Here is a 57,671-nt window from a genome sequence, read left to right on the forward strand (position 1 = left end):
ACATCTGTTGGCCCGAGACCCTGCAGCGAAGCGGATGTTTTCTGTGCGAAAGCGTAGTGTTAACGTAGCGGCAGCAAATGTTTTGACTGTGCGAAAGCGTAGCGACAGCAACACCAAAAGTGGCTCATCGGACGCCCTCAGGAAGGCTTTGCTCTGTGCGACAGCTACAAATGTTTTCTGTAGCGAAAGCGAAGCGTCAGCTACAAAGCGCCCAGTCGGAACGGAAATCAACCACTCGTTTTGGTAATGATTCAAAAAAATTATATATTTAATAGAAATTGAATAAAAGAAAAGGTGACCATAATGAAAGAAACACGTGACCCCTCACAAATTCGTGTTGTTGTCGGCATGTCGGGTGGGGTAGATTCTTCGGTTGCTGCATATTTACTGAAACAACAAGGATATGAAGTAATCGGGATATTTATGAAAAACTGGGATGATACAGACGAAAATGGCGTTTGTACAGCTACAGAAGACTATGATGATGTTATTAAAGTATGTAATCAGATCGGGATTCCTTACTATGCAGTAAATTTTGAAAAACAATATTGGGATAAGGTTTTCACATACTTTTTGGAAGAGTATAAAGCAGGACGCACGCCAAATCCTGATGTAATGTGTAATAAGGAAATTAAATTTAAAGCGTTTTTAGAGCATGCGATGAATCTGGGAGCAGATTATTTAGCGACAGGTCACTATGCTCGAGTTGATCGTAGTGGCGAAGGCGAAGTTAAAATGCTTCGAGGCATTGATAATAATAAAGATCAAACGTATTTCTTAAACCAATTATCGCAGGAACAGTTATCGCATGTAATGTTCCCAATTGGACATATTGAGAAAAAAGAAGTCCGTAAAATTGCGGAGGAAGCTGGGTTAGCTACAGCAAAGAAAAAAGATTCAACAGGAATTTGCTTTATTGGAGAGCGTAATTTCAAAGAATTCCTAAGTCAATATTTACCGGCGCAACCTGGTAAGATGGAGACAATGGATGGTGTCGTAATGGGCCAGCATGATGGATTAATGTACTATACGCTTGGTCAACGTCATGGTCTTGGAATTGGTGGCGACGGTGAACCTTGGTTCGTGTTAGGGAAAGATTTGGCGCGCAATGTGTTACTAGTTGGACAAGGCTTCAATAATGATTCGCTATTTTCAACTTCACTGACTGCTGTGAAAATGAGCTATACTTCGACAAAAAAATTGCCCGGGAAATTTTCATGCACAGCAAAATTCCGTTATCGTCAAACAGACACACCAGTAGAAGTGGAAATTTTAGAGGACGGACGTACACATATTACGTTTGCAGAGCCAGTACGAGCGATTACACCTGGACAAGCTGTCGTATTATACGATGGTGAAGAATGTTTAGGTGGCGGTACAATCGACGAAGTATTTAAAAATAATGAAAAACTAACATATGTAGGTTAATTTGCGAAAAGATTGCTCATACTCTTTCCTAAAGCGTATAGAGTTTAGTCAATCTTTCGCTACATAGAGGTGAGGAATAACAATGGATTTTAACGAGCAGGGCATTCAAGCGTTTCAAGAAAAGCGCTATGAGGATGCTGCACAACTTTTTACACAAGCAATTGAAGCAGAGCCTAAAAACCCAATTGGTTATGTGAACTTCGGAAATCTTTTAGCGGTCTTAGAGGATACTGAACGTGCAGAACGTTTTTTTCAAAAAGCAATTACAGTTGATGAAACGGCAGCAACTGCTTATTATGGTTTAGCAAATTTATATTATAATGCGGAACGATATGCGGAAGCAGTAAAGCTTTATGAGCAAGCACTAAAACATAAAATTGAAGGCGCTGATGTGTATTATATGATGGGCAAATGCTTTGAACGAATGGAAAGTCCGAAGCTTGCACTGCCTTATTTACAACGAGCTTCAGAGCTTGCACCAGAAGACACACAAATTCGTCTAGCATATGCCATTGTGCTATGTGCGCTAGAAATGTTCGAAGAAGGTAAAAAGGAATTAGACTATTTGATCGAACAGGATTGGAATAACGCAGATGCACATTATAATTTAGGTGTACTATATGCCGTATCTACTGAGCAAACAGAAGATGCTATGTACCACTTAAAACAAGCCTTTACATTACAGCCAGAATACGACCAAGCACGTTATCTTTATGATATGATTGCACAGCGATTTAACTAATATAATTTAAAAGGATGCCAAAATTACGTTGGCATCCTTTTGTGTTGCTAAACAATTAAATTAATGTGTCAAATTAGAGCTCTTCGGCAAAGCGAGGGGTAGATTTCCGTTCCGGCTAGGCGCTTTGTAGCTGACGCTTCGCTTTCGCTACAGAAAACATTTGTAGCTGACGCTTCGCTTTCGCACAGAGCAAAGCTTCCTGGGGGCGTCCGATTGATGCTTTTAGCCTTCGTTCCTCTATTGCTAATCCCCAAGGAGTCGCCCAGCCTCCACTCCAATCAACCGCTTCACTTAACATGTATCTTCTGGCAGGCAATCCAATTTATAATGATATAGCGAAATAACAGCAAGATGTATTTTCTTTGTTAAGGTGTAGTGCTAACGTAGCAGCTTACCGTTGAGAGAAAGCCTGTAAAGGAAATCACCCTTACTAGCTATGCATACTAATGTCGAGAAGCTGTTGATTTTTCACGGAGAGTGGGACACCTGCTGAAAGCGCCAACTCGGAGTGAAAATCAACCTTTGTTTATTGATATACATTAATATATTGATTTTCATGTAGACAAACTAAAAGGATGCCGAAACTAGTTCAGTATCCTTTTTGATTTTAGTCTTCATCATTCTCAGATGGATAATCAAAGGGTAGTTGATAAATATATTGTGCTAAATGTGCAATTGGGGTAGTTTCTAAAATTGATGATTCTGTTTCGTTCGCTTTTAGAATATTGATTTCTTTATTAAGTCGCTCCATTTTCCGATCCAACTCAGCTACTTGAATAGCAGCCTCCTTCAATTCAAAACGGATATGTTCAGGTACTTCCTTGTTGTATTTATAATAGATTTTATGTTCAAGGCTGGCCCAAAAGTCCATTGCAATTGTACGAATTTGAATTTCGACATAGACCTTTTCCATACGATCGGACATAAAAATAGGGATTTTTATAATAAGATGCAAGCTTTGATAGCCATTTCCCTTTGGATAGGCAATATAATCCTTTACATCCACAACTTCAATATCATTTTGTGCCTGTAGCATTGCACTCACTTTATAGATGTCTTCTACAAAGGAGCAAGTGATTCGAACACCTGCGATATCACGAATATCTTCTCGAATCGCTTCAATAGATGGCTCAAGGTTCTTTTTCTTGACCTTCAATAATATGCTTTTCGGTGATTTTACGCGAGTTGATAAATGCTCTATCGGGTTATATTCATGAATGAGCTTAAACTCTTCTTGTAAAATAGTTATTTTCGTTTCAATTTCCTGCAGGGCAAATTTATAGACTAAAAAGAAGCGTGTTAATTCTGTTTGTAAAGTTTGTAAAGTGGTTGCTTCAAGTTCATTTTTCATACTTCATAAAATCCTTTCTTTTAGTAGTAACTAAATTATTTTATATTCAATATTAGCTTAACAAAAATAGTTACTAAATAGAAATAAGGGCTCCAAATCTATGTATACTATTCTTGAGTCATAAATTTACTTCGTAAAAATAAAAAAAGGGGTGTCTAGTCCCCTTAGTAATTAAACGACAATTTCAGCCTTAAGGCTCTGTTTCTTGATCACATAAGAAGCAGCTTTTTTGAAAACGCAAGTAGCATTTGTTCATCATCTGGTTGTCCATGCAACGAAAGAGAATGATCCGTAGTTACCTTGGAATTTTCCCTCTTTTACAATATTTCACCACATCTGAATAAGGTAAATCTCCACCAAAAATTGAAAGAGCGCTACCGATTGTCACATGAAGTCTACCATTTGCGATATTTTCAAATTTCTTTAAGTCGTCCAAAGAACGAACCCCACCAGCATATGTTGTTGGAATTGTTGTCCAAGTGGCTAAATCATGCACTAAGCTTTCTTGCATACCGCCTTTTTTTCCTTCCACATCAACCGCGTGAATAAGTAGTTCATCACAGAAATTTTCGATAAATGCAATAGACTCAGCATTTACTTCAAAGTCACTAAACTTTGTCCATTTATCAGTAACAACAAACCATTTTCCATCGCGCAGACGGCAGCTTAAATCGATGACAAGATGTTTTTTACCAACAATCTGAACTAATTGCTTTAGTCGATCTAAATGGAGCTTACCATCATAGAAAATAAATGATGTGACAATAACATGGGTAGCTCCCGCATCAATATACTTATTTGCATTTTCCGTGGTGATGCCGCCACCAACCTGCAACCCTTGGGGATATGCTGCTAATGCTGCTAATGCGGCTTCTTCGTTTCCATCACCTAGCATAATAATGTGACCACCTGTTAATTGATCATTAGCAAACATTTTTGCATAATAACTAGAGTCATGATTTGAAATAAAGTTCTCGATAACTTCTTGATCTTTATGACCTAGTGTGCTGCCAACAATTTGTTTTACTTTACCATCGTGTAAATCAATGCAAGGTCTAAATTCCAATAGTTTCACAATCCTTCCGTGCGACAAATTCACCTATATCATAGCATGGAAAAGATGATGAAAACCGTGAAATGTTTTTATCAATAAATTTTAACAAGCAAATGTTTTATGTAGCAACAGCTAAGAGAAGTTTCCCGCCTCTAAAAGTGGTAAAACAAGGGTTTTAAAACATTGCTGAAATAGAGGGACGTAGCTTAGGGTATCACATCCTGTGACATCTTGCCGCTGCGCTTCGCTTTCGCGCAATGGAAGCGAATGTCATGACATTATATATGGGCATAATTGATTGAAATGGATGAATATTGATAGAAATTTATTGAATTCTCTTTTTAAACGATTTTTCACGTTATGGTGTGGTAAAATAATATGGTTGAAATGAACACGAAAGGACGAACCGAGAATGGCAGAGAACCTAGATTTATTTGAATTAAATAAATTTTTTATACTCGGACGCCCAATTGTCTCTATCTTTCATAATGCACAAAATATGTATTCGATAGTTCGTGTGAAAATTCAGGAGACCAACTTACAGTATGAAGATAAGGAAATAATAGTTGTTGGATATTTTCCGCCGTTACAGATGGATGAACAATATCGTTTTACTGGTTTATTGAAACAACATCCAAAATATGGTGTGCAATTTCAAATTGAGACATTTACAAAGGAAGTACCAGCAACAGAGCAGGGCATTATTCATTACTTATCGAGTGATTTGTTTGTTGGAATCGGAAAAAAAACTGCTGAAACAATCGTAGAAAAATTAGGAGCAAATGCGTTACGTCTTATTTTAGAGGACCCAAATGCTCTTGATGCTGTGCCTCGTTTATCTGCTGAAAAAAAAGAGGTTATTCATCGTACCATTGAACAAAATTTAGGTTTAGAACGAGTGATGATCCAACTTAATGAATGGGGTTTCGGACCACAGCTTGGCATGAAAATTTACCAAACATATCGAACAGAGGCCGTTGAATTATTAACTGAAAATCCATATCGCCTGATTGAAGATGTAGAGGGTGTTGGTTTCTTTCGTGCCGACGAGCTAGGTGCAAAATTAGGGATTACTGGCAATCATCCAGACCGTATTAAGGCGGCGATTTTACATACTCTAAATACAGCAGCTTTATCAGATGGGCATGTGTATTTAGATGCAGAAAATGTTTTACCATTAGTAAAAGATATGCTTGAGCAAAGCCAACGAGAGGAAATTCCCTTTGAGATCATTTCTAAAGCTTGTATCGAATTGCGTGAGGAAAGTAAAATTTGTGGAGAAGAAACAAGACTATATTTACCATCCCTATATTTCTCAGAAGTAGGAATTGCATCGAAAATATTAGCTTTAATCGAACGTAACAATAAAGCTGAACATTTTAGTAAGGACGAAATACGTAAAGCAATTGGTGAAACAGAAGAATTTCTTAATGTCACATATGCTGAAACGCAAGCGAATGCGATTGAACAAGCATTAAATTCCGCCGTTATGATTTTAACTGGTGGACCTGGGACAGGTAAAACAACTGTTGTTCGGGGTGTGGTAGAAGTGTATGCAAAGCTACACGGATTATCATTGAACCCGAAGGAATATGCACAAAAAGAAGAACCTTTTCCGATTATTTTATGTGCTCCAACAGGACGTGCGGCCAAGCGTCTATCGGAATCGACAGAACTTCCAGCAATGACAATTCATCGATTATTAGGTTTTACAGGTCAGGAAAAAGAGGAAGAAACTGAGCGTGAGGTAACAGGAAAACTCATTATTGTAGACGAAATGTCGATGGTCGATACTTGGCTCGCGCATCAACTATTAAAATCCTTGCATGAGGATGTACAAGTCGTTTTTGTAGGAGATCAAGATCAGCTTCCACCAGTAGGACCAGGACAGGTGTTAAAGGATTTGTTGGCATCCGGGCAAATACCTACTGTGGAATTGACAGATGTTTATCGACAAGCAGAGGGCTCAACGATTATTGAACTTGCTCATCAAATTAAACGTGGTAATATCACAAATGATCTAACATTAAAAACGTCTGACCGTTCATTTATTAAAGCCTCCTCAGATCAGGTAGCAAGCGTTGTCACTCAGGTTGTGAAAAGTGCGGTTGCGAAAGGTCAAGAAATCCGTAATATCCAAGTGTTAGCACCTATGTACAAAGGTCCAGCAGGAATAGACAATTTAAATAAAATGATTCAAGAACTTATTAATCCAAACGATACTGGTACTAGAAAAGAGCTCGTTTTTGGTGATGTCACATATCGCATAAAGGACAAAGTTTTACAGCTTGTCAATCAACCAGAAAGCAATGTTTTTAATGGCGATATGGGTGAGGTAATTAGTATTATTAAGGCAAAGGAAACGATTGAGAAACAAGATTTGCTTGTTGTGTCATTCGACGGTATTGAAGTAACTTATCAACGAAGTGATCTCAATCAATTGACACTTGCTTACTGTTGTTCTATTCATAAATCTCAAGGCTCAGAGTTCCAAACTGTTATTATGCCGGTTGTACGAGGTTATTCTAAAATGCTGCGTCGTAATTTGTTATATACGGGTATTACGCGTGCTAAAAATTTCTTAATTTTGTGTGGTGAGCCGGATGTGCTAGCAGATGGCTTACAGCGTACGGATGATTTACAGCGTTTTACGTCTCTTCGTGCAAGACTCAATCCAATGGACATTACAGAGGAAATTGTAGAAGTAGAAACGATTCCATTAAACGAAAATTTACAACATGAAAAATCCATTGAGTTCAAACTAACGGTAGAAACAGAACCATATATCCATCCATTGATTGGAATGGAGGGTGTCTCTCCATATGATTATTTAGATAAGTGAGTGAATGCACCAAGAATTCTGAAACAATAAACGGGCACCTCCTCAATAAGCTCTTTGAAATATTTTATGAAATTAATACCAATAACTTTTATAGGTTAGAAAATCGTCTAATGATTGCAGTAAAAGATAATTAAAATTTTTTTGAGGTGAATAAAGTGAAACGCTTATTATTATTGCTTCTATTCATGATGCTATTACCTTTTGCAGAAAAAGCATATGCAAAAAATACTGTCATCCAAATGAATGAAGAAGCAACTGTCTTTGATAATCGTTCAGGCTCACTCGTTCAGGTGGGAACATTATCTGCAGGACAAACTTTTGAAGTAACAAAAGATTATGGAGCTAATTGGTGGCAAATTCGTTGGGGTGGTTATTATGGTTATATTGAAAAACGTTATACAACTGTTGTTCCAGCAACCACTTATAAAAATACAGTCCCAACTGCTGCTAAAATAACGGATTATATTGTTGCAACAAAGGTTGCACCGATTTACGATAATACTGGCAGTAAACTTGTTCAATTTGCTACATTGTCTGAGGGAGTTCGCTTCCCTATATATAGCGGAATGGGCAATTGGTATGGAATTGCTGTGAACGGACGCTTAGGCTTCGTACATAGTAATTTTGTAGTAAAAGAAAATGGTCAAAATTCAACAAATACAGATACAAATACAACAAAGCCTGTTGAAAAACCAACTACAACCCCTCCTAGTAAACAAAATGGCTATATAGAGGCGTTAGAAAATGTCATTCTTTATGATTTCCGCCGTGAAAAAGAGATGGCTATTGCTACGCTAATGAAAGGGCAGCAGCTAGAAGTTGTAGATTCAATGGACCCAATGTATGTTCAAGTTCGTTGGGGGAAATCATATGTTTATGCAGAAAAATCAAAGGTGAAATTTTTAAATACACCTTCATATAAAAATGTTGGTAAGGACAATGCCATGAAAAATGAGTATTTCATCCCTACTTCTGCAAACAGTGAGATTTATGATAATAAAACAAAAGCGATGCAGCCATTTGCTAAACTAGATACAAATCGCCGTTACCCGATATTGCGGAAAGAAGGTGCTTGGTACGTAACAGTACTTGGCGGCCGTGAAGGATATATCCATAGCTCTAAAGTAGCGATTGATCGTGGTGTCCCAGTAATGATGTATCATCATGTATTAAAAGAGCATGAGCTTGGGCGTTTCAAAAATTTAAGTACTACGGTAACAGATGTTCAATTTACAAAAGAAATGCAGTATTTAAAAAGTAAAAACTACGAAACCATTACTGTAGACGAATTATGGCATTTTATGCGCAATGAAATTACATTGCCTGCCTATTCAATTGTTTTGACTTTTGATGATGGTCTATTGTCGACACGTGAATATGCGTATCCTGTACTTAAAAACAATGGCTTTAAAGCTACACAATTTTTAATTACGTCCCGTAATGAAAGTGCGAAAGATGGGCAAATTTTTAATTATAATGATTTACAGCCCCTTTCACGTCAAGATATAACAAATATGCAAGATGTTTTTGCATTTGAATCACACACTTACAATTTACATGTTTTAGAAGGGAATAGAGGCAAAATGCTTCTAACTCCTTATCGTGAGGTTGTTCAGGATTTACAGCGTAGTATAGCAATTATTCCGAGTGCTAAAGCTTTTGCTTATCCGTTTGGGCAATACAATGCGAATATCATTAATGCGGTAAAGGAAGTTGGATTCACAATGGCATTTTCAACGAAGCATGGCTACAACAATCCGTACGATGATGTCTATCAAATTAAACGCTTATCTAGTAATCAACAAACAACAAATGCGCAATTCCAAAAAATGGTTCTTCCATACGCGCAGTAAAATAAAAAACCCGATCAATTCTGAATTGATCGGGTTTTTTTAGGCGATTTTTTAACGGGTGCAAACATCTGCAGCTGCCGCTACGCTTTCGCACAAAAAACATCTGCCGAGGCAATTGATTTAGTGAATGCCAACTAAATGATGTTTAACGACTTCATATGCTTGGCAAACATTTTTAAATTGATCTTTTTCTTTGGCAATCATATCTGAAGCAATAGAAAATAAAAGATTTTCTTCATTATGATCCTCCATTTTATTCATTAAAGCAGCTTCCATTTCCGCCACGTATGAGATGATTTGTTTATTCATATATATTCTCCTTTTATAAAAGATGTTGTTGTTTTGGTTACGAAGCTATCTTACACCTGCCTATACAAAAAATCTAGCGAATCTGTACTAGTTGAAAAGTACTTTTTTGTGAATGTGTCGCAAAATTGAACACGTTAAAAAAGCGCTAATTGAAACCGTTTTTATCTAAAGTAACTGAAAAATCGAGCAATAATTGCAGACTTTTAACTGTGTTTAAAAAGTAATACAGTATAGAAAAACTGAGGGTTTGCTATAATACAGTTGCCGTAATCGGAACCTAATATTAGGAAAATTCATATACTATCAAATATAAAAATATTTGTAACGTTTAGGGGTGACTGCATGCCAGTAATTACAGGAAAACAATATATTGACCGTATTGACGCTTTACAAACTTATATTTCGATTGATGGGAAAGTTGTCACAGGGAAGGTGTCTGAGCATCCAGCATTTATGGGAGTAATGCAGAGTCAGGCAAAGCTTTTTGATTTACAAAATGAAGAGGCATTGCTTGAAAAGATGACATATGTTTCACCAACAAGCAATAAGCGTGTAGGTATGTCTTTCCTTCAAGCGGTCACAGTCGATGATCTCGTGAAAAGACGTAATGCAATACGAGAGTGGGCATTATCCAATAATGGCCTTATGGGGAGAAGCCCAGATTACATGAATACGACATTAATGGCGCTAGCATCAGTGGCAGAATATTTGAAAGATAAGCCAAATTGTTTCCCGCAGCATTTGTTAAAATTTTATGAGTATGCTCGTGAGAACGATTTGACGATGACACATACATTTATCGAGCCACAAGTAAACCGTGAAAAATTTTATTTTGAAGATGAAGATGTAACAATTGCTGCTAAAATTGTAGATAAAACGAGCGAGGGATTAGTAATTAAAGGTGCGAGATTACTAGCGACACAGGGAGGAATTACAGACGAACTCCTTGTTATATCAACAAATGGTTTTGATGAAGGAAAAGGCTTTGCCTTCTCAATCCCAAGTAATACAAAAGGTTTGAAGTTTTTATGTAGGCAATCATTTGTCGGAGGAGAATCGGTTTTTGATTATCCATTAAGTAGTCGTTACGAGGAAATGGATGCAATCGTTGTGTTTGATAATGTTGTAGTGCCGTGGGAACGCGTCTTTTATTATGAGAATGTGGAAGTTGCCAATAGCTTTTTGAACGTAAGTGGTTTTCAAACATATGGTTTACATCAAGTTCTGACACGTCAAATTGCTAAAACAGAATTTGTCTTAGGTGTTGTACAGTCAATTGTAAATACGATAAATATTGGCGGGTATCAACATGTGCAGCAAAAGGTCGTGGATATCATCGTGACATTAGAAACGATGAAGGCCTTACTGATAAAGTCTGAAGTAGAAGCAAAAAGAGACGAATTTGGTTTTATAAGACCTGATCTTCCAACAGTACAAGTAGCTATTCAGTTGTTCCCTAAAGTATATCCGACCTTTACTGAAATTATCCAGTTACTTGGCGCAAGCGGATTAATGTCCATTCCAAGTGAAAAAGCATTTACTGAGGATGACGGCGATCTTGAGCATTATTTACAATCGTTTCAGGATGGTGGAAAGGAGCGCGTCAAAAAATTCCGCCTAGCTTGGGATTTAACGATGAGTAGCTTTGGTACAAGACAAACACTATATGAACGCTTTTTCTTTGGGGACTCAGTTCGTTTAGCCAGCGCACTTTATAATTCTTATAATAGGGAAGAATTCGTTCATCGGGTAGAAAACTTTTTAAAAAATAATCATTAATTTTAGTGGGCAACTGTTTAAAGATTTTTAAAATTCGATGTTCCGTTTGACAGTTGTCACACTATGCATTATGATTTACAGGAACTATAAAAATAACAATCCCTTCGTTAGGTGAGGCTCCTATGCTGGAGATACGCTACTGCCCAAAAATGTCGAGAGACGCCAATGGGTCAACAGAAATCATCGAAATAAGGTGTTTTTTAACGTAGCTGGTGTAATTCCTATGCCGCATAGTGCTAAAACTCAACGTTTGAAGGAAGAAAGCAGAGTAGTTTTTTCACTATGCTGTTCTTTGATACGTGTATTCAACACGCCTTCATTCGTTGGAGGTGTGTTTTTGTTATTTAAGGAAGGTGATGAGAAATGGATAGTAGCCCTGAACCGAATACGAAAATGGTAAGTAGTAGTGAAGAATTAAGGATTGTCGATTTCTTATCGCCAAAAACAAATGGGTATTGATGAGAAACGCTTCTAAAACAAGCTAAATTATAATCAATAACGTCACCTATTTGTTTTCCTTAAATAATAAAACATGAGGTGAAGAACAATGAAAAAAATCCATTATTTTAAAAAAGGTAATAGCGCAGTACAACATAATTTCGAGATTAAAGAATTTAATCATAACCTCCATGCTGAGGATTTGTTATGGGTTGATTTATATGCTTACAATTACAACGACTTAAATGATATAGCTGAAATATTTGGTTTTCATCCATTAGCAGTTGAGGACTGTCTTAATGAAGGCTCACGTCCTAAAATGGATAATTATGGGGAATATAAATTTTTTGTTTTCCATGCACCAATTTATAATGAAAAAAGCAGCAATGAAATAACAACAGTAGAGTTAAACATTTTTATGGGTCCTAACTATGTTGTAACGGTTCATAAACAAAAACTTAAATGGCTAGGGCATATAGAGAATGTGTGTTTAAATAGTACAAAGTATTTAGATAAAGGTACCGATTTTCTATTGCATACTATTATCGATGGCATTACGGATGAATACTTCCCGGTTTTAGAGCGAATTAGAACACGGATTGATGAGCTAGAAGAAGAAATATATGATTATGAACCAAAAGAAGTTACGGAAGAATTCCTTGCACTAAAAAGAACTATTATTTTAATTCGACAAGCTATTATGCCTCAAAAAAGAATTTTTTCAAATAGTAATGGACAGTGGAAATTTGACATTCGTGAGGAAAATATACCATTCTATAAAGATTTAAATGATCATCTAGAACGAATTGTAGAATCAACAGAAACTTATAGAGATTTGGTAAACAGTACTTTGGATACGTATTTTTCTATTATAAGTGGTAAATCAATAGAAAAGCTCAATTTATTAACGGTCATTTCAACTATTATGTTACCTTTATCAGTCATTACAAGCTTTTTCGGAATGAATGTTCCGTTACCATATCAAGATTCTCCAATAGCGACAATCATAATTACAGTTTTTCTAGTTGTTTTTACTTGGGGAATGTGGGCTTATTTTAAAAAAATGATTGCTTAGTTATGATGAGCAATTATTGTGCCAATTGACAGAAGACCATATTTTTTTTATAATTCTCGTTAGAAAATTGTAAAAAACGATGATGGAAAAAGTACGTATTTGTGCGTGTAAAAGAAAGGGATTTCTTGGCTGAAAAAATCCTCACAATAGCAAATACCGAAAGCTACTCCAGAGTGCAGTTAATCCCTGCCGTTCACTTACGTTACAAGTGCTAAAGAGGTAAGTATACTGTTACTTACAACTAGGGTGGTACCGCGAGACAAATCACAAGTCCTCGTCCCTTTTTGGGGATGGGGGCTTTTTTATGTTTATCTGCGTGAAAGCTTACGCCAAGGCAAAATTGATTTGCGGATTCATTTCGTGATTTTACAAAACATATAGGGAGGAACTTTTCAAATGAAAGCAGTAGAAATTCGACGCATGTATTTAGAATTTTTTAAAGAAAAAAGTCATCATCATGAACCATCAGCACCACTTGTGCCAATCAATGACCCATCATTACTGTGGATTAACTCTGGTGTTGCAACACTTAAACCATATTTCGATGGTCGTATCATTCCTGAAAATCCACGTATTACAAATGCACAAAAATCAATTCGTACAAATGATATTGAAAACGTAGGTAAAACAGCTCGACATCATACATTTTTCGAAATGCTAGGTAACTTCTCAATTGGGGATTACTTCAAAAAAGAAGCTATTCATTTCGCTTGGGAATTTTTAACGGATAAAAAATGGATGGGCTTTGATCCAGAGCTTTTATCTATTACGATCCATCCTGAAGATCAAGAGGCGTATGACGTTTGGCATAACGAAATTGGTATTCCTGAAGAGCGTTTAATCCGACTTGAGGGGAACTTCTGGGATATTGGTGAAGGTCCATCTGGTCCTAACTCAGAAATTTTTTATGACCGTGGGGAAGAATACGGTTCAGATGAAAATGATCCAGAAATGTACCCAGGTGGTGAAAATGAACGTTATCTTGAAATTTGGAACTTAGTGTTCTCTCAATTCAACCATAATCCTGATGGTACGTATACACCACTTCCAAAACAAAATATTGATACTGGTATGGGTCTAGAGCGTATCGTATCCGTTGTTCAAAATGTTCCAACGAACTTTGATACTGATTTATTCATGCCGATTATTGAAAAAATTGAGCAGTTAGCGAATCGTAAATACAAACGTCCAGGTGAAGTAGCACTAAGTGAAATCTTCGGTTCAGAAGAAGATATTAATACACCATTTAAAGTTATCGCTGACCATATCCGTACAGTGGCGTTTGCCATTGGTGATGGTGCTCTTCCTTCAAATGAAGGTCGTGGTTATGTATTACGTCGTTTACTACGTCGTGCAGTGCGCTATGCAAAACAAATCGGCATTGAAAAGCCATTTATGTTTGAATTAGTACCTACTGTTGGTGAAATCATGAATGATTTCTACCCAGAAGTAACGGAAAAATGCGAGTTTATCCAACGTGTTATTAAAAATGAAGAAATTCGCTTCCATGAAACATTAGACGGTGGTCTTGCTATCTTTAACGAAGTAGTAGAAGCTCAAAAAGCAGCTGGCCATGACTATATTCCAGGTGCAGATGCATTCCGATTATATGATACTTATGGTTTCCCAATCGAATTAACAGAAGAGTATGCAGAAGAAGTAGACATGAAGGTAGATCATGAAGGCTTTGAAGCAGCAATGGAAGAACAACGTGAACGCGCACGTGCAGCTCGTCAAGATGTGGATTCTATGCAAGTACAAAACGAAGTGTTAGCAAACTTGACGGTTGCGAGTGAATTTGTTGGTTATGATACATTAACGACAAATACAGAAATTGCAGCGATCATTGTCAATGGGCAAGTGTCAAAGGTAGCATCTGAAGGGCAAGAAGCATTAGTTATTTTAGCTAAAACACCATTCTATGCTGAAATGGGTGGTCAAATTGCGGATAGCGGTGTTATTTCTAATGATAGCTTTACTGCTATTGTAAAAGATGTACAAAAAGCTCCAAATGGTCAGCCGCTTCATACTGTACTTGTAGAATCTGGCGAAATGCAAGTTGAAGATGCCGTGACAGCGGTAGTTAGCCGTGAAGAACGTAATTTAATTATTAAAAACCACACAGCAACACATATTATGCAACGTGCGCTAAAAGATGTACTAGGCGACCATGTTAGCCAAGCAGGATCATATGTAGGACCCGATCGCTTACGCTTTGACTTCTCTCACTTCGGACAAGTGACAAAAGAGGAATTACAACAAATTGAACGTATTGTAAATGAAAAAGTGTGGGATGATATAGAGGTCGTTATTGAAGAAAAAGGCATCGATGAAGCGAAAGCTATGGGAGCAATGGCGCTATTCGGTGAGAAATATGGCGATATCGTTCGCGTTGTTTCAATCGGTGACTATTCTATTGAGCTTTGTGGTGGTATTCACGTAAAACGTTCTTCTGAAATTGGTTTCTTCAAAATTGTTTCAGAAGGCGGTATCGGTGCAGGTACACGTCGTATTGAGGCTGTGACAGGTAAAGTTGCTTATGAAGTAGTAAAAGAAGAAGAAGCTCTATTAAACGAGGCTGCAGCATTATTAAAAGCAAATTCAAAAGATATTGTGACAAAAGTACAAGCGTTACAAGCTGACTACAAAGATTTACAACGTGAAAATGAGGCATTATCACAAAAAATCGCGAATGCACAAGCAGGCGCAATTGTGGACGCAGCGCAAACTTTTGGGGATGTAACTGTTTTATCTACTAAAGTTGAGGCGAAGGACAATAATCAACTTCGTCAAATGATGGACGACTTAAAAGCAAAAATGCCTAAAGCTGTTATCGTTCTTGGTGCTGTCGATGGCGAAAAAGTTATGCTATGTGCTGGTGTAACAAAAGATTTAGTTGGTGGTAATTACCACGCAGGAAATATCGTAAAAATGGTAGCTGAAGCATGCGGTGGTAAAGGTGGCGGTCGTCCAGATATGGCGATGGCAGGTGCGAAAGAAGCGTCAAAACTTGATGAAGCATTACTTTCTGTGTATGATTATGTTAAATCCATTTAACTTCTTTCAGCGGATGTCCAAACATCCATTGAAATAGAGGAACTCAGGCTAAGAACTTCACATCCTGTGAAAACGCCTGAGTGACCAGCATCGTGCTGGCCTAAAGCCTCCGGCGGATTTCGCGGAATCGGAAAAGGAGTTTTTAGTGGATGTTAGCCTAAGATCATTGCATCCATGCGATAACGGCTAACTGACCTGCATCGGTAAAAACGCCACGTCCTGTGGCATTACCGAAATGACCGACATCGTGTCGTCCCTCGTGCAGGCCTAAACATAAAGCCGATTCTGGACGCAATTATGCCGAGGCATAATTGATAATACGCCAAAACATGTTATAATAAAGAGAAATTGGAGATGAGCTTTTGCACATCTCCTTATTTCTGAAAGCGAGGTGCTGGTCATGAGTTCATTTGATCAAACTATGAAATTTAATTTTCCAGAAGAATCAATGGAACAGGAAGTCAAGCAGGTAATGTTGAAAGTACATTCTTCATTAGAGGAAAAGGGATATAACCCTATCAATCAGATTGTCGGTTATTTACTTTCTGGTGATCCGGCGTATATTCCTCGCCATCAGGATGCTCGTAATTTAATTCGCAAGCTTGAGCGTGACGAAATTCTAGAAGAGCTTGTTAAGTTTTATATTAAAAAGAACAACGAGGACTAGAAATGAGAATTATGGGATTAGACGTTGGGTCAAAAACCGTTGGCGTTGCTGTTAGTGATGCTTTAGGGTGGACAGCCCAAGGTATTGAAACCGTAAAAATTGATGAAACTAACGGCGAGTTCGGCATTGACCGTATAGCCGAGTTAGTAAAGGAGTATGCTATAACAGAATTTGTAGTAGGATACCCGAAAAACATGAATAATACGGTGGGACCGCGTGGCGAGGCTTCTGAAAATTATAAAAAGCTTTTAGAAGAAACATTTTCACTACCGGTCAAGCTTTGGGATGAACGTTTAACGACGATGGCTGCAGAGCGTATGCTAATCGAAGCAGATGTGAGTCGCAAAAAGCGAAAGCAAGTCATTGATAAAATGGCTGCTGTGATGATTTTACAAGGCTACTTAGATAGTAAAAATTAATTGATGAGGTGACAATTACATGGCACACGAGCATAACCATGAAGAAGAATTACACGTACAACACATTACAGTGATTGACGAGAACGGAAATGAACAGCTTTGTGAAGTAATCCACGTACATGAATCGGCTGAATTTGGCAAATCATACGTATTTTACTCTATGGTAGGCGCAGAAGAAGATGAGGATGGCTCTGTAGAAATCTTCGTATCTTCATTCGTTCCATCTGAAAATGGTGAAGATGGTGAATTAACACCAATCGAAACTGAAGCAGAGTGGGATATGGTAGAAGACGTATTAAACGCTTTAGAGGATGAAGACGAAGAATAATCATCGTTCTTTATAAGTGTGGAACAAGGATGGCACCAAGCACTCCTTGTTCCTTTTTTACTTTAGCAAGAATGAAGCTATAAGGTTGTAAGGTGAAAAATATATCTTTTTAAGGACTAGCTTCAAAAGTTGAACCATAGTTAAAAGGAGGACATTGAATGAACGAGGAAACGCAAGAATTTCTTATAGTAGCGGAAAATGGCAAGGAGCAAAAATGTCGTGTTGTCTTCACCTTCGATGCAGATGAAAAATCATATGTATTGTTTTCGTTAATCGACGACAATGGTAATGACATTCCTGGAGATATTTCTGCAATGACATTTGATTATGATGATAACAATGGAGAAATGACAAATTTACAGCCTGTAGAAACAGATGCAGAATGGGAAATGATTAATGAGGTAGTTCTGACACTTTTAGACGAATTTGAGGAAGAGCCGCAACTATTTACAATAACAGATGAGGATGGGGCAGATCAGGTCTGTGAGGTTATTCATACATTTTCATCTGAAAAATTTGACAAATCCTATGTACTTTATGTTCTGGCAACAGACGAGCCAATAGAGGAAAGAGATATTTTTGCTTCACAATATGTCTCTGGAAATGACGGGACGATTGATGAATTATTACCGATTGAAACAGATGAAGAATGGGCATTTGTTGAAGATGTATTAAATGAATTATAATTAGAACTCCGAGTAGTAAAATGCTACTCGGAGTTTTTTTATGACGTAGCTAAAAACATAAAATGAATTTATGTTTTTCCAAGCTAATTTAGTTATTTTTACAGATGAAATGGATTTTTTTGCTTTTGTATTATCTGCATTTATTGACCAATTACGGGTAAACAGATAAAACTTGTTAAAACAAGTAAGTTAATTTGAAAAGGAGGAAATAGAATGAGGACAAATACAACTGAGTGACTGACATCGTGTCGGCCTAAGTACAAAGCCGATTGCAGACAATATGATGGCGAGGCAAAACTTTGATAGAGTAAGTTTTCCAACCGTTGAGGTGAAGAGAATATTATTGAATCTGCTAATGATATAGTGAGCAGATTTTTGTTTTTCTCCTGGATTTCTGTTCTTTTCTCTAGTAATTTAGTTTGTTGACTGTAAATCAATGTTGATTTATTACATTCTTTTGTCGGAATCTCTTTTTATGTGATCTATTTTTACTGATTTTCTATTTCTGTTTGTCGTGAAAGTTGATTTCTAGTATGATAATGGAGTGATAGGGGGGAAACCCGTGAATAACGGTTCGAAAAAACAAGAAATGCTTGCTAAAATGCAAGAAAGAAAATCCGAGGTAAAAATTGTGAGAAAAATCGTTGCTATTGTAGCAATTGCTTTTGTTTTAATATCTGGGATTGTCGGTTTACTTGGTTATAGTTATGTGAAGAGTGCCCTAAAACCAGTAGATCCAGATGCAACTAAAACAATAGCAGTTGAAGTACCGATAGGCTCAACTTTAAGCTCTATTTCAACTCTATTAGAGGAAAAAGGGGTAATTAAAGATGCTCGTGTTTTTAAATATTATGCTAAATTTAAAAATGAATCCCAGTTCCAAGCAGGAAACTATGATTTAACACAAGCAATGACATTGGATGAGCTAATCGAAAGTTTAAAAACCGGGAAGGTTTATCGTACACCAGTCTTTACAATGACAATTCCTGAAGGTTTAACACTTGAACAAATTGGTAATATAGTGGAAAAGAAAACGCCTTACACTCAAAAAGAATTTATGGATTTAGTAACAAGCGATGCGTTTGTACAACAAATGAAGGCTAAATACCCTGAGCTTGTGACGGATGCGGTTTTAGCTGATAAAATCCGATATGATTTAGAAGGTTATTTATTCCCTGCAACTTATTCTTATTTTGAAGAAAAACCATCATTAGAATCCATTGTAGACGAAATGATAGGAGCAATGGACAAGGTTGTGAAAAATTACAACGATGCTCTAACTGAGAAGAAAATGTCAGTACATCAATTATTAACATTTGCTTCATTATTGGAAAGAGAAGCTACTGCTCAAACAGATCGAGAAACGATTGCGAGCGTATTCTATAACCGTATCGATCAAGGGATGCCATTACAAACAGATCCAACTGTTTTATATGCACTTGGTTCCCATAAAGATCGTGTCCTTTATAAAGATTTAGAAGTAGATAATGCCTATAATACTTACAAAAATAAAGGCTTACCACCAGGTCCGATTGCGGGAGCAGGAAAAACTTCGATTGAAGCAGTGCTTAATCCAAGTAAAACGGACTATCTATACTTCTTAGCGGATAAAAAAGGTGTCAACCACTTCTCGAAAACGTATGATGAACATTTACTGAAGGTAGATAAATATATAAAAAAAGCTGAGTAAGTACTTAAAATAGAAAAAATAAATAGTAATAATGTGGATAGAAGGAAAGAAAAATAGCTTTCCTTCTATTTTCGTGCTATTATAAATTGTGATTTTTAATCAATCCGCATGGAAAAAATTCAATCAGTCCGTTAATGCGGAATAATATACGTGGTGGCAATTGTTTCTGAGCTTATAAAAACAATTGCTCATTTTTGTATGACGAAGTACCAAGACATCACGTTTGGTCTTTTTCTTTTTGTTGCTAAATGATGAAGTACAGACAACGAGTATTGCTCGTTGCGCCTCCGGCGAATGTCACGGAATCGGAGTGGAGTTCTTAAAGGATATTAGCCTAAAATTATCGCATCGATGCGAGAACGGCTAACTGACCTGCATCGGTAAAAATGTCACGTCCTAGGCATTACCGAAATGACCGACATCGTTTCGGCCCTCATGCAGGCCTAAGCACAAAGCTGATTCCGGAAGCATTGTTTATCTGCGCAAAAGCGTAGCGACAGCGGCAATTATGCCGAGGCATAATTGATATGAGGGTGAACTAAAAAATGGAATTATCAGATGCATATATACAATCATTTATTCAACCACGTAATGAATTGCTTTTAGAGATGGAAGCATTTGCGGAGGAGAATCATGTGCCGATTATGCAACTTTCAGGCATTGATGCACTAAATCAATTGCTACGTATTCAAAATCCGTCGAAAATTTTAGAGATTGGTACAGCAATTGGTTATTCTGCAATAAGGATGGCAGAGGCTATACCAAATGTGCAAATCGTTACAATCGAACGTGATGCAGAGCGTGTTGCAAGAGCAAAGGCTTATATTGAACGTTCTACAGTATCAGATCGTATTACAGTCATTGAAGGTGACGCCTTAGAAGTGAATGATGAAGCAATTCAAACGACCTTCGATGCAGTTTTTATCGATGCTGCAAAGGGACAATATCAACGCTTTTTTGAAAAGTATGCACCTCTTGTAAAATCTGGCGGAGTTCTGTATATCGATAATATGTATATGCATGGCCTATCAGATTTGGATTTAAAAGATGTACCGCGTCGTAAGCGTACAATGATTCGCAATTTAAAAAACTTCACCGAATGGATTATGCAGCACCCTGATTATACAAGTGCGTTTTTACCAGTTGGTGATGGTTTATTATTATGTTTGAAGAGGTGACTATTATGAAAAAACCTGAATTGCTTGTTACACCGCAATCGGTGGACCATGTTAAAGCACTTTTACAGGCTGGAGCAGATGCTTTTGTCATTGGTGAACAACAATTTGGTCTGCGCCTAGCAGGAGAGTTTTCTGTGAGTGAAGTGGAAGAAGCTACAAAGCTAATTCATGCCGCGGGTAAAAAGGTTTATGTTGCGGTAAATGCGCTATTCCATAATGAAAAATTGGATGCGCTTGCCGAATATTTAAAAGAAATGCAACGTATTGGTGTTGACCGTTTAATTTATGGTGATCCAGCAGTATTAATCATCCGTCGTGAGCAAGGTGTAACAATACCGCTACACTGGAATCCGGAAACGACTGCAACGAACTGGTTTACTGCAAATTATTGGGGAAAACGCGGAGCAACTCGCGCAGTGCTTTCACGTGAACTTTCTTTAGATGAAGTGCTAGAAATTAAAGAAAATACAGAAGTTGAGATTGAGGTTCAAGTACATGGAATGACATGTATGTTCCAATCAAAACGTCCATTACTAGGCCATTATTTCTTATATCAGGATAAAGTAATGGAAATTGAAAATCGTAAGGAAAATCGCAATATGTTCCTTCATGATGATGAACGAAATAATAAATATCCAATTTATGAAGATGCTAATGGTACGCATATTTTTAGCCCAAACGATATGTGCATTATTGATGAGCTTGGTGAATTATTCGAAGGTAACATTGATGCATTGAAAATTGAGGGTGTTCTTCAAACGCCAGAATATGTGATCACAGTAACAGAAGCTTATCGAAAAGCAATTGACACATATTTTGACGAATCAGCAGATGCGTATGAAGATATTAAAGATGATTTATTAGCTAAAATTGAAGATATTCAGCCTGCCATCAGACCTCTTGATACTGGCTTTATCTTCAAGGAAACAGTTTACTAGGAGGTGGCAAGAACATGGCATTAGCATTAGAACAAAATGACAAAATCCGTGAAATTGTAGACGGTAAACGTGTCATTACAAAAAAACCAGAGCTACTTGCCCCTGCAGGTAGTTTAGAAAAATTAAAAGTAGCAGTTCATTATGGAGCGGATGCTGTATTTATTGGTGGACGAGAGTTCGGTCTCCGTTCAAACGCAGATAACTTCTCAATTGAAGAAATGCGCGAAGGTGTTGAATTCGCCAATAAATATGGTGCCAAAATATATGTTACGACAAATATTTTCGCCCACAATGAAAATATGGACGGTTTAGAGCAATATTTACAAGATATTGAATCTGCGGGTGTTACAGGCATTATTGTAGCGGATCCACTAATCATTGAAACATGCCGTACAGCTGCACCAAAGCTTGAAATTCACCTTTCTACACAGCAATCTTTATCGAACTGGAAGGCAGTGCAGTATTGGAAAGAAGAAGGCTTACATCGTGTAGTATTAGCACGTGAAGTAGGCGGCGAAGAAATGAAGCTGATGAAGGAAAAAGTCGATATTGAAATTGAGGCATTCGTTCATGGAGCCATGTGTATCGCCTATTCTGGTCGCTGTGTACTGTCAAATCACATGACTGCTCGTGACTCTAACCGTGGTGGTTGCTGTCAATCTTGCCGCTGGGACTATGATTTATATGAGCTAGAAGATGGCGAAGAAAAGGCACTTTTCGATGATAATCACGCACCTTTTGCCATGAGTCCGAAAGACTTAAAGCTGATTGAAGCAATTCCACATATGATTGAACTTGGTATTGATTCATTAAAAGTAGAAGGTCGTATGAAATCAATTCACTATGTTGCTACAGTTATTTCAGTGTACCGTAAAGTGATTGACGCTTATTGTGCTGACCCTGAAAACTTTAAAATTAAACGTGAATGGCTAGAAGAACTAGACAAATGTGCTAACCGTGATACCGCTGAAGCATTCTTCCATGATGCTCCTGGGCACGAGGAGCAAATGTTTGGTGTACATGGCCGTAAAACGACTTATGAGTTTGCTGGTTTAATTTTAGAGCATGACCCTGAAACAAAAATTGTGACAATGCAACAACGGAACTATTTTAAACCTGGCGATGAGGTAGAATTCTTTGGACCAGAAATTGATAATTTCCGTTTTACAATGGGGGAAATTTGGGATGAGGATGGCAATAGCTTAGATGCTGCACGGCACCCATTACAAATTGTTAAATTTAAATGCGATACACCATTAAAACCACATAACATGATGCGAAAGGAGAATAATTAATGGTAGCAAAGCGTCCAGTCGTCATCGGAATTGCTGGTGGTTCATGTTCGGGAAAAACGAGTGTGACACGTGCTATTTATGATGTTTTCCGCGATCATTCAGTAGTAGTAATTGAACAAGATTTTTATTATAAAGACCAAAGTCATTTAACGTTTGAGGAGCGTTTAGGTACAAACTATGACCATCCGTTAGCGTTTGATAACGATTTGTTAATTGAACACATAAAAAAATTATTGGTCCGCCAATCAATTGAAAAGCCGGTATATGATTATGTGCAGCATACAAGAGCAAAAGAAGTTATTCATGTAGAGCCTGTAGATGTTATTATACTAGAAGGTATTTTAGTGTTAGAAGATGCAGATTTACGTGATTTAATGGACATTAAATTATTTGTAGATACGGACTCAGATTTACGTATTATTCGTCGTATAATGCGTGATATAAAAGAGCGTGGACGCACTACGGATTCTGTAATCGACCAATATTTATCGGCAGTGCGTCCAATGCATAATCTGTTTATTGAACCGACGAAACGTTATGCCGATATTATTATTCCAGAAGGCGGGGATAATGAGGTTGCGATTGATTTAATGGTAACTAAGATTAAAACTATCCTTGAAACCGACAACGTATTGTAATAAGATAGAGTGGTATTGACAATATTTACATGCATATCTGTACATATTTCAGAAAGGCATGCATACTATTAGGTCAAAGAGTAATTTGAAACCGTTTAAAAATAATAAAATTCGATTAAGTGCATCCACTAAGCCACTTAATCGAGTTTTATGTTTTTATATTGACGAAAACAAGGAGTGAAGAACTTTGGCAAATGAAAAACAGTACCCAATGACAGCTGAAGGTAAAAGAAAATTAGAAGAAGAATTAGTGAAATTAGAAACGGAAACACGTAAGGAAATCGTAGAACGTATTAAAATTGCTCGTGATTTCGGGGATCTTTCTGAAAATGCTGAGTATGATTCTGCAAAAGAAGAACAAGCCTTTTTAGAAGGTCGAATTTCTACATTAAAATCTATGATTCGTAACGCAGTTATTATTTCTGAGGACGAAACAGACAACAGTGTAGTATCACTAGGGAAAACGGTTACATTTGTAGAAGTTATTAATGGGAAACCATCAACAGATGAGGAATCGTATACAATTGTTGGTTCGGCTGAGGCAGATCCAATGGAATTCCGTATTTCAAATGAATCACCAATTGCGAAAGGCTTACTAGGCCGTGCTGAGGGCGAAGAAGTTGTTGTACAAACACCTGGTGGTGAAATGAAAGTTAAAATTATTTCAATAAAATAATTTTGGTACAAGCAGTTAGCTTATCTTTAAGGAGAGCTAGCTGCTTTTATCTTCTGCATTGTCTGTTCGAAAGAGAGAGCAATAACAATAACAACAATATACGCCAAGTGGAAATTAATCTTGATTTAAACATCTATGTAAGTATTTAAATCAAGGGAAAAAACTATGGGGAAATAAGTCAAGATAGTTATATTTTTCTCTCTGAAAAAATATATGAGCACAATTATTTTGCAAGTACTGTTGAACTTGATAGAATATTGGCTAGAGAGGGGGAGACTTCATGAGTGAACGAAAAACTCGAAGCAGTCGTCATTTGCAGCCATCTCGTAATAAAAAGCTAGATAAACTATTGAATGTTTTAATTGGTATTGTCGTGATATTAATTATTATAACAGCAACATTTGTGTTTAAATGGCAGGATGATGCAGGAAAAGCTGAAAAAGACGAGCCAATACAGGAGCAGAAGAACGATAAAAAAGATGTGAAGGAAGAGCCTTCTAAAGAGCAAAAAAATGATGAATCAGTTCAGGAGGAAAAACAAGCAAAGGAAGAGCCAACAGACGAATCTCAACCATCTAAACAGGACTCTACTACAGAAACTACTTCAGACAATCCAATTGTTGACAAGGTCATAACAAATAAAAATTGGGAACCTACACCTACAACACAAACAGGTCAGCATGTGTCTTCTTACGATGAGAAATCTGTAGACTGGGCTGAAAAGGTAGCAACGGTTGCGGCCGTTACAGGCATCGAAAAGGACAATATGATTATTTGGCGTATGGGGAACAATGGTAGCGCTAATTCGGCTATTGCAACAGTTTCAACGAATGATAAGACAAAAATGTATCGTGTTAGCATGGAATGGGTTGACAACGAAGGCTGGACACCAGTAAAACTTGAACAACTAAATACATTAAACGGCGCCTATTGACGAAAATAATTCATTTTATTATTTTTAATAGAGTTGAATATAGAAGGGAAGTAACAAAAGAAATGAAAATTGCAGTAATTGGCGCAATGGAAGAGGAAGTTGAGCTTTTACGAGCATCATTAGAGCAAGCAAAAAGCACAACAATCGCAGGCAGTGAGTATACAACAGGAACTTATAAAGGGAAAGAGGTAGTTTTATTAAAAAGTGGTATTGGTAAAGTGAATGCCGCAATGTCAACTACTATTCTATTACATGAATTTAAGCCTGACGTAGTCATTAATACGGGCTCTGCCGGAGGCTATGATGAAACTCTTGAAGTTGGCGCAGTCGTTATTTCAGATGAAGTTCGTCATCATGATGTAGATGTCACGATTTTCGGTTATGAAATGGGGCAGATGGCTGGTATGCCAGCAGCTTATAAATCGGATGAAAAACTTATGAAAGTTGCTGAAGAGGCTGTAAAAGCTGTTGGAGAGCACCAATATGGTATTGGTTTAATTTGCTCAGGTGATGCCTTTATGAATGATCCTGTTCGTGTAGAAGCTGTCCGTCGTCATTTCCCGCAAATGAAGGCAGTAGAGATGGAAGCAGCGGCAGTTGCACAAGTATGTTATCAATTTGGTACGCCATTTGTTGTTATTCGTGCTTTATCAGATATTGCTGGAAAAGAATCGAATCTTAGCTTCGATGAGTTTTTACCAGTAGCTGCAAAGCATTCAACACAAATCGTACTAAAAGCTATCGAATCATTATAAGTCTAATAATTTAGTGAAATAAACTACACAAAATAGTCAAAATGAGTGGCTTTTAGTGTGAGAAAAATCACAGTTTACACGTTTCACAAATGCTAAACTGTTGTTAATTAAATCTCTTCATTTCTAGATGGGAGGCATTCATAATGCTATTTTTAACAGCAGGTGTAGTTATTATAACAATGTTACTCGGTACACTTATTTCAGTAGAACTATCAGAATCTGCAGAATAAAAAAATCTCTTGCGATTTTAAATCGCAAGAGATTTTTTTTCTTCATTAGTTACGCAAACTTGCTAAGGATTGGGCTTATTACTAAATTTAGGGATGATGTTTAGTAAAAAAACGTATGCTTTGTGTAGAAGTGATTGGGCGACTCTTTAGGGATTAATGTCACAGATAAGACCTTGGATCGCGCAGGTAGGGAACAAAGTCCATCGTGTCTTGTAACAACGCCTCTGTGATTAACCTCCTGTTGTTGTTGCTGCCTCGCTTTCGCACAAAACATCTATTTATCCGAAGTATCTCATCAGACGCCCCTGAGAGTGCATTCAGTTGGAACGGAAATCAACTTTACGTTATGGTGATTTGCCAAAGGGGTACTTTTGTAACAAAAAATACAAGATTAATTGCACAATAAAGTAATGAGGTTGTTGAATTTTTATAAGTATCAATTTACAATATATTACTCAATTATCTTTTGATCTCGTTTATATAATTGATAGAGTTTAATAAGTGCTCGTTTTTCAATGCGAGATACATAACTACGAGAAATATTTAAACGTGCAGCGATTTCTTTTTGCGTAAGTGCATCTTGCTGGTTTAGACCATAGCGGAGTGTAACAATTTCGAGTTCACGTTCGTCAAGCATATGCAAATAATGATATAGTTGTGCAACATGCTCTTTATGTTCAAGTTTTTCTGTTGCACTTTCTTCATCGCATTGTAAAAGATCTCGTATTTGTAGTGCATTACCATCTTTATCTGTACCGATTGGCTCAAATAAGCTAACATCTTTTTGCACTTTTTTCTGTGTACGCAGATGCATTAAAATTTCATTTTCGATACAACGGGCGGCATAAGTGGCAAGACGGGTTTTTTTGTCAGGAGTATAACTTTCAACGGCTTTCATCAGACCAATAGTACCAATGGAAATATAATCATCAAGTTGTTCATGTTTTGGGTGGAATTTTTTCACAACGTGTGCGACGAGTCTCATATTGCGTTCAATTAGATCAAGACGCGCTTGCTCATCACCGCCTAAAAATCGTTCAATACAAGCAGCTTCCTCTTCTTTTGAAAAGGGTTTATGGAATGTTTGCCCCTTTAAATAGCCAAGTAACGCTGGGATCTCAAGCCATAACTGCAACATAGATGTAAAAATTCCGCTCATTGAATGATTTCATCCTTTCCCCATTTTTCGACAGTATATGTTATAAAACTGTGTTAAATGAAAAAAAGTGCAACAGCAAATGCGCTGTTACACTTTTTTTAACGAAATTGTACTAATCATTAGTAATGCTAGTATGGGGAATAGGAAAAGATAAAATGCCGGGTGGAACGTATTAGATGCAAAATACGTTAAAGTTAAGATCGTACCTGCCGCTGTAATTGGTAACCCTGTAAAATAGCCGTTTGCTTCAGTAATATTGAAACGAGCCAATCTCATCGCACCGCAGATGATGTATAGTACTGTCATCGTCATGCCGACGAAACCAAAGTCGACTAAGACAACTTTATACATTAATAATGCAGGCGCTACACCAAATGATATAATATCACTCATAGAATCTAATTGTTTACCTAGATCAGACACTTGTCCGAGTGCTCTAGCTACCTTCCCATCATAACGATCAAGAAGGGCTGCAATAAAGATAAACAAGACACTGAAGCTATAGTATTCGTGTAGTGTAGCCATTATGGCCGCGCCGCCGAAGGACATATTACTGATTGTGATAAAGTTTGCTGCTTGCGATTTCATTTTCTTAACCGTGGTATCCACCAACTTGTGATAAAAAAACAAGGGGGATCACTCCTTTGCACTTAAGATATTGTACCATTATACTTCGAATGCGAAAAAATTGACAGTCTAAATTAATCGATAGGGGTTTTGTTTTATGAAAGAAAAACTATATCAACGCTTGATTGAATTAACAAATGGCAAGCAATCCTCCCATCTTTTGCAATCTATTGCAAAAGCAAAGTGGAGTAAACGAATTATTCCTAGTTACATGAAAGTATACGACATTAATCTTGAAGAGGTTTCAAAACAACAACAACAATTTTCAAGTTTACATGATTTTTTTACAAGAGAGCTTTTAAAAGATGCACGTCCAATTGAACAAAATCCCACTACTTATGTAAGTCCAGTGGATGCCAAAGTGGAATCCTTCGGACGTATCGAATGGGATATGACATTTCATGTAAAGGGTAAGCCTTATGCTTTACATGATTTACTCGGCAATGCAGAACGTGCTTCACAATATGCAGATGGACATTTTATCGTGTTTTACTTGAGTCCTGCAGATTATCACCGTATTCATAGCCCGATTGATGGGGAAGTGCTAAGACAATATACACTTGGCCAAAAATCTTATCCTGTTAACCAGCTCGGTCTTACATACGGTAAAAAACCTATTTCACACAATTATCGTTCAGTAACAGAGCTTAAAGTCGCGAATGATCAGCAAATAGCGTTTATTAAAGTTGGTGCTACCTTTGTAAACTCTATTATGCTCACTAATACAACAACACAGTGGCATAAGGGGGAAGAAGTCGGATATTTTTCATTCGGCTCAACAGTCGTTATGCTGTTTGAAAAGGATGCTATAGAATTTACGGAAAATGTTGTACAAGGAAGCCCAATTCGAATGGGTGAAGCTTTCGCAAATATGCTATAATGGTCGAATAATACGTTTAGATTAGGGGTCGCTATTTTGTATAATTTTTTATTACCAGATGAATTTGTCACGAGTATTTATGAAATTACGCCGGAAAAGCTTCAAGACTTAGGTATTAAAGGGATTATTACGGATTTAGATAATACGCTTGTGGAATGGGACCGTGCAGATGCAACGGAAGAGCTTATTATTTGGCTGCGCATTATGAAAGAATCAGGCATTCGTGTAATAATTGCGTCGAATAACAAAGAGGCGCGTGTTAAACAATTTGCTGAGCCATTAGGTATTCCTTATATTCATAAGGCGAGAAAGCCACTTCGTAATGCCTTTTATAGTGCAATTGTTCAATTGGGGCTACGACCACAGGAGGTAGTAATGGTAGGAGACCAGCTACTAACAGATGTAATGGGCGCAAATCGCTTAGGTTTGCATACGGTACTAGTAAAACCAGTTGCACAATCAGATGGGCTCGTAACAAAATTCAACCGCTTTATTGAGCGTCGTGTGTTCAATAATTTAAAACGAAAAGGAATCACTACTTGGGAGGAAAAAGAATGAACGAAATGCCAAATTGTATTGGCTGTGGTACAACAATTCAAACAGAAGATAAAACAGCAGTTGGGTATGCACCCCCATCATCATTGGAAAAAGACGTGGTCATTTGCCAACGTTGCTTCCGTTTGAAAAATTATAATGAAATTCAACCAGTGTCATTAACAGATGACGACTTTTTACGCATTTTAAACGGTCTTGGAACACAGCAAGGCTTAATCGTAAAAATTGTTGATATATTTGACTTCAATGGGAGCTGGCTACCAGGACTTCACCGCTTCGTAGGTAAAAATCCTGTGTTATTAATCGCGAACAAAGCCGATTTATTACCGAAATCTGTGAAACCGAAAAAAGTGATTAATTGGCTAAAACGTGAAGCAAAGGCTCTCGGTCTACAACCTGTAGATGTACTTCTAGTGAGTGCCCATAAAGGTAAAGGGATGGCCGAAGCAATGGAAGCCATTGATGAGTACCGTAATGGACAAAATGTGTACGTTGTAGGTTGTACAAATGTTGGGAAATCCACGTTCATTAATCGCATTATCAAGCAGGCTACTGGTGAAGGTGAGATTATTACAACTTCTCATTTCCCAGGTACCACTTTAGATATGATTGAAATTCCATTAGATGATGGTAGTGCATTATATGACACACCGGGAATTATTAATCACCATCAGATGGCACACCATATTGATGCAAGCGAATTAAAATATATTATGCCTAAAAAAGAAATAAAGCCAAAAGTGTATCAACAAAATGCTGGACAAACATTATTTATTGGCGCCCTTGCTCGTTTTGACTTTATTCAAGGAGAACGCTCGGCATTTACGGTACACGTGGCAAATGACTTGCCAATACACCGAACAAAGCTTGAGAAGGCAGATACATTGTATGCAGAGCATAAGGGTGAATTGCTAGCACCTCCAACTGCTGAATTTATCGAACAGCTACCGCCATTAGTGCGTCATGAGTTCTCTATTAAAGAAGCGAAAACAGATGTTGTCTTCTCTGGTCTTGGATGGATTACTGTGCAGCATGCCAATGTAGTTGTTGCGGCTTATGCCCCAAAGGGTGTACAAGTTTCAATTCGTCCATCACTAATTTAGGATGTATAAGTAGAGAAGAGGGATTAGGAAATGAAGAAATGGTTTGCAGTTATGGGTGATCCGATTGAGCATTCAAAATCCCCAGCGATGCATAATGCTTGGTTCGGGGAAATGTCGATAGATGCAACGTATATTCCAGTGCATGTGTCTTCTGAAAATTTGGAGTCAGCGGTTGCTGGCCTGAAAGCATTAGGTGCTAGTGGCTGGAATATAACCATCCCACATAAAACAGCGATCATTCCTTATTTAGATGAGCTAGATGAGTTGGCAAAAAAAATGGGAGCTGTCAATACGGTTGTCCGAACAAAAGAAGGAACATTAAAGGGCTATAATACAGACGGTGTTGGTTTTGTACGTTCGCTAGAAGAAGCGGTTGGTAAGTCACATAAAGACAAGCCAGTTCTTCTAATTGGTGCGGGCGGTGCTGCTCGTGGTATTGCTTTTGCCATGCAACAGCAAGGTTATACGAATTTAACCATTGCAAACCGTACAGTGGCAAATGCCCAAGCAATTGTCGATGAAATGGGTGTAGGTCATGCCATTTCTTTAGCGGAGGCTGAGGAATTATTAGCTGATTTCAGCATTTTAGTGCAAATGACATCGGCTGGACTTGCTACGGGTAATTTTTCAATGCCATTTTCCTTAGAACGACTTGCAAAAGGCGCAATTGTGGCCGATATTGTGTATAATCCATTAATGACGCCTTTTTTAAAAGCGGCTGCGGAAAAAGGAGCAACCGTCGTGACGGGTCTTGGAATGTTCGTTCACCAAGGGGCTATTGCTTTTGAGCATTGGCTTGGTGAATACCCAAATACAAATTCAATGATTGCGCAATTAAAGGCGCAATTAGGAGGAAACTAATTTTTATGTTAACAGGTAAACAGAAACGTTTTTTACGTGCAGAAGCACATCATTTAACACCGATTTTCCAAGTAGGAAAAGGCGGCGTTAATGACGAAATGACAAAGCAAATCCGTGAAGCATTAGAAGTACGAGAGTTGATTAAAGTACGTATTTTAGATAACTGTGAAGACGATAAACATGAAGTTGCAGAAGCACTTGCTAAAGGTGCTCATGCAGAGCTTGTGCAATTAATTGGACTAACAGTTGTTTTATATAAAGAGTCACGCAATCATAAAAAGATTGCATTACCAAAAGCAACGAAATAAGGTGAGACGATGAAAAAGGTCGGTTTACTGGGAGGTACATTTAATCCACCACATAATGGACATTTAATGATGGCTAATGAAGTACTGCATGCATTAGAGCTTGATGAAGTTCGCTTTATGCCTAATGCGTTGCCACCACATAAGTTCGCACGTCATGATGCTAGCGATAAGGAACGCCTTGAAATGGTAAAGCGTGCAATAAGTCCATACCCGTATTTTTCTGTCGAGTCGTATGAGGTGGAGAAGGGTGGCGTATCCTATTCATATAAGTCACTTTCTGCAATGTGCATAAGAGAGCCTAATGTGAAGTTTTACTTTATCATTGGAGGCGACATGATTGATTCGCTTCATACATGGTACTGTATTGATGAATTAGTGAAGCTTGTGCAATTTGTAGGAGTAAAGCGTCCAGGAACAGTGGCCACTACAGAGTATCCTATAGTAATGGTGGAAGCTCCCCAAATCGATTTATCGTCCACACTGATTCGTGAACGACTTGCCACTGGAGGAACGGTTACTTTTTTACTGCCTGAAGCGGTAGAGACGTTCATACGAGAGGAAGGTCTATATGGAACGCGAACAGTACTTAGCGGCGATTAAGCCACGCATGCCTGAGAAGCGCTATATTCATACCATTGGTGTAATGGAAACAGCGATCGAGCTAGCAATATTATATGGCGAGGATGAAAAAAAAGCTGAAATAGCTGCCATCCTTCACGATATTGCGAAATATGCAGATATCGAATGGATGGAGAAAATCGTCCGTGATGAAAAATTAGATGCTCGCCTTATTGGCTGGGGTAGTGAATTACTGCATGGTCCAGTAGGTGCATATATTGCAGAAAGCGAATTTGGCATTACGGATGAGGATATGTTAAATGCTATTCGTTTTCATACTACAGGACGCGTAGGCATGAGCCGTCTAGAAAAAATTATTTTTGTTGCAGATATGATAGAACCTAATCGTAAATTTGATGGGGTTGATCGTCTGCGAAAAAAGGCAAAGAAAAATTTGGATAAAGCGATGAGTGCTTGTGTGCGCCATACATTGGCATTTTTAATTGACACAAAGCAACCAATTTATCCATTATCAATAGAATGTTACAACGATATGATGAAAAGAGAGGACAGTGAAGGATGACTTCAACTTTATTACAAGCAGCTTACAAAGCAATTGACGACAAACATGGTGAGGATATTGTCGTTTTAAATATGCAAGGCATTTCACTTTTAGCAGATTATTTTATTATTGCTCATGGTAATTCTGATCGCCAAGTGCAAGCAATCGCACGTGAATTACAAGAGATAGCAGAAAAAGAGGGCTATGAAATTCGCCGTGTAGAAGGCTTTGATGCAGCGCGCTGGGTTCTTGTAGATCTTGGAGATGTAGTAGCGCATGTATTCCATAAAGATGAACGCGCTTATTATAACTTAGAGCGTCTATGGGGCGATGCACCGCAACTAGACATGCCAGAGGCTTAAGTGTGACTAGTTACGAACGATTTGCACACGTGTATGATGAGCTGCAAACCGATATCCCATACAATCTTTATGTGGATTGGGTTTTGCAGCATGCACCGAGCAGTCAATTCCCAAATCTTTTAGATATCGGCTGTGGTACAGGTGTGCTTGGCCTGCTGTTTGCGCAGGCAGGCTACAAGGTGAGTGGAATTGACTTGTCTGAAAATATGCTCTCAATTGCCGCAGAGCGCTTTGCTGATGCAGGATTACATGTTCCTCTCTATTGTCTGTCGATGGATGAATTAGAGGGCTTTGAGGCGCTTGACGTTGTAACGATAGCTATTGATTCGTTGAATTATGTAGTGGAAGAAAAAGCGGTTTATTCAACATTAGAACGTATTTATGGTGCTTTACGAGATGGAGGCCAGCTGTTTTTTGACGTACATTCATTATTTAAAATGAATGATATATTTTTAGACGGACCGTTTACGTATGACGATGGTGATATTAGCTATGTGTGGCATACGGAACCAGGCGATTTCGAACATTCCGTTGTCCACCAAATGACGTTTTATGTGCGTGATGCTGTGAGTGATCTGTATGAACGCTTCGACGAGGAGCATAGCCAACGCACATTCTCAATTGAGCAATATATGGCGTGGCTTCAGGAAATTGGCTTTAACCATGTAGAAGTAACAGCAGATTTTACAGATGAAAGCCCTGAATATGAAAGTGAACGTATTTTTATCCGTGCGGTAAAATAGTAAAACAGCTTGCTGGTACAAACCAGCGAGCTGTTTTTGCTTTTCATTGCCGAAGATCACTTAAATCTTCAATAGGAATTAATTCCACACTTTCGGGCAAATTTAAAAGCTTCTTTTGTTGGATAAAAGCTTTTTCATCTATATAATTGTCATTCCACCAAATATCTGTTATTTTCGGAGGCACATAGTTATAATTATTTACATTACCCTTTACCTCTCCTTGCCCATCTACCAGTTCTTCTCCATATATGCAAATTTGATGTGCAGATAACTGCTAAACCTGCACAACCAACTAATATCAATAGCATAATTGAAATTATGACGAAAAGTATTTTATTATCAAATGAATCCCCTTAACTAAAATCAATGACTATTTTTTTCAAAAAAGTGTCTACCCAATTAAAAGGAGCTGAAATTATGTGGCATTTAACAATGCAAGTTAAAAAAGCATATGAAAATGCGATGAGACTATTTATTTACGAATCAGAGGAGGCGTGGACAGATTACCTTGCCTATGCAAAGGAAAATGATATTGATCCATATAAGGAAAAGAAGCAAGAGTTAGATGTAATACGTGATAGTTTAATGAGCTATTTACCACTGCGATTCCATACATATATTTTAGATAGTACGTTGAATACACCAAATGTTCCTAAACATGTACGTGAAGATTTTTTACGATGGAGAAATGAACAGGAGCAGCTATTTGAAAATATTCTCGATGCGGCATATGAGGAAAAGCAGAAAACGTTAGCTTATATGAAATCAAAGGCAAGAGAGGTCTTTGAGCAAAGTCTTCATGATGCAAAAGTAGTTAGTATTCGCCGTACGGCTACTCAAGTTGTACTAACACTTGATATGGCAGGAGGCTTTACTGCAAAATCAATCATTTATTTAACGTTTAACAATATTAAAAGTGAGTTAGGTCAAGTAGTTCCAAAGCAGTTTTATATTTATGATGAGCTCAGAAAAACAGCTAATGGTTTTGCACTTCGCGTTATTTTGGATTGCCCAGAGGTAGAGTGGACGATTGAAGCAGAGGAGCTAGACGCTGAATTTTATTATCGTCCAAAAACATATAGTGACTTTGCTGAAAGTGGTAATTTTGCTGCATATGTTCAAACATTACAGCTAGAGAACGGCTTAATCTTTATTACGCCGCAATGTAAAAAGCAAGTGGTTGGGCTTCAGCACCATGCACCGTTTTTAATTTTTGAAGATAGTCATTTAAATGAAAATGAACATGGAGTTTTTGTAGATTCAATACGTGTGGCAGACAAGTTAGAAGATTGTATTCATTTTTTACATACAGATACATATGAAGATCCGTATGCCCACTTTAGTGAGCCAATACCAATACAGGACTTGGAAGAAGCGGCTCTTGGTACAGATTTAGAGTTAAAGGTTCGCGCTTGGAATACGATGTACGCCAATCCAGTACAGCTCACGGAGAAGATTAATCAAATATTAATGCAGATGAATCCCGCTCAAGGGGGGGATATGATGCAATATGTATTTATCCGCCATTTTTACAATGAGGGAATTTTAACGGCTGAGCTACAAGCGAAATTTAATGACATCTTAACAGAATAACGCTTGTAGAAAATAATGAAGAAAAGTGCCACACTGTCCAATAGGCAGTGTGGCACTTTTATGACCATAAAAATATTAGTGACGGATAGAACGTCAGAAAAAGAGTTCTTCACCAAAATGTTTCCAGAAAGCAACACATTGTGTTCACCTCCACATTAAGATGAGTGGCAACCTTACTAAAGTCTAGGGTCGACAGGATCACTTTCGAGTGCTAATGTCCCGAGTACACATTCATGAATACGAGCAGTCGATTCCCCTTTAACAAAACGTTCTATTCCTTCTAGTCCGAGCGCGAATTCACGCAATGCATGCTTCATTTTCTTACTTGGATTACGTTCCTTCAGTTTCATTAAATGTGAAGGCTCTAAATAGTCCATACCATAAATAATTCGTAAATACTCACGACCACGTACTTTAATTGCGGGCTGAATGAGCTTACCATTATATTTTGTGACAAATATTTCAGGTTTAATAACAATACCTTCATGACCAGCAGCAGTCATTTCCTCCCACCAAGTAATGATCTCTTGTTCAGAAGCTTCATCCGTAATGACTTTAAACTCTGTTTCAATAAATAATGTTGAATTTTTGGCAAATAGTCGATTCATTTCCATATGCCATATATGCGGTTTATGGAAAAACGTTTCCGAACTATGTGCTAATACATGGAAGGGCGCAATTTGAATAGCTGAAGCATCTTGGACATCCCAGCAATAATTTTGGTAAACAGTTGAAAATCGTTGTGCATTTTCAAGTAACCCTTTATACTCCTGAAGCCATTCTGAAACATCGATTTGTACTGTGTCACGTAGTTTCTCCATAAGCTTTGTGCGGTCCATTAGAGCTTGCTCAGCTACATGTGCATACTGTTGATCGATTAGTTGTTGCGCTTTTAAGTTCCAAGGTAAAATTTCTGCATCGAGTAGTACGAAATTTGTATTAAAATGTTCGAAATAATTTTTCTCTATTAATTCTGTATGAAGTTGTTGCAAAATTTTTTGTTCCGTCTCTTTATCGAAAAACCGTCTTCCTGCTCTAGTTGTAATGATACCAAGTGTTTCTGTATCAACGTATTCCTTTGCAATAAGCGCATCTTTAAACAGTAAAAGAACAGCGCGACTGCCCATATGTTTTTTCTCGACAATCATTGTCTGGACACCGTGCTTTTTATAATAGGCAAATGCCTCAGAAGGGTGTTCCAACGTATCTGCTAACGAAGATGTTTGTGGTGTTGGGCTCATCGTAGGTGGAATATAAACTAGCTGTTCTAACGGCAGTGCATAATGAGAAACACTGTCGATGGCTGCCTTTGCATGAGCACCGCCTATTTGTACATTGTTAAAGTAGGCAGTTTCCACTGTGAATCCTTCTAAAAATGCCCCGATGTTTGGTGGTGCAAAACGTTGCGCTTTTGCCTCAAGTAGAGGATTTCGTTCGATACCGGCATAGTTTTTATACGCCTTCACAAACTCAATTGTCTTTTCAGGGTAGCGAAAAGCAGTTAGCTGACCCCCAAAAACAACACCTTGATCAATATTCAACGTATTATTTTGCTTTAACGGATTAATTTTAGGATCATGCCCCCAAATAATAAGCTGTGATGTTTGATGCTCTATAAACCAATCATTACGAATAGGTTTCCCAGATTTATCTTGCCCCTGAACATCACCGTAACGACAGAAATCAGAAATCCTTGTCGATTGTTTGCCTATATAACGGTCACGGATACCTGCGTGTGTAACAACAGCTGAAGAAATGCCATTATTCACTAGCAAATAGTGAGAGGGAGCAGCAAGTAAACATTTTGCGAGACGAGCTTTTAAGGCATTTGTTTTCTCCGCTCCGTAATCTTCTTCATAAGCATTAAATTCAGCTTCAACTAGTTCATCCCCATGATGTAATGTTACTTTGCGTCCATCTAACCAACGAGCTATTTTCCAGCCATGATTACTGTCAGTCATATAGGCAAGTCCACGCTCTATATGGCGATCAAAGAAGTCCATCGTTGCAATTGATTTTGGTCCTCGGCTCATAATATCTCCAACTGAAACAAAGCGTCGACCTTGTGGATGAATATAGTAACCTTCCTCATTTTCTTCGTAGCCTAGCTTACCAAGTAATTCGATAAATTCATTAAAGCAGGCATGAATATCACCAATAATATCAAGCCCAGCTTCTACATTTAACAGTAGCGGTGACTTTTGTCTTGATAATGTTAGTCCATCTGTGTCTGTCACAATATAGGTTTTTGTAAACGACTCTTTTTTAATAAATCGTTTTTCTGCTTTTAATAAACGTGCCTGCTGTTTAATACGTTTACTACCTCTTGGGTCTTTACGCAAAGTATCTCGATGTAACAATTCATCAAGAGGAATGTCCAATACAATTGCACTAACCGGAACATGTAGTTTTTTTCCAAGTGAAATATATTTTTGACGTTCCTCTGATTGTAAATGTGTAGCATCAACAAAGGTACATTTATTTAATGAGCTTCTAGCCTCTAATACGCGTTCCATAACTGCAAAGGCTTGTGCTGAAATAGCTAAATATTCATCATACAATAAATCCGCTTCTTCCTTCGAATGATGTTGAAAATCGATATAATCTGTATCTGAAACAAGTGTCCGATAAGCATCAGAGCTAATAATTTCAGAAGGAGCAAGCATACCTGTATTAACCCATTGTTGTAAAAGAGTAGATTTTCCACTATTGGATGGACCGATTAGCAGAACAATCCCTGCATGTGGAATCTTGATGTTCATACATTCTCCTCCTTTTTCGTATAAATGCACATTTGGGTTGGTTGTCCGTAAATATCATGTTGATCGCCGATGCCAGTAAATGAAAGCTCATATTGTTCGTTGTGATTCATCGCATGACACCACTCTTGAAATTGTTGGCGTGTCCATTCAAATCGGTGATCATCATGACGCATTTCATCCAATTTGTAAATAGCATTGTATTCGGCATTTGGTGTTGTCACAATTAATGTCTGAGGACTATATTGAGTTAAAATCAACTCCATTATTTTAGGTAATCGTTCTTCATTAATATGTTCAATGACTTCACATAAAACAATGACGTCTTTATGTTCTAATCGAGCATCGTAATAAAATAGCGAGCCCCATGTAGGTTTTGGGGTTACAAATGCATCCTCTAAGCCTTCAAAACGCTTGATTGCTTTTTTCATTGCAGCTTCACTTGGTTCAACCGCAAGCAACTCGTCAATTCCTTTAACGTAGGCAAGTAAACTTGAAAGCTTTCCTTCACCAGAACCAAAATCAACAATTGATGATTTTCGAGGTAGATTATTAATGGTTTCAACAATTTTTTCGTAGCGTAATGTATTGAGTGACCGCGTTCCATTTTGTGGTGCTGTGTTTCCATTATATAAATGGGAGAAGCGTAGAGCTTTTTTAAAAATAAATTCTTTCATTGGATGTGTATCTAACCAGCCTTCTCCGTATCGTTTAAGCTTATCAACTTCCAACTCATCGATAAAGTAGTGCTTATAATCATCTAAAACGGGGATCAGTACAAAGAGATGCTGTAGTGCTTGTTGTAGCGTAATGTCCGCAGATAATGTAAGAAAACGTGCGCGATGGTCGTTACTCAAAGCTTCAATGTTTACAGTATATCCAAGAGGCTGAAACAATTCATGTATAGCTTCATTTGTCATAGCTGAAGCGATTGGACCGAATTCAAATGAAAATGAAAATGCTTGAGCTACAAATTCAATATATTGTTCTTTTGGTTTACCATTTAACGCAGTACCTAAAGCAGAACGGATAAGGGATAAAAAAATACTACTAGCGGCGAATTCACGGTCATTAATATAATGTGTAATATCAAGTGCATTGTCATTTTGAACAAGTGCGAGTGCATTTGGTGTAACAAATATTGTCACAACAAGACTTGTTTCAGAAAGCTCGTGATAAACAAGTCGAACTAAATGATCCTTTACGCGCCGTTCATATAAATTATTCGGATTTTTTGATAGTAAGTAGGAGATAGCTTTTACATTTTCTCCCTTTGCCTGTATTGTTAGCTGCATATTATTCCTCCATTCAGTACGCAAAGGCATAATGTGTCTTTTTTATTGTGGTTCATCACTAAAAGTGATAGATGACATTTTTTTAATATATGTGCTGTAAATTAGTCGTTTTGGTGGTGACCTTTATGATTCCAATAATAACATGATTTCACAATATTATGTCAGTGTCATAATAAGCAAAGGGCAGGTGCCTTCGTTTTTGATAATTTATCTTTTCAACGCAAGAAGGATATTGTAAGATGAAATAGACTCCATATGATTACCTTTTGCAAAGGAAAGGATGTTATTAGATGATCCAATCTTTTTGGCAAAAGTACAAGAAAAGTATGTTGCTCCCCGGCATACTAGTAATCAGTGGATTTTGTTACTTCTTTTTTTCGAAATCTGACTCTTCACCTCCCCAAGAAGAGCTCATCGAAACAATCCAACCTATTGAACAACATGAAATAAAAGAATCTATTGATGAAGCGGTCATACAACAGGTATTTGTTGATATAAAGGGTGCTATTATGTATCCAGGTGTCTATGAGCTACAGACTGACCAGCGAATTATAGATGCAGTACAGCTTGCAGGAGGCTATACGGAGAATGCTGATACGCTACTCATTAATCATGCACAAAAAGTTGAGGATGAGATGGTTATTTACATTCCTTTAAAGGGTGAACAGCCTAACGATATTACTTCTAATATGTTGACGATGTCTACTAGCGGAGCAGCACAAGGTGACAACGGTGTAAAAGATCAAAAAGTGAATTTAAATAAAGCAGATGAAGCTGCACTTTCGACATTATCAGGTATTGGTCCATCAAAGGCGAAAAGCATTATTTCGTATCGTGAGGAGCATGGTGGCTTTACAACAATTGAGGACTTAAAAAAAGTGAGTGGTATTGGCGAAAAAACGTTTGAGAGACTGAAGGATTTTATTACCGTTAAGTAATGACAGGAAATTTTGGGATATTGACGTTTCTTTTCAAAAAGGGCTACACTATAGTATAAAAAGAGCAAAACGAACAGCTTTTAAATTTATGGAGGTAGTCATATGGAGCGAATTACTTGGGATCAATTTTTTATGGCGCAAAGCCATTTACTTGCATTACGTAGTACATGTACAAGGCTTGCAGTAGGAGCAACTGTCGTTAGAGATAAACGAATTATAGCAGGTGGTTATAACGGTTCAATTACAGGTGATGAACATTGTATTGAAAAAGGCTGCTATGTTGTGGAAAACCATTGTGTGCGTACAGTGCATGCCGAGATGAATGCACTGCTACAATGTGCTAAATATGGTACGCCTACAAAAGGTGCAGACTTATATGTTACGCATTTCCCGTGTCTACCATGTACGAAATCTATTATTCAAGCAGGTATTGAACGAGTGTATTACGCTACTGATTATAAAAATAACCCTTATGCACAAGAACTATTTGTAAAAGCAGGTGTAGAGGTTGTACACGTTCCGTTTGATGAACGTAAAATTGACTTTTTAAGCGACGAAAAATTAGCCTTGTACATAGACATGCTAAACGAGCTTCGTGAGAGTGGTATGCCTGCAGAAAAATTGCTCCCTTATGAACAGAAGGTGAGTGCATTATTTGGCAAAAAGCTTTAAAGCATAAATGGATTTACGTAGCACTAGCTGTACTTGTTGCTTCAATAGCGGCACACAAGTCAGCTTGGCTACTCACTATTCTTTTACTTTTTGCGTTATGGCTTAAATGGAAAGGTGAAAGGCATTTAATTTCAGCGCTTGTTATAGCCTTTGGATTTCTTTCTTATTTCTTCATCGTAACATTTCAACTGACGGAATCTTCCCCTCTACCGTCAACATTCTCCATAACTTGGTCGAGTGAATATAAAATAAATGGTCAAAAGCTTAGAGGCTTTGTTAAAACTGAAACAGGTGAGAAGCTGTATGTCGTCTATACATTTTCATCAGAAGAAGAGAAAAGCTTGTTTGAGATTATTTCATTGACAGGCAGGACCTATCTAGTTCAAGGAGTACTTGTAGCACCACTTCCACCTGCGCACGCGTATGCGTTTTCTATGGAAAACTATTTAATTAGTAAAGGTGCCGGAGGAATATTTGAAGTGTCAAGATGGACCTTTATTGAAGAGAAAAAATCTATACGTTCGTTTCTTGCTAAACAGAGACACTTTATGAAAAAACATATTGAAACAACATTCCCTGATTCACTAGTTGCAGAGGGACAAGCACTTCTAATAGGATTACAAGATCAAGTGGATCATGAGCTTCAAAGAGCCTACCAAAAGCTTGGTATCACTCATATATTTGCTATCTCTGGTTTGCATGTGGCACTTGTCTCATGGTTGTTTTTTGAAGGCCTTCTACGAATAGGCGTACGGAAGGAAATGGCGACCTTAGTTTTACTCATCATCTTACCTATCTATGGGGTGATTGCGGGTGGTGCCCCTTCCGTATGGCGCGCAGTATCTGTTGTAGAATTAATCATGCTGATGCGTTTCGCTAGGTGGCAAATATCGATTGACGATGCCCTAGCAATTAGCTTTCTTTGCTTTGTCCTACTTGAACCCGGTGTCATTTTTCAGATTGGCTTTCAATTGTCCTATTTAGCAACGGTTAGTCTAGTTTATTCAGGTGTCATTTTAAGACGATCTACGAACTGGTTGATTCGTTCATTTTTTATAACATTTGTGTGCCAGCTACTTGTTTATCCATTATTACTCCATCATTTTTATGAAATTTCTATTTCTTCATTTTTAGCAAATATTATTTTCGTACCACTGTTTTCCTTTGTTATTTTGCCCTTCAATATTGCCATGTTTATAATAACGATTATATCGATGCCGGTAGCAAGAGCTTTGTTTGCTGGATACGAGCCGGTCCGTGTTTGGCTTACAAAGTTTATTTTATCTCTTCAGGAATTGCCGTTTCAGCTATGGTCGCCTGGGAAGCCTGCTATATGGCTTATTTGCATTGCGTTGTTCAGCGTTTTAGTGGGATTCTATTTTTTAGAGAAAAAACATTATCGTAAATTTGTAATTGCCATTTTTATTCCTGCATTGTGTATTCATTTATCACCGATGTTGTTTAACGAAACGAAGCTGACATTTTTAAATGTTGGTCAAGGTGATTGTACAGTTATAGAATTACCGTTTAGAAGGGCTGTGTATGTTATTGATTCAGGCGGTTTACTACGCTTTGATCAGGAAGAATGGAAGACTTCAGAAAGCCCATATGAGGTTGGGAGACAAGTTGTTGTACCGTTTTTGAAAGGAAAAGGGATACGAGACATTGATATTTTTATCGCCACTCATGCAGATGCCGATCACGTAGAGGGAGCTGAAGAGATTTTGCAAGAGATTACTATGCATGAAATTCATCTCACTCCCGGTTCGATGGATAAGCCTGTCATGCGGGATTTACTGATGGAAGCCAAAAAGCAAAAAGTTCCTGTGAAAGAACAAATGCAGGGAGCTGCGTGGCGTATAGGAAAAACTAGTTTTTATTATTTATGGCCGCGTGACACCTTGTATGAGGGGAATGATGATTCAATTGTATTATATATGCAGCAGGGGTCATTTCGAGCGTTGTTAACAGGTGATTTAGAGGAACATGGGGAACAGGAGCTTATTCATCTTTATAACAAGCAATTAGCGAATATGACAGTGTTGAAGGCTGGACACCATGGCAGTAAAACATCGAGTATTGAGCCTTTTGTAGAGCTGCTACGACCTGAATTAACCATTTTCAGCGCGGGGCTCAATAACCGCTATCGTCATCCACATGCTGAGATAGTGGAGCGTTTTACAAGTCGAAATTTAGCTACTTTAACAACTGGAATAGATGGGACGATTGAAGTAAGAATTCGTGGCAATAGTTGGTCTGTGCAAAAGGGAAAAGACCTTGTCCAATGAGCAAGGTCTTTTTCCTAAGTACATGATATTCAATTATTTAGAGGCTACTTCTACTACTATCGCGATGATAAACATAAGTGCGAACATTCCGAAAGATACACCGAAGCCAACTCCTGAATCAGTTGCATCGTTACGGCGACATTGTATGTTTTTTCCTTCAAATGGATTCATTGTTATCCCTCCAATTCTGTTATTTATTATAAGACATCGTTTTCATAAAAGCTATATCGAAACGGAGAATTTACCATGTGGCAAAGAATCGACACAATTCAGTCAAAGTCACAAAGGAATTTCAAATCATGTATACTAGTAGTATTGCTAGATGGAGGGAAAATTATGATTTCAACGATTTGGAATAATATCAAAAAAGGAGAGCTCTCACCAGTGTATTTACTCGTTGGTGAGGAAGGCTATTTTATAGATGAAACAGTTAAACGATTGAAAGAAGCGATAGGACCCGAAGAAGAGATAGAGATGTCAACATTTGATTTGGAAGAAACGCCAGTGGATGCCGTTATGGATGAAGCTGATACAATTCCTTTTTTCTCTGAGCGAAAGCTGATCATTGCTAAAAACGCATCCTTTTTAAAGGCAACTGAAAAAGGAAAAGAAAAAATTGACCATGATATGAAGCGCTTAGAAACATGGCTTGCTAATCCTTCTGATTTTTCCGTAACAGTTTTTATCGCACCTTATGAAAAATTGGATGAACGTAAAAAAGTGACAAAGATGATGAAGGAGCATGCGTTATTAGTCCAAGCCGAAACGCCAAAAGAGCAGGACTTAGCTGTGTGGATACAGAGTAGAGTTAAAGCAGAGGGCAACAGCATTACACAAAATGCGATTGAGCAGCTTGTCGCAATGGTTGGATCGAATATGCTACAGTTGCAAATGGAAATTGAAAAGCTAACCCTTTATATCGGAGATGGCGGTGAGATAACTGCTACGCTAGTCGAGGATTTAGTGGCAAAAACGTTAGAGCAGGATGCCTTTAAAATGTTAAATGCTTATTTTGCAAACGATTCAGTAGGGGCATTGTCTATTTACCATGATTTATTACGTCAAAAGCAAGAGCCTATTATGCTTGTTGGTTTGCTAGCATCAAATGTACGTACGATGTCCAATGTGTTTTATTTATTAAAAAAAGGCTATCACCCACAGCAAATCGCAAAAAATTTAAAAATACATCCTTATCGGGTTAAGTTGATGGTTGAGCAGCGTAATCGTCCATCAGAGGAAAGCTTATTGAAGGCGTTATATCAGTTAGCAGAGGTCGATTTACAACTGAAATCAACAGGAGGCAATCGTGAGCGTTATTTAGAACTCTTTTTACTACGTCAGCTTTAAGAATTGTGTAGTAAAATACATCTATTGATGGGCTGTCCGGAGCACTAGGGGCAGCTTTTTCCTTGAAAATTAAAAAGATCAGCTACTCTTAATTGAGTAAACTGATCTTTTATAACAATTACGCTTTTTTAGCAAGGCGAGACTTTTTACGAGCCGCCGCGTTTTTGTGGATAAGTCCTTTTGAAGCTGCTTTATCTAAAGATTTGTAAGCTGCTTGTAAAAGTTCTTGTGCGTTTTCAGCTTTAGTAGCAACAGCGTTCTCAGCTTTTTTCACTGTAGTACGCATTGCAGATTTAGCTTGAGTGTTAGCAGCGTTAGCTTTTTCGTTAACTTTTACGCGTTTAATCGCAGATTTAATGTTTGGCATATGTTTCACCTCCTAAAATAGGTACGAGATGATATCTTCTCATTGATTTCTTGTGTCAATACAACAAAAATCATTTTAACAAACGCTAGGACAAATTGCAATAGATAAATGCAAAGAATATTTACTTGACAGTTTGAACAAACTACAGTTGAGGTGAACTGTATGCAAAATTATAATTGGCAACGCACAGATTTGATCGATGAGTCTGAAGAGGTTGTTTTACATCGAACGAAAGAGCAAAAAGATAAACTTAAAGAGTCGAGTGGTATTCAAATTGAAGAACAGAGTGCCGGTCGGGTAAAAATTACTGATGTGCTCGTTGATCCAGAAGGTGAGAAGCAAATTGGGAAGAAGAAAGGGAAGTACATTACGCTTTCTGTTCCTACTTTGACGTTAGAAGATCAGGATGGCTTTGAGCAGCTTGAAAAAGAATTGCTTGTGAATTTTAAAAAAATGCATGAATCCATGTCATGGAAAGAAGATGACAAAATTTTAATTATTGGTTTAGGGAATCGGACAATTACACCAGATGCTATAGGACCGTATCTTATTGATCATTTGCATAGTTTAGATGTAATAGATGAAAAATTCGTCATGTATGCGCCTGGTGTAACGGGGCAAACAGGATACGAGACTGGTGAATTTGTAGCTGCATTGGCAGAGCGTCTTAAACCAAAATTAATTATTGTTGTAGACGCACTTGCAACGAGAGCTAGTGATCGCTTATGTAAAACCATTCAATTAACGGATACAGGGATACACCCTGGATCAGGCGTAGGAAATCACCGTAAGGAAATTTCATATGAGATGCTTGGCATTCCTGTTACCGCAATTGGTATCCCAACAGTAGTTGATGCACCTGTATTAATTGCGGATGCTGTAGAAGTAATGCTACGTTCTATAGCTGCACGAGTGGCAGAGCGGAGTAAGCCTTCATCAAAATTGTCGTTGTCGTCTTGGCAACCTGATATAACTAAAGAACTAGATATGTCTTTAGTACAGCCGATTTTTGGCGAATGGGCTACATGGTCTAAAGAAGAGCGTCAGCAATTATTTGCTGAGACTTTCGCAGGCTCGCATACACAGCTGATGGTTACGCCAAAGGAAGCTGATTATTGGGTAGATAAGTATGCAAAACTCGTGTCATCTATGCTTATGAAATGGGCTAATAATCTATAATTTTTTTCGTTCTAAAAGACACATCCCCTCCATACGATAAGGGGAGGAGGGTGTGACTTTGCTAAAAAAACTACAGTGGTCATTTGGTTTATTATTGTTCTTCTTCGTATTACCTGTCATTGCTGGGCAACTTCCGTTCAACAAGCAAGCATCGACTCCGATTAAAGAACCAGAGGATAAACAAGTCGTGTATGCCGCTACTAATTTAGCTGAACAAAGTGCACTGGAGCAGACAAAAGAGGAAACAAAAGAGGAAACAAAAGAAGCAACAAAAGAAGCTTCAAAAGATCAAACACAAGCTCAAACACAAGATCAAACAAAAAACCCATTTAAAGTATTGTTATTATTTACGCATTCACAAGAATCATATCAACCAATAGTGAAAGCTGCTAGCGGGAAAGCCGCCGTTTATGATGAAAAAACGAATATTTATCAATTAAAAGATACTATTTCTAAGCATTTTAGTACGAATGGAATACAAACCGACGTTTTAGATGTGGATGTTATGAAGGAACTAAAACTTAAGGGGAAAACTTTTCCGTACTCTTACAACTTTGTACGGCCTTATTTAGCAAAACGTTTAGAAGAGCAATCGTACGATTTAGTTATTGATTTGCATCGAGATTCTGCCAAGAGAGATGCGACAACTTTAACATATAACAATGAGTCCTATGCACGGATTGCGATTGTTATTGGTGCAGAGCATAAGAATTATAGATGGAATACTGCTTATGCAGAAAGTCTATCTGCTGCCATGAATGGAATTGTGCCAAAAATTTCTAGAGGTGTTATATCAAAAAGTGGTGACAATGTAGATGGACGTTATAATCAAGATTTAACAAAAGAAATGATATTAATCGAACTAGGTGGAATTGATAATACAGAAGTAGAATTGAATCGTACGATTGCTGTAATAGGAAAAGCTATATCAAAATCCTTCATTACAGGAAAACAAGAATAAAAATTTGGAATTGGCGAAAAGCGGCTTTTTTACAGTCTTCTTTTTGCCAATTTTTTATTGAGACGTTGCACTTAATGACATTTTGGACAAAGTAGATTTTTTAGCAAAAATACCAGGAATTTATTTAAGAAAAAATAGTAATTAAACCTTTTCATTATTCATTTCTTGCCTTATAATTTTCGAGTCAGCACATAAAGATTTGACGATGAGTTATAAAAGTGAAGAAGCATATGCAATAGGCGAAATACGCTTTTAAAGCATCTACCATTTTGGAGATGCTTTTTTGATGGATAAAATATGAATAAGATTAACCTTCATTTTAAAAGAATGAAGGACAACTATACATATGAAGTTAATTTAATATTGTTTATGTGATAAAAAAAGTAAACTTTTATAAATACTCACCCGTCATTTATATAAGTGAATGCACCGAATCAGTAGTTAAAAGGGGACGATATTGACTTAATATTAATTTTCACACTATAAATTTGTAGATTATCGGAAGAAGAGGAAGGAATTTTATGTCAGGCAAGACAGTCAATCATCGTTATATCCCTGGAATAGATGGGATTCGAGCTTTAGCAGTACTAGCTGTGATAGCTTATCATTTTAACTTCAAATGGGCCAGTGGAGGGTTCCTAGGAGTTGATATCTTTTTTGTTTTATCGGGTTACTTAATAACTTCTACTATTTTACCTTTAAAAGGAAATCGATTAAAAGTAGGGCTAGGTGAATTTTGGATTGGACGATTTCGACGCCTACTACCTGCTGCGTATGTAATGATTATAACTTCATTCGCTTGGGCTACCTTATTTCATAAGGAACTTCTCCATACATTGCGCGGAGATGCAATATCCTCTATTTTTTATTCAAGTAATTGGTGGTTCATTTTTCATAAGCTCTCGTATTTTGATAGTTTTGGATCCCCTTCACCTATAAAAAATTTATGGTCTTTAGCAATTGAAGAACAATTTTATCTTATTTGGCCAATTCTGTTAATGCTAGGACTTTATCTTGTGAAAAAACAGAGTAAATTAGCCATTTTTATCTTTAGCGGTGCATTATGTTCGGCTGTGTTAATGGGTATACTGTATGAGCCAGGAGCTGATCCTAGTCGTATATATTACGGGACAGATACACGTTCCTTTGAATTGCTTATAGGCTGCTGGCTAGCTCTCGTTTGGCCGATGAAAAGACTATCTTCTCAAAAACTATCTACTGACCATGTCAATAAACTAAATGCTATAAGTTTGGTTACTTTTAGTATTTTCATATTAAGTATTATTTTTGTAAATGAATATCAAACTTTCTTATATAGAGGAGGCATGTTCCTATTTTGTTTGAATGCAGCTATATTAATAGCGTGTGTTTGTCATCCAATTAGCATTTTAGGAAAATTACTTTCTTTGAAGCCTCTACGTTGGATCGGTTCAAGATCTTATGGAATTTATCTATGGCATTATCCAATTATGGTGTTGGGTACTCCAGTTCACGAAATAGGTAATCCTGCATACTGGCGAGTTGCTTTACAGCTAGTACTTATTTTGATTATTGCAGAAATATCGTATCGTTTTATTGAAATGCCAATAAGGAAAGAAGGGTTCCGTTCCTATTATCGACAATATCTTGTAGTGAATAAAGATAAATGGGGCAGCTTTTCGTTTACTAGAAAAATTTCTACTGTGCTTGTTTCTCTATTTCTTCTAGTATTTTTTACTGGAATGACAGGCGTTATAGGAAAAGAACAAACGGAATCTAAAGAATCTAAGCCAACAGAAATTAAAATAAATGGTGAAGAACAACCGTCTAAGCATAATGATGAAAAAGAAACATCGGAAAGTAATTCATCGAATGTTGAGCATGAAAAAACTGAAACTAGCCTTCAAGCGGACAAAGAAGAACCAAAGCAAGGAGAAAATGATGCAACCGCTAATTCAAATGAATCCTATAATGGTATATTAGCTATTGGAGATTCTTTAATGATAGATATTGCTACTAGCTTACATAATATCTATCCTAACATTACAATTGATGCAAAAATTGGTCGTCAAGTTTCACAAGCTGTCCAACTGGCACCAAATTATGCTAGTTTTAATGAGCCAAATAAAGCGGTTATTATTCAACTTGGCACAAATGGTTTCTTTACGAATGATCAGATCGATTCACTACTTAACGCTTTCTCCAATGCCGATATTTATTTAGTAAATACTCGAGTACCTCGCTCATGGGAAAGTAATGTAAACTCTACATTACAACAAAAAGCGCAAGAGCATGATAATATTACATTGATTGATTGGCATTCGGTTGCTATCAACCACCCGGAATATTTTGCGCCAGACGGTGTGCATTTAGAACAAAAAGGTGTTAAAACGTTAACAAACCTTATTCAACAAACAATAAATATTTAACTTCTTTCAGCGGGTGTCCAAACATCTGTACCTGTTGCTATGCTTTAAGTATAAAAGTATCCGCTGAAATAGAGGAACTCAGCCTAGGACGCCATGTCCTGTGGCAATTTATCTGTAGCAAAAGCAAAGCGTCAGCGGCAATGTTTCTGCGCGAAAGCGAAGCGTCAGCGGCAATTATGCCGAGGTCAAATTGATTTTAGTAATAGCCAGTGTGCACCATTTCTAGGTGTAGCTGGCTATTTTTTATGAAAGGTATCGGAAATTATTTTTAGCAACTTATTATCTATTTTGCATTGTTTTGCAGAGGAAACGGCACACTATTTAGAATAACCATTGATTTAACAGCATTTATGCTGTTCTGTTGTTGTGGTTTGTATAAGGTTCATAGTATAATTCATTATAGTTTAATTAGGAGTGGAAAAGATGAACCGAGAAGCACGTTTAAAAAGACAAGAGAATATACGAAATTTCTCTATTATTGCACATATTGACCACGGGAAATCAACGCTTGCTGACCGTATTTTAGAGCAAACGAAATCACTAACATCTCGTGAAATGAAAGCACAGCTACTCGACTCAATGGATTTAGAGCGTGAGCGAGGCATTACGATTAAATTAAATGCAGTCCAATTAAAGTATGAAGCTAAAGATGGTGAAGTGTATACTTTCCATTTAATCGACACACCAGGACACGTCGATTTCACATATGAAGTATCACGTAGTTTAGCTGCTTGTGAGGGTGCAATTTTAGTTGTCGATGCAGCACAAGGTATTGAAGCACAAACACTAGCAAATGTATACTTAGCGCTTGATAACGACCTAGAAATTTTACCTGTTATCAATAAAATTGATTTACCAGCAGCGGATCCAGAACGTGTACGTCAAGAAGTTGAAGACGTAATCGGGTTAGATGCTTCTGAAGCGGTTTTAGCTTCTGCTAAAGCTGGTATCGGGATTGAAGATATTTTAGAACAAATTGTAGAGAAAGTGCCTGCACCAACTGGTGACCCGGATGCACCGTTACAAGCCCTTATTTTTGACTCTGTTTACGATGCTTACAAAGGTGTTATTATTTCCATTCGAATCATGAATGGTACAGTAAAACCTGGCGATAAAATTCGTATGATGGCTACTGGAGCAGAATTTGAAGTTATTGAAGTTGGTATACACACACCGAAAGTTGTACCACAAGCTGAATTAACTGTCGGTGACGTAGGTTATTTAACAGCTTCTATTAAAAATGTAGGTGATACTCGTGTGGGGGATACAGTTACATTTGCGAGTCGCCCAGCAGATAAGCCATTAGCAGGATATCGTCGTTTAAATCCAATGGTTTACTGCGGATTATATCCAATCGATACAGCGAAATATAATGACTTACGTGAAGCGTTAGAAAAATTAGAACTTAATGACTCTGCACTTCAATATGAGCCAGAGACATCACAAGCATTAGGATTTGGTTTCCGCTGTGGCTTCTTAGGGCTTTTACACATGGAAATCATCCAAGAGCGTATTGAGCGTGAGTTTAACATCGATCTAATCACAACAGCGCCTTCTGTAATTTACAATGTTCAAATGACGGATGGCTCTACAGTGAAGGTTGACAACCCTTCATTTATGCCGGATCCTCAAAAAATTGATCATGTGGAAGAACCATATGTAAAAGCTACAATTATGGTACCAAACGATTATGTAGGAGCTGTTATGGAGCTTTGTCAATTAAAGCGCGGTAATTTTATGACAATGGATTATATTGATACAACACGTGTCAGCATTATTTATGAAATGCCGTTATCAGAAATCGTTTATGACTTCTTTGATTATTTAAAATCAAATACGAAGGGCTATGCTTCATTTGACTATGAACTCATTGGTTATCAGACTTCAAAACTAGTGAAGATGGATATCTTATTAAATGGTGAGCAAGTCGATGCACTAAGCTTCATCGTACACCGTGACTTTGCATACGAGCGCGGTAAAGTCATCGTTGAAAAATTAAAAGAATTAATCCCACGTCAACAATTTGAAGTGCCAATTCAAGCAGCAGTGGGCCAAAAAATTGTGGCACGCTCAACAATTAAAGCTATGCGTAAAAACGTATTAGCGAAATGTTACGGTGGGGATATTTCTCGTAAACGAAAACTTCTTGATAAACAAAAAGAAGGTAAAAAACGTATGAAACAAGTAGGTTCAGTCGAAGTACCACAAGAAGCATTCATGGCTGTTCTGAAGATGGATGATTCGAAATAATATAGTAATGGTAAGGGTTTATGGCGTATTTAGTTAATTTATGAAAGGGTTAAATGATGGGGCTCCCCACCAATTCCCCACCATAAAAAAATACGTTAGCAATTTTTATATATCTTGAGCGAATGAATCAAAGATGTTTGCGGCATCTCTGGCCATTTTCTCAGTGAGGTGGACATAGCGATCTTCTGTTACGGCAGGCAGCTCTGCTATGTCCTAATCTTTTTTGTACAGTTTTAACGGGTGGGCCATTTTCAATTAAAGTTGTTGCGTATGTGTGACGCAAGGAATGATAGTTAAAACTAATGTTTAATTTTTCACTAATTTTTTTAGTATTATATTTGATGGCACTTGGCGTACAATATGTTCGCCATTTCTTTTTACATACATAATCATGTTCTGTATCCTGTTTATAAAACTCACCGTATGCAATGCAACAGGTTGCTATCCCAAAATGAAAAAAAGAGCCATCTCCTTAAAAAGAAATGGCTAAAAAGTAATCATTGGATGAATACATTGAATTGTCAAGCAAACGTTTAACATTACTATAACTATGTTGAAATTATAGTTTTGAATAGTTGAAAACCTAGAAATTTAATAAAAAAAGCCGCAGCGTGATCAGACGCTACAGTAAACTAATGAACAATATGTATAAAGAAGCTATAAAAGGGTCACCAGGCTGGCATGGAGACCCTTAAATTGGAAATGTTAATATCCAGTATTCAAGAAAGTAGCGCCGACAATAATTAGAAGTATAAATAGAACAACAATTAAGGCAAATGCAGAACCACTACCATATCCGCCACCAGAGTTGCCGCAATTAATGCCACCAACATTTCCACCATAGTATCCCATAAGACACACCTCCTTTCTATAATATAGAATATGTTGGCTGCATTGAAGGAGTATGGTTGTTAGACTATTCAGCTATGGGCATTAAAAAATATATTTTTTTGAGATAAGACCATAAAAAAAGGGCCACTTGGGATGGAGTGACCCTTAGTTGAAAGGATAGGATGTGTAAGGCTAAATTAGCTTTACCTTACTATTATTATGATGTGATAGCTATGTTTGTATAGTGAAATGCCTGTGAAATAGATTTAAAAATAAAAGTACAGTTTTAAATAAATATAAAACAAGGTAGGTGCTGCACATGCCTACGACATCGCAGTGAAATACAGAAATGGCACACATCAATTGTGGAGGGCATATGAGCAAACTATCAAGACACGATATACAAAAACTTGAAGATTACTGGATTAATACAAGCATGAGAGGCTACTAAATTGGTAGTCTCCTTTTATATCAAAATTAATTATATTACAGACAGTCATTTCCATTTACATTATAATTGGTAGAACAAAAATGAAAGGAGGTAATATATTGAAACAACATAAAGAGTTTTATCCAATCATTTTAACTCTAGTTTTGTTCTTAGTTGCATTATTTATTTTCTTTGTATTTTGGTCTCCGAATATAAATTTATGGATTCCAATTTTCTTATATGTTTTGATAGACATTGGGTTTATTGTGTCGTTAATTTTAGGGGTTAAGTCTAAAAATTTAACTGTAAAGGTGTTCAGTATTCTTTCAAATATTACATTTATGATACCGTTATCAATATTTATATACCTGTTACTGTTGGCAAATGGAATTTCTGAACGATAGAGAATCAAAATCAAGGAAGTCGTTATCCAAGTCACGTTAATACAAGCGGGCCTTTTTTTATTCTTTATATTCCTTGTAATGACAATACATTCCATTTAACCTATGATAGATAGGGAGATGGAAGGTGATGATAATGTAAGGAATCAGTAGAGAAGGTTTAACATTATTAAGGGTAAAAGCTTTTTCAAGAGATAATCCAAAAAAAGAGCTAAGTTTAACGACAGATGATCCAGATTATGTTGAAATGCTTGAAAGTCAAGGATATATAAAAATTACGACAATTGAAGTTTCGGATGAACAGAAAGAAAAAGTAAAATTAGAACTAACAGATAATGGTAAACAAATTGATATCATACTTTAATTCGAAAAGTCACATCTAACAAGGTATGGCTTTGCAACTTTATTAGTAATTGTAATAAACTTCATTTTAGTCTTACTTTTATTCCTATTTAAATTAATTTGACCTTCATACAATGTTAAGGTTCATAATGGTATGCGTATCAATTTGAAATAAAAGGAGAGTTATTATGAATATGGAGTTCAATTTTGAAGATTTCCCTAAGTTGGAAACGGAACGCTTTATCCTACGAAAGGGAATAGTTGATGATTCCCAAGATATTTTTATGCTTTATTCTGATGAAAATGTAGTTAAGTATATCCCATTAACATTATTTACTTCAGTAGAAGATGCAATAAATGAAATAAATTGGTATGATAAAATTTTCAAAGAACAGACAGGTTTAAGATGGGTAATCGAAGAAACTAAAACCAAAAAAGTGATTGGAACATGTGGTTATTTGAATTATGAAAATGAACATAACCGAATAGAAATTGGATATGATTTAAAACCTGAATATTGGGGAAAGGGTATTATGCAAGAGGCTTTAAGTAGCATAATCCATTTTGCCTTTACGTCAATGGGAATTAATAAGATCGAGGCAAAAGTAGAACCAGAAAATACATCATCTATAAGATTGTTGAAGAAATTAAATTTTTGTCAAGAAGGTGTTTTAAGACAACATGAATTTGAAAAAGGGAAGTATATTGATCTTGCCATATTATCAATTTTGAAAAGTGAATATTAGAAGGTTTTGAAGAAGTCACGCTCTACATGAGTTGTGGCTTTTTTTTATGCCTTGAAGACTGTATCAAACAGCCATACAAATAATGATGGACTAGTTAACGGGTTTAAAAGTATCTCAAGAACATTAGATACCGAAGAAGACTGGCATGTACTAGTAACCGATAGGGCGGAGTTTGATGAGTCTTGAAGTTATAAGAAAGGATGATTGGATGGATAAAGAAACAATTTTAAAACCATTAGAACGATTAACCACTTTACTATCTAATACCGAATATGAATCAGAAGTATTGGAAATTAAAAAAGAAATAGAATCTATCTTGCTTTTTTCTATCCCTAAGCCCGCAATTTTTATTGTTTCTGTTATTGTATACATGTTATTACTAATCGTTGAATTATGTGATTTATAGGAAATTTTTCTATTATTGCGTATAAAAAAGCTACTCATAACGAGCAGCTTTTACAAAAATTTTATTCTAATCCCATTTGTGTTTTGTTCAATAATTTACCATCTTGAAGAGTGATAGAAATGCTAGATAATGTTTTTTCACCAGTATAGGTATATATTTTGAAATTACCCGATTCAGAAATTAAATCACCCTCACCACTGAGAATTTCAAAAACTTGAGCTTCAGTCATACCATTTTCAAGTTTATTAAATTGGTCAATTGTTATTTTTACATCAGATGAACCCATACCTATTTGAGTTTTATTGATTAATTTATTGCCTTGGAATGTCATATTGGCAGTCGAGAAAGACCCGTCTGTTTCAAATTCATATATAACTGTATGATTTGAATCACCATTTGTTCCTGATTCAGAAATTACTTTTCCTTTTGATCCTACAATATTAAATACTTCTTCAAACGTCATGCCTTCTTTAATTTGCTTAAATTTTTCTTCAGTTAATTTGCCAGATGAAGTTTCCTCTTTAGCAGCAGGTGCAGTTGTCTCTTGTTTTGTAGAATCCACTTTAGACTTTTCATCCTTTGTAGAATCGTTTGAACAACCAGCTAATCCTAAACTTAATACTAATGCTGCACTAAAAATTAGTTTTTTCTTCAATTTAAAATACCCCCTATATTTCCATTGTAGGGAATTAATTGTCGAAAGTACATAAAAAATACAGACAACATATTAGTTATCTGTTACTTAAAACTTGCGTCCATCTACTAAAACGAAATGAGCTTCATATTTTGATCTAATGCGTTCGCGATCTCCTCTAATTCATTTCACTAAAATTATCTCTCTTTAGTTTATTAGAAATATTGGACTGGGAAGTACTTAACTTTTCAACAATTTAATTTTCTTTACCATGCTCATGTCTCTTACACCACATCATTAATAATTGTTAACACTATTAAATTCATAAATTCACTTTTTGCTGAATTGGAAAGTGAGGTGAAAACGATGGCATTTGAATACTTATACAACAACCGACATGGATTCAAATGTTGATGACCACGTGGCAACACACTACTACAATTTCACTGATCAGAGCGTGCCGTCGTTTTAAAACTTGCTAGTCTTCATTGGAATACACGGAGGCTTGTTATGTAAAAGCTGCAACAATTGGAGACCAGTACAAAGACAGTTTACCGTGTTATTTCAAAATTAGTCGAGTTAGGCATCATTGAAAAAACGGCATTAAAGGCGAATAACACTATTAAATACGTCTTAGGTTTTCTTTTGATTGATTTTTAATTCTTCACGAGATACTAGTTGTTTTGAATACATTAAACCTATTAAAGAGGAAGAAGTGAATGAGGTGATGGGAAATAATGGAGCGGAAAAAGGTGGAAACGGTGCACCAACATATCTAATGGTGAACGCACCTTTCAAAAAACAAAAATATGACCGGATAAGCTTATTTTAAGATAACAGTCATGAGCACATGAAAGATTTTTTGTTCAGTAAAAGTATTTTCCATTTATGTATACTATTTATCTAGCTTGTTGGATATATTTCTTAGAATTTCATTTTGTTCCTCCAGTAAGCTAATGAACTTATTTAAAAACCAAATTCCAAAGGTGAATGGAGCAAGAAAAAACAATAATGACATAATTCTTACAAACCTCCTTTTGGTAATTGTACCACAAAAACCAAGAAGTTTAGAAAAAAAGGTGAATCAATCGTGGCAGAAAGATATTACCCATTTGAAATCAGGTATTAAGATGACTCAAAACTTTAAAATATTTGAATTTAAGTGATAGTGCTAAAATGCTAGCTGCTAATAATTGCTAAAAAAGCGATTATGTATTATTTCAGCGGTTATAAGGATGTATTTGTAGACATAGTGAAATCAACTAAAAGAGTTAGTTGACGCTGACTTTGAAAAAAAACATAAAATTTATGATGAGGATAGAAAAAGAAGTATTGGGCAAAGTTATTAGATTTTGTTAACGGATGTTTTGAGAGTAAACTGATTGTATTGGTAAACCAAACTACTGAACGCTATGAAATATAAGATTTGGAGGATCGTTATGAGATTACATTGATTTAAGACTGGGCTTTTGTATGTCCTCCATCTAAAAACCTAAGTGTGGTATAAACACGGTTCTAGCATTTCCGTACACTAAAATCTCTCTTCGTAATATGGCTTCTGCTTTTGACTATTATTTTCTTGAAAAATCCTCAGTCAAAAAAGGTAACTAAACATAAAACTAGATTAACTATGGTGAGTATCTAGCATTTTAATGTACATTCTAAAAAATCCCTTTTTTAAAATAAGAAAAACTAGTATACACGTCTATACATAGAATTAATCGCTACATATTCTAGCAATATA

General features: G+C 36.9%; 53 protein-coding genes, 1 riboswitch and 1 other annotated feature. Of the genes, 40 read left to right on the top strand and 13 right to left on the bottom strand.

Going from position 1 to position 57,671, the window contains the following annotated elements:
• Positions 1 to 303: 303 nt before the first annotated feature.
• Both mnmA and PVA17_RS12400 read left to right on the top strand, forming a co-directional pair.
• Entirely contained in the window at positions 304 to 1,428 is a 1,125-nt protein-coding gene (mnmA, locus tag PVA17_RS12395; RefSeq protein WP_132356934.1) for a tRNA 2-thiouridine(34) synthase MnmA, read from the top strand.
• Positions 1,429 to 1,510: 82 nt separating this feature from the next.
• Positions 1,511 to 2,170: a tetratricopeptide repeat protein gene (locus tag PVA17_RS12400; RefSeq protein ID WP_132356933.1), complete on the top strand. Its 660-nt coding sequence runs from the start codon at positions 1,511 to 1,513 to the stop codon at positions 2,168 to 2,170.
• Positions 2,171 to 2,285: 115 nt separating this feature from the next.
• Here PVA17_RS12400 and PVA17_RS12405 read toward each other — a convergent pair whose 3' ends face one another.
• The 3 genes from PVA17_RS12405 to hisA all read right to left on the bottom strand — a co-directional run bounded on the left by PVA17_RS12405 (position 2,286) and on the right by hisA (position 4,587).
• Complete coding sequence (locus PVA17_RS12405; RefSeq protein ID WP_274067860.1) at positions 2,286 to 2,468, bottom strand: hypothetical protein; 183 nt, start codon at positions 2,466 to 2,468, stop codon at positions 2,286 to 2,288.
• Positions 2,469 to 2,777: 309 nt separating this feature from the next.
• Positions 2,778 to 3,521 (bottom strand): GTP pyrophosphokinase, encoded by a 744-nt coding sequence (locus tag PVA17_RS12410; RefSeq protein ID WP_274067861.1) that lies wholly within the window; start codon positions 3,519 to 3,521, stop codon positions 2,778 to 2,780.
• A 295-nt stretch (positions 3,522 to 3,816) separates the two neighbouring features.
• Entirely contained in the window at positions 3,817 to 4,587 is a 771-nt protein-coding gene (gene hisA, locus PVA17_RS12415) for a phosphoribosylformimino-5-aminoimidazole carboxamide ribotide isomerase (RefSeq protein WP_274067862.1), read from the bottom strand.
• Positions 4,588 to 4,987: 400 nt separating this feature from the next.
• On the opposite strand from hisA, the gene recD2 reads away from it, so the two are divergent.
• On the top strand, positions 4,988 to 7,417 hold the full coding sequence (gene recD2, locus PVA17_RS12420; RefSeq protein ID WP_274067863.1) for an SF1B family DNA helicase RecD2: 2,430 nt from the start codon (positions 4,988 to 4,990) through the stop codon (positions 7,415 to 7,417).
• A 155-nt stretch (positions 7,418 to 7,572) separates the two neighbouring features.
• Positions 7,573 to 9,270: a polysaccharide deacetylase family protein gene (locus tag PVA17_RS12425; protein ID WP_274067864.1), complete on the top strand. Its 1,698-nt coding sequence runs from the start codon at positions 7,573 to 7,575 to the stop codon at positions 9,268 to 9,270.
• Between the two features lie 120 nt (positions 9,271 to 9,390).
• Here the strand turns inward: PVA17_RS12425 and PVA17_RS12430 are convergent, their stop codons facing one another.
• A complete protein-coding gene (locus PVA17_RS12430; RefSeq protein WP_132356928.1) occupies positions 9,391 to 9,579 on the bottom strand; it encodes a hypothetical protein in 189 nt (62 codons plus the stop codon).
• Between the two features lie 342 nt (positions 9,580 to 9,921).
• Between PVA17_RS12430 and hpaB the strand changes: the two genes are divergently transcribed.
• The 15 genes from hpaB to mtnN all read left to right on the top strand — a co-directional run bounded on the left by hpaB (position 9,922) and on the right by mtnN (position 26,132).
• Positions 9,922 to 11,358, top strand: a complete 1,437-nt coding sequence (gene hpaB / locus PVA17_RS12435; protein WP_132356927.1) for a 4-hydroxyphenylacetate 3-monooxygenase, oxygenase component — start codon at positions 9,922 to 9,924, stop codon at positions 11,356 to 11,358.
• 96 nt (positions 11,359 to 11,454) lie between these two features.
• Positions 11,455 to 11,620, top strand: a riboswitch (M-box (ykoK) riboswitch).
• A 285-nt stretch (positions 11,621 to 11,905) separates the two neighbouring features.
• Positions 11,906 to 12,871 (top strand): magnesium transporter CorA family protein, encoded by a 966-nt coding sequence (locus PVA17_RS12440; RefSeq protein ID WP_274067865.1) that lies wholly within the window; start codon positions 11,906 to 11,908, stop codon positions 12,869 to 12,871.
• 70 nt (positions 12,872 to 12,941) lie between these two features.
• Positions 12,942 to 13,156 (top strand) — a binding site (T-box leader).
• 111 nt (positions 13,157 to 13,267) lie between these two features.
• Positions 13,268 to 15,928 carry an alanine--tRNA ligase gene (gene alaS / locus PVA17_RS12445; protein ID WP_274067866.1) on the top strand — a complete coding sequence of 887 codons (2,661 nt, stop codon included), beginning with the start codon at positions 13,268 to 13,270 and terminating at the stop codon, positions 15,926 to 15,928.
• Positions 15,929 to 16,328: 400 nt separating this feature from the next.
• Positions 16,329 to 16,595 carry an IreB family regulatory phosphoprotein gene (locus PVA17_RS12450; protein ID WP_004226839.1) on the top strand — a complete coding sequence of 89 codons (267 nt, stop codon included), beginning with the start codon at positions 16,329 to 16,331 and terminating at the stop codon, positions 16,593 to 16,595.
• 2 nt (positions 16,596 to 16,597) lie between these two features.
• Positions 16,598 to 17,014, top strand: a complete 417-nt coding sequence (gene ruvX, locus PVA17_RS12455) for a Holliday junction resolvase RuvX (protein WP_132356924.1) — start codon at positions 16,598 to 16,600, stop codon at positions 17,012 to 17,014.
• 19 nt (positions 17,015 to 17,033) lie between these two features.
• Positions 17,034 to 17,342, top strand: a complete 309-nt coding sequence (locus PVA17_RS12460) for a DUF1292 domain-containing protein (protein ID WP_132356923.1) — start codon at positions 17,034 to 17,036, stop codon at positions 17,340 to 17,342.
• Positions 17,343 to 17,500: 158 nt separating this feature from the next.
• Entirely contained in the window at positions 17,501 to 18,028 is a 528-nt protein-coding gene (locus PVA17_RS12465) for a DUF1292 domain-containing protein (protein ID WP_274067867.1), read from the top strand.
• A gap of 562 nt (positions 18,029 to 18,590) precedes the next feature.
• Positions 18,591 to 19,718: an endolytic transglycosylase MltG gene (mltG, locus tag PVA17_RS12470; RefSeq protein WP_132356921.1), complete on the top strand. Its 1,128-nt coding sequence runs from the start codon at positions 18,591 to 18,593 to the stop codon at positions 19,716 to 19,718.
• 545 nt (positions 19,719 to 20,263) lie between these two features.
• The gene (locus PVA17_RS12475; protein ID WP_132356920.1) at positions 20,264 to 20,896 is read left to right on the top strand and encodes an O-methyltransferase; all 633 of its coding nucleotides are present in this window, start codon (positions 20,264 to 20,266) and stop codon (positions 20,894 to 20,896) included.
• 5 nt (positions 20,897 to 20,901) lie between these two features.
• Positions 20,902 to 21,834 (top strand): peptidase U32 family protein, encoded by a 933-nt coding sequence (locus tag PVA17_RS12480; RefSeq protein ID WP_132356919.1) that lies wholly within the window; start codon positions 20,902 to 20,904, stop codon positions 21,832 to 21,834.
• Positions 21,835 to 21,848: 14 nt separating this feature from the next.
• Positions 21,849 to 23,129 (top strand): peptidase U32 family protein, encoded by a 1,281-nt coding sequence (locus PVA17_RS12485; RefSeq protein ID WP_274067868.1) that lies wholly within the window; start codon positions 21,849 to 21,851, stop codon positions 23,127 to 23,129.
• Positions 23,129 to 23,767, top strand: coding sequence for a uridine kinase (gene udk, locus PVA17_RS12490; protein WP_132356917.1), 639 nt, complete (start codon positions 23,129 to 23,131; stop codon positions 23,765 to 23,767). The genes PVA17_RS12485 and udk overlap by 1 nt, the downstream gene beginning before the upstream one ends.
• Positions 23,768 to 23,954: 187 nt before the next feature.
• A complete protein-coding gene (gene greA / locus PVA17_RS12495; RefSeq protein ID WP_049667741.1) occupies positions 23,955 to 24,443 on the top strand; it encodes a transcription elongation factor GreA in 489 nt (162 codons plus the stop codon).
• Between the two features lie 280 nt (positions 24,444 to 24,723).
• A complete protein-coding gene (locus PVA17_RS12500) occupies positions 24,724 to 25,377 on the top strand; it encodes a YrrS family protein (RefSeq protein WP_274067869.1) in 654 nt (217 codons plus the stop codon).
• Between the two features lie 62 nt (positions 25,378 to 25,439).
• Entirely contained in the window at positions 25,440 to 26,132 is a 693-nt protein-coding gene (mtnN, locus tag PVA17_RS12505) for a 5'-methylthioadenosine/S-adenosylhomocysteine nucleosidase (RefSeq protein WP_248716628.1), read from the top strand.
• 681 nt (positions 26,133 to 26,813) lie between these two features.
• Here mtnN and sigK read toward each other — a convergent pair.
• Positions 26,814 to 27,521 carry an RNA polymerase sporulation sigma factor SigK gene (gene sigK, locus PVA17_RS12510; protein WP_053484741.1) on the bottom strand — a complete coding sequence of 236 codons (708 nt, stop codon included), beginning with the start codon at positions 27,519 to 27,521 and terminating at the stop codon, positions 26,814 to 26,816.
• Positions 27,522 to 27,608: 87 nt separating this feature from the next.
• Positions 27,609 to 28,109 carry a CDP-diacylglycerol--serine O-phosphatidyltransferase gene (pssA, locus tag PVA17_RS12515; RefSeq protein WP_132357279.1) on the bottom strand — a complete coding sequence of 167 codons (501 nt, stop codon included), beginning with the start codon at positions 28,107 to 28,109 and terminating at the stop codon, positions 27,609 to 27,611.
• Positions 28,110 to 28,245: 136 nt separating this feature from the next.
• Here pssA and PVA17_RS12520 point away from each other — a divergent pair, with 136 nt between their 5' ends.
• The 10 genes from PVA17_RS12520 to PVA17_RS12565 all read left to right on the top strand — a co-directional run bounded on the left by PVA17_RS12520 (position 28,246) and on the right by PVA17_RS12565 (position 35,673).
• Positions 28,246 to 29,028: a phosphatidylserine decarboxylase gene (locus tag PVA17_RS12520; RefSeq protein ID WP_132356914.1), complete on the top strand. Its 783-nt coding sequence runs from the start codon at positions 28,246 to 28,248 to the stop codon at positions 29,026 to 29,028.
• A gap of 36 nt (positions 29,029 to 29,064) precedes the next feature.
• Entirely contained in the window at positions 29,065 to 29,586 is a 522-nt protein-coding gene (locus PVA17_RS12525) for a YqeG family HAD IIIA-type phosphatase (RefSeq protein ID WP_132356913.1), read from the top strand.
• Positions 29,583 to 30,686, top strand: coding sequence for a ribosome biogenesis GTPase YqeH (gene yqeH / locus PVA17_RS12530; RefSeq protein WP_248716626.1), 1,104 nt, complete (start codon positions 29,583 to 29,585; stop codon positions 30,684 to 30,686). The genes PVA17_RS12525 and yqeH overlap by 4 nt, the downstream gene beginning before the upstream one ends.
• Positions 30,687 to 30,716: 30 nt before the next feature.
• The gene (gene aroE / locus PVA17_RS12535; protein WP_132356911.1) at positions 30,717 to 31,547 is read left to right on the top strand and encodes a shikimate dehydrogenase; all 831 of its coding nucleotides are present in this window, start codon (positions 30,717 to 30,719) and stop codon (positions 31,545 to 31,547) included.
• A gap of 5 nt (positions 31,548 to 31,552) precedes the next feature.
• A complete protein-coding gene (yhbY, locus tag PVA17_RS12540) occupies positions 31,553 to 31,855 on the top strand; it encodes a ribosome assembly RNA-binding protein YhbY (RefSeq protein WP_132356910.1) in 303 nt (100 codons plus the stop codon).
• Between the two features lie 9 nt (positions 31,856 to 31,864).
• Entirely contained in the window at positions 31,865 to 32,455 is a 591-nt protein-coding gene (locus tag PVA17_RS12545) for a nicotinate-nucleotide adenylyltransferase (RefSeq protein WP_274067870.1), read from the top strand.
• Positions 32,424 to 32,996 (top strand): bis(5'-nucleosyl)-tetraphosphatase (symmetrical) YqeK, encoded by a 573-nt coding sequence (yqeK, locus tag PVA17_RS12550; protein WP_248716624.1) that lies wholly within the window; start codon positions 32,424 to 32,426, stop codon positions 32,994 to 32,996. Before PVA17_RS12545 ends, yqeK begins: the two co-directional genes overlap by 32 nt.
• Complete coding sequence (gene rsfS, locus PVA17_RS12555) at positions 32,993 to 33,337, top strand: ribosome silencing factor (protein WP_132356907.1); 345 nt, start codon at positions 32,993 to 32,995, stop codon at positions 33,335 to 33,337. The genes yqeK and rsfS overlap by 4 nt, the downstream gene beginning before the upstream one ends.
• A 2-nt stretch (positions 33,338 to 33,339) precedes the next feature.
• A complete protein-coding gene (locus PVA17_RS12560) occupies positions 33,340 to 34,080 on the top strand; it encodes a class I SAM-dependent DNA methyltransferase (protein ID WP_274067871.1) in 741 nt (246 codons plus the stop codon).
• A 417-nt stretch (positions 34,081 to 34,497) separates the two neighbouring features.
• Positions 34,498 to 35,673, top strand: coding sequence for a DUF4085 family protein (locus PVA17_RS12565; protein ID WP_274067872.1), 1,176 nt, complete (start codon positions 34,498 to 34,500; stop codon positions 35,671 to 35,673).
• Positions 35,674 to 35,849: 176 nt separating this feature from the next.
• On the opposite strand, the gene PVA17_RS12570 is transcribed toward PVA17_RS12565, so the two are convergent.
• Entirely contained in the window at positions 35,850 to 38,435 is a 2,586-nt protein-coding gene (locus PVA17_RS12570; protein WP_274067873.1) for a polynucleotide kinase-phosphatase, read from the bottom strand.
• Positions 38,432 to 39,727, bottom strand: a complete 1,296-nt coding sequence (locus PVA17_RS12575; protein ID WP_274067874.1) for a methyltransferase domain-containing protein — start codon at positions 39,725 to 39,727, stop codon at positions 38,432 to 38,434. Before PVA17_RS12575 ends, PVA17_RS12570 begins: the two co-directional genes overlap by 4 nt.
• Positions 39,728 to 40,017: 290 nt before the next feature.
• Between PVA17_RS12575 and PVA17_RS12580 the strand changes: the two genes are divergently transcribed.
• From PVA17_RS12580 to PVA17_RS12590, 3 genes are all read left to right on the top strand, one after another.
• A complete protein-coding gene (locus PVA17_RS12580; protein ID WP_274067875.1) occupies positions 40,018 to 40,665 on the top strand; it encodes a helix-hairpin-helix domain-containing protein in 648 nt (215 codons plus the stop codon).
• 102 nt (positions 40,666 to 40,767) lie between these two features.
• Entirely contained in the window at positions 40,768 to 41,337 is a 570-nt protein-coding gene (locus PVA17_RS12585; protein ID WP_132356903.1) for a ComE operon protein 2, read from the top strand.
• A 341-nt stretch (positions 41,338 to 41,678) separates the two neighbouring features.
• Entirely contained in the window at positions 41,679 to 43,625 is a 1,947-nt protein-coding gene (locus PVA17_RS12590; RefSeq protein WP_274067876.1) for a DNA internalization-related competence protein ComEC/Rec2, read from the top strand.
• Between the two features lie 33 nt (positions 43,626 to 43,658).
• Here the strand turns inward: PVA17_RS12590 and PVA17_RS12595 are convergent, their stop codons facing one another.
• Complete coding sequence (locus PVA17_RS12595) at positions 43,659 to 43,796, bottom strand: YqzM family protein (RefSeq protein ID WP_132356901.1); 138 nt, start codon at positions 43,794 to 43,796, stop codon at positions 43,659 to 43,661.
• A gap of 165 nt (positions 43,797 to 43,961) precedes the next feature.
• On the opposite strand from PVA17_RS12595, the gene holA reads away from it, so the two are divergent.
• Positions 43,962 to 44,972 (top strand): DNA polymerase III subunit delta, encoded by a 1,011-nt coding sequence (holA, locus tag PVA17_RS12600; RefSeq protein WP_248716617.1) that lies wholly within the window; start codon positions 43,962 to 43,964, stop codon positions 44,970 to 44,972.
• Between the two features lie 118 nt (positions 44,973 to 45,090).
• Here the strand turns inward: holA and rpsT are convergent, their stop codons facing one another.
• Positions 45,091 to 45,339: a 30S ribosomal protein S20 gene (gene rpsT, locus PVA17_RS12605; RefSeq protein WP_132356899.1), complete on the bottom strand. Its 249-nt coding sequence runs from the start codon at positions 45,337 to 45,339 to the stop codon at positions 45,091 to 45,093.
• 162 nt (positions 45,340 to 45,501) lie between these two features.
• Here rpsT and gpr point away from each other — a divergent pair, with 162 nt between their 5' ends.
• The 4 genes from gpr to lepA all read left to right on the top strand — a co-directional run bounded on the left by gpr (position 45,502) and on the right by lepA (position 52,137).
• Positions 45,502 to 46,518: a GPR endopeptidase gene (gene gpr / locus PVA17_RS12610; protein ID WP_274067877.1), complete on the top strand. Its 1,017-nt coding sequence runs from the start codon at positions 45,502 to 45,504 to the stop codon at positions 46,516 to 46,518.
• Between the two features lie 58 nt (positions 46,519 to 46,576).
• Positions 46,577 to 47,479: a stage II sporulation protein P gene (gene spoIIP, locus PVA17_RS12615; protein WP_483308021.1), complete on the top strand. Its 903-nt coding sequence runs from the start codon at positions 46,577 to 46,579 to the stop codon at positions 47,477 to 47,479.
• A 521-nt stretch (positions 47,480 to 48,000) separates the two neighbouring features.
• Positions 48,001 to 49,887, top strand: a complete 1,887-nt coding sequence (locus tag PVA17_RS12620; RefSeq protein WP_274067879.1) for an acyltransferase family protein — start codon at positions 48,001 to 48,003, stop codon at positions 49,885 to 49,887.
• Positions 49,888 to 50,310: 423 nt separating this feature from the next.
• A complete protein-coding gene (gene lepA / locus PVA17_RS12625) occupies positions 50,311 to 52,137 on the top strand; it encodes a translation elongation factor 4 (RefSeq protein WP_132356895.1) in 1,827 nt (608 codons plus the stop codon).
• A gap of 160 nt (positions 52,138 to 52,297) precedes the next feature.
• Here lepA and PVA17_RS25360 read toward each other — a convergent pair whose 3' ends face one another.
• Together PVA17_RS25360 and PVA17_RS12630 are read right to left on the bottom strand one after the other, a co-directional pair.
• Complete coding sequence (locus PVA17_RS25360; RefSeq protein WP_369128049.1) at positions 52,298 to 52,582, bottom strand: tyrosine-type recombinase/integrase; 285 nt, start codon at positions 52,580 to 52,582, stop codon at positions 52,298 to 52,300.
• 260 nt (positions 52,583 to 52,842) lie between these two features.
• Positions 52,843 to 52,989: a YjcZ family sporulation protein gene (locus PVA17_RS12630; protein ID WP_132356888.1), complete on the bottom strand. Its 147-nt coding sequence runs from the start codon at positions 52,987 to 52,989 to the stop codon at positions 52,843 to 52,845.
• Between the two features lie 528 nt (positions 52,990 to 53,517).
• On the opposite strand from PVA17_RS12630, the gene PVA17_RS12635 reads away from it, so the two are divergent.
• The 3 genes from PVA17_RS12635 (at position 53,518) to PVA17_RS12645 (ending at position 55,293) form a co-directional block, all read left to right on the top strand.
• Positions 53,518 to 53,802 (top strand): hypothetical protein, encoded by a 285-nt coding sequence (locus PVA17_RS12635; RefSeq protein ID WP_132356887.1) that lies wholly within the window; start codon positions 53,518 to 53,520, stop codon positions 53,800 to 53,802.
• Positions 53,803 to 54,329: 527 nt separating this feature from the next.
• A complete protein-coding gene (locus PVA17_RS12640; RefSeq protein ID WP_132356886.1) occupies positions 54,330 to 54,887 on the top strand; it encodes a GNAT family N-acetyltransferase in 558 nt (185 codons plus the stop codon).
• A gap of 175 nt (positions 54,888 to 55,062) precedes the next feature.
• Entirely contained in the window at positions 55,063 to 55,293 is a 231-nt protein-coding gene (locus tag PVA17_RS12645; RefSeq protein ID WP_274067880.1) for a hypothetical protein, read from the top strand.
• A gap of 61 nt (positions 55,294 to 55,354) precedes the next feature.
• On the opposite strand, the gene PVA17_RS12650 is transcribed toward PVA17_RS12645, so the two are convergent.
• On the bottom strand, positions 55,355 to 55,948 hold the full coding sequence (locus PVA17_RS12650) for a hypothetical protein (RefSeq protein WP_274067881.1): 594 nt from the start codon (positions 55,946 to 55,948) through the stop codon (positions 55,355 to 55,357).
• Between the last annotated feature and the right edge of the window lie 1,723 nt (positions 55,949 to 57,671).

Origin of the sequence: Lysinibacillus sp. CNPSo 3705, from assembly GCF_028674935.1 — a bacterium.
Classification (GTDB): Bacteria; Bacillota; Bacilli; order Bacillales_A; family Planococcaceae; genus Lysinibacillus.

Excerpts from the sequence above, each read along its gene's own strand:
- PVA17_RS12620 (WP_274067879.1), top strand. The coding sequence starts at position 48,001 with ATGTCAGGCAAGACAGTCAATCATCGTTATATCCCTGGAATAGATGGG.
- udk (WP_132356917.1), top strand. The coding sequence starts at position 23,129 with ATGGTAGCAAAGCGTCCAGTCGTCATCGGAATTGCTGGTGGTTCATGT.
- PVA17_RS12500 (WP_274067869.1), top strand. The coding sequence starts at position 24,724 with ATGAGTGAACGAAAAACTCGAAGCAGTCGTCATTTGCAGCCATCTCGT.
- pssA (WP_132357279.1), bottom strand. The coding sequence starts at position 28,109 with ATGAAATCGCAAGCAGCAAACTTTATCACAATCAGTAATATGTCCTTC.
- PVA17_RS12575 (WP_274067874.1), bottom strand. The coding sequence starts at position 39,727 with ATGCAGCTAACAATACAGGCAAAGGGAGAAAATGTAAAAGCTATCTCC.
- PVA17_RS12580 (WP_274067875.1), top strand. The coding sequence starts at position 40,018 with ATGATCCAATCTTTTTGGCAAAAGTACAAGAAAAGTATGTTGCTCCCC.
- sigK (WP_053484741.1), bottom strand. The coding sequence starts at position 27,521 with ATGAGCGGAATTTTTACATCTATGTTGCAGTTATGGCTTGAGATCCCA.
- holA (WP_248716617.1), top strand. The coding sequence starts at position 43,962 with ATGATTTCAACGATTTGGAATAATATCAAAAAAGGAGAGCTCTCACCA.
- PVA17_RS12410 (WP_274067861.1), bottom strand. The coding sequence starts at position 3,521 with ATGAAAAATGAACTTGAAGCAACCACTTTACAAACTTTACAAACAGAA.
- PVA17_RS12480 (WP_132356919.1), top strand. The coding sequence starts at position 20,902 with ATGAAAAAACCTGAATTGCTTGTTACACCGCAATCGGTGGACCATGTT.
- PVA17_RS12520 (WP_132356914.1), top strand. The coding sequence starts at position 28,246 with ATGAAAGAAAAACTATATCAACGCTTGATTGAATTAACAAATGGCAAG.
- lepA (WP_132356895.1), top strand. The coding sequence starts at position 50,311 with ATGAACCGAGAAGCACGTTTAAAAAGACAAGAGAATATACGAAATTTC.
- mnmA (WP_132356934.1), top strand. The coding sequence starts at position 304 with ATGAAAGAAACACGTGACCCCTCACAAATTCGTGTTGTTGTCGGCATG.
- mtnN (WP_248716628.1), top strand. The coding sequence starts at position 25,440 with ATGAAAATTGCAGTAATTGGCGCAATGGAAGAGGAAGTTGAGCTTTTA.
- PVA17_RS12405 (WP_274067860.1), bottom strand. The coding sequence starts at position 2,468 with ATGTTAAGTGAAGCGGTTGATTGGAGTGGAGGCTGGGCGACTCCTTGG.
- alaS (WP_274067866.1), top strand. The coding sequence starts at position 13,268 with ATGAAAGCAGTAGAAATTCGACGCATGTATTTAGAATTTTTTAAAGAA.
- PVA17_RS12630 (WP_132356888.1), bottom strand. The coding sequence starts at position 52,989 with ATGGGATACTATGGTGGAAATGTTGGTGGCATTAATTGCGGCAACTCT.
- hpaB (WP_132356927.1), top strand. The coding sequence starts at position 9,922 with ATGCCAGTAATTACAGGAAAACAATATATTGACCGTATTGACGCTTTA.
- recD2 (WP_274067863.1), top strand. The coding sequence starts at position 4,988 with ATGGCAGAGAACCTAGATTTATTTGAATTAAATAAATTTTTTATACTC.
- ruvX (WP_132356924.1), top strand. The coding sequence starts at position 16,598 with ATGAGAATTATGGGATTAGACGTTGGGTCAAAAACCGTTGGCGTTGCT.
- yqeK (WP_248716624.1), top strand. The coding sequence starts at position 32,424 with ATGGAACGCGAACAGTACTTAGCGGCGATTAAGCCACGCATGCCTGAG.
- rpsT (WP_132356899.1), bottom strand. The coding sequence starts at position 45,339 with ATGCCAAACATTAAATCTGCGATTAAACGCGTAAAAGTTAACGAAAAA.
- PVA17_RS12565 (WP_274067872.1), top strand. The coding sequence starts at position 34,498 with ATGTGGCATTTAACAATGCAAGTTAAAAAAGCATATGAAAATGCGATG.
- PVA17_RS12585 (WP_132356903.1), top strand. The coding sequence starts at position 40,768 with ATGGAGCGAATTACTTGGGATCAATTTTTTATGGCGCAAAGCCATTTA.
- PVA17_RS12475 (WP_132356920.1), top strand. The coding sequence starts at position 20,264 with ATGGAATTATCAGATGCATATATACAATCATTTATTCAACCACGTAAT.
- yqeH (WP_248716626.1), top strand. The coding sequence starts at position 29,583 with ATGAACGAAATGCCAAATTGTATTGGCTGTGGTACAACAATTCAAACA.
- PVA17_RS12645 (WP_274067880.1), top strand. The coding sequence starts at position 55,063 with ATGAGTCTTGAAGTTATAAGAAAGGATGATTGGATGGATAAAGAAACA.
- PVA17_RS12570 (WP_274067873.1), bottom strand. The coding sequence starts at position 38,435 with ATGAACATCAAGATTCCACATGCAGGGATTGTTCTGCTAATCGGTCCA.
- aroE (WP_132356911.1), top strand. The coding sequence starts at position 30,717 with ATGAAGAAATGGTTTGCAGTTATGGGTGATCCGATTGAGCATTCAAAA.
- rsfS (WP_132356907.1), top strand. The coding sequence starts at position 32,993 with ATGACTTCAACTTTATTACAAGCAGCTTACAAAGCAATTGACGACAAA.
- yhbY (WP_132356910.1), top strand. The coding sequence starts at position 31,553 with ATGTTAACAGGTAAACAGAAACGTTTTTTACGTGCAGAAGCACATCAT.
- PVA17_RS12400 (WP_132356933.1), top strand. The coding sequence starts at position 1,511 with ATGGATTTTAACGAGCAGGGCATTCAAGCGTTTCAAGAAAAGCGCTAT.
- PVA17_RS12465 (WP_274067867.1), top strand. The coding sequence starts at position 17,501 with ATGAACGAGGAAACGCAAGAATTTCTTATAGTAGCGGAAAATGGCAAG.
- PVA17_RS12545 (WP_274067870.1), top strand. The coding sequence starts at position 31,865 with ATGAAAAAGGTCGGTTTACTGGGAGGTACATTTAATCCACCACATAAT.
- PVA17_RS12450 (WP_004226839.1), top strand. The coding sequence starts at position 16,329 with ATGAGTTCATTTGATCAAACTATGAAATTTAATTTTCCAGAAGAATCA.
- PVA17_RS12595 (WP_132356901.1), bottom strand. The coding sequence starts at position 43,796 with ATGAATCCATTTGAAGGAAAAAACATACAATGTCGCCGTAACGATGCA.
- PVA17_RS12460 (WP_132356923.1), top strand. The coding sequence starts at position 17,034 with ATGGCACACGAGCATAACCATGAAGAAGAATTACACGTACAACACATT.
- PVA17_RS12440 (WP_274067865.1), top strand. The coding sequence starts at position 11,906 with ATGAAAAAAATCCATTATTTTAAAAAAGGTAATAGCGCAGTACAACAT.
- gpr (WP_274067877.1), top strand. The coding sequence starts at position 45,502 with ATGCAAAATTATAATTGGCAACGCACAGATTTGATCGATGAGTCTGAA.
- PVA17_RS12640 (WP_132356886.1), top strand. The coding sequence starts at position 54,330 with ATGAATATGGAGTTCAATTTTGAAGATTTCCCTAAGTTGGAAACGGAA.
- PVA17_RS12485 (WP_274067868.1), top strand. The coding sequence starts at position 21,849 with ATGGCATTAGCATTAGAACAAAATGACAAAATCCGTGAAATTGTAGAC.
- PVA17_RS12430 (WP_132356928.1), bottom strand. The coding sequence starts at position 9,579 with ATGAATAAACAAATCATCTCATACGTGGCGGAAATGGAAGCTGCTTTA.